The organism is Gottfriedia acidiceleris (assembly GCF_036421055.1).
Classification (GTDB): domain Bacteria; phylum Bacillota; class Bacilli; order Bacillales; family Bacillaceae_G; genus Gottfriedia; species Gottfriedia acidiceleris_C.
In genome coordinates this window covers 173014-230684 of the sequence record NZ_JAZGQS010000007.1, presented here as the reverse complement: position 1 = coordinate 230684, position 57671 = coordinate 173014, and the positions used below count along the sequence as shown (strand labels likewise).

Here is a 57671-nt window from a genome sequence, read left to right as displayed (position 1 = left end):
TACGCCCGACAGGAAAGCAAAACTTTTTAGAGTGGGTTATAGATTTCGTTAAAGGCATTATCAACAGTACAATGGATTGGGAAACTGGTGGTCGCTTCCTTACATTAGGTGTGACATTACTTATGTACATATTTGTTTCAAATATGTTAGGTCTACCATTTGATATCTCATTCGATGGAAACTCAGTTTGGAAATCACCTACATCAGACCCAGTCATTACTTTATCATTAGCAATCTTTATAGTTGGTTTATCACATTATTATGGTATTAAGATGCGCGGTTTTGGAGCGTATGGTAAAACATTCTTCCAACCAATGCCATTCTTATTCCCATTAAAAATTATTGAGGAATTAGCAAACACATTAACGCTAGGACTTCGACTTTACGGTAATATTTACGCGGGGGAAATCTTACTAGGTTTACTTGCAACAATGGGTACACATGCTTATGCAACAAGCGCAGGAGAAGGCGTTCTTTGGACAATTGCAGCGGCAATACCAATGATCGTATGGCAGGGATTCTCTGTATTCGTTGGTTCAATCCAAGCGTTTATCTTCGTAATGTTAACAATGGTTTACTTGTCACATAAAGTGGCAGACGAGCATTAATCTGCTCATTAAAATTGGTAGTTAGATAAAAATTATAAAAAAAAATATATTTCTTATGATTAAGAAGGAGGAAATTTAAAATGGCTTTAATCGCAGCGGCAATCGCAATAGGTTTAGGTGCACTAGGTGCAGGTATTGGTAACGGTTTAATTGTATCACGTACAGTAGAAGGTGTTGCTCGTCAACCAGAATTACGTTCAACTCTTCAAACTTTAATGTTCATCGGGGTTGCATTAGTTGAGGCACTTCCAATCATCGCGGTAGTTATCGCATTCATGGCATTTGGTAAAGCTTAAGATTTATACAAGAAGTTTAAAAAATGGCGAAGTTTGTGTTCACATTTACTTCGCCATTCCTTTATGACACTTTTGTTGTAAAGATTGATTTTGAAAGTAAAGCTAAGGTCGGTAAGAGCCCTAAGCTATGTTATAAAAAGAAAAATTATTAAAAGATACCCTCGAAGGGAGTGAAGGCTTGTGTTAAACGGTTCATTATTCGTAATCGGTGAAGCAAACGGACATGGTATACCTTGGGGCGATGTAGCGTTTCAATTAGTAATCTTCTTAATCCTACTTGCTTTATTACGTAAGTATGCATTAGGACCTGTAATGGGAATTATGAAACAACGTGAAGATCACATCGCTAATCAATTAGACTCAGCTGAGAAAAACAATGCTGATGCAATGAAACTAGTTGAAGAGCAAAAGCAAGAGTTAGTTGCAGCTCGTAAAGAAGCTCAAGAACTTCTTGAGAAAGCTAGAAAGCAAGCTGACGTACAACGTGAAGAAATCGTTGCAGCAGCTAAAGCAGAAGCTGAAAACTTAAAAGAAAGCGCTATGCGTGAAATTACTCGTGAAAAAGAGCTTGCAGTACAATCAGTTCAACAACAAGTGGCTTCATTATCTGTATTAATTGCTTCTAAAGTTCTTGAAAAAGAAGTGAAAACTGAAGACCAATCTGCTATTTTTGATCAATATCTTAAAGAAGTAGGCGAAGCTAAATGAGTAACGAATTAGTTGCAAAACGCTACGCAAACGCTCTTTTTGAATTAGCAACTGAACAAAACTTAGTTGAAACTGTTGAACATGACTTACAAGTAGTGAAAAAGGAGTATGTAGGAAACTTAGAGTTAAATAAGTTTTTACAACACCCTGGAATCACAAAAGAAAGCAAAAAGTCTGTTTTAAATGACACGTTTGCTTCAATTTCTGAAACGGTATTGAATCTAGTTTGTTTACTAGTTGATCGTGGGCGAGTAAACATCATTCCTAGCTTAGTAACTGAATATATTCAAATTGCGAATGAATCTCGTAATATTGCGGATGCAACGGTTTACTCTGTAGATAAAATGTCTTCTGAAGAACTAGATAAAATTGGAGCATTATTTGCTTCGAAATTAGGTAAAAATTCTTTAAGAATTACGAATGAAATAGATTCAACATTAATTGGTGGTTATAAAGTACGTATTGGAAATCGTATTTATGACGGAACTTTAAAAAATAAACTTGTTCGAATTGAACGTGAATTAATCGCAAAATAGTTTGTAGAGGGGTGAAATGCATGAGCATCAAAGCTGAAGAAATCAGTGCGCTGATTAAAAAGCAAATCGAAAATTACCAAACTGAAATAGAAGTTAGTGATGTTGGTACAGTTATCCAAGTTGGTGACGGTATCGCTCGTGCTCATGGTCTTGACCAATGTATGTCAGGGGAGCTAGTTGAGTTCTCTAACGGCGTTATGGGACTAGCACAAAACTTAGAAGAAAACAACGTAGGTATCGTTATCTTAGGTCCTTACACAGGCATTAAAGAAGGCGACGAGGTTCGTCGTACTGGACGCATCATGCAAGTTCCAGTTGGTGAAGAATTAATCGGTCGTGTAGTAAATCCATTAGGTCAACCAGTTGATGGTTTAGGCCCAATCGCGACTTCAAAAACTCGTCCAATCGAAAATCCAGCACCAGGCGTTATGGCACGTAAATCAGTACATGAGCCATTACAAACTGGTATTAAGGCGATTGACGCTCTTGTACCAATCGGACGTGGTCAACGTGAGTTAATCATCGGTGACCGTCAAACTGGTAAAACATCTGTAGCAATCGATACAATCCTTAACCAAGCTGACCAAAACATGATCTGTATCTATGTTGCAATCGGTCAAAAAGAATCAACAGTTCGTGGACTTGTTGAAACTTTACGTAAGCATGGCGCTTTAGATTACACAATCGTTGTAACTGCACCTGCTTCATCTCCAGCTCCAATGTTATACTTAGCTCCTTTCGCTGGTGTAACTATGGGTGAAGAGTTTATGTACAATGGTAAACACGTATTAGTAGTTTACGATGATTTATCAAAACAAGCGGTAGCTTACCGTGAGCTTTCATTACTATTAAAACGTCCTCCAGGTCGTGAAGCATATCCAGGGGATGTATTCTACTTACACTCTCGCTTATTAGAGCGTGCAGCTAAGTTAAATGATGAATTAGGTGGCGGTTCTTTAACTGCATTACCATTCATCGAAACACAAGCTGGTGATATCTCAGCTTATATTCCAACAAACGTAATCTCAATTACTGACGGACAAATCTTCTTACAGTCTGACTTATTCTTCTCTGGCGTACGTCCAGCGATTAATGCAGGTCTTTCTGTATCACGTGTTGGTGGTTCAGCGCAAATTAAAGCGATGAAATCAGTAGCAGGTACTCTACGTCTTGACTTAGCGTCATACCGTGAGTTAGAAGCGTTTGCTGCGTTCGGTTCAGACTTAGATAAAGCAACTCAAGCTAAACTTAACCGTGGTGCTCGTACAGTTGAAATCCTTAAACAAGGTTTACACAAACCATTAAAAGTAGAAAAACAAGTAACATCTTTATATGCATTAACACGTGGTCACTTAGACAGCGTAGCAGTTGAAGACATTACACGTTTTGAAGAAGAAATGTTAGCTTGGATGGACGTAAACGCAAGAGGTCTTTTAGATGCTATTCGTGATACTGGTAAATTACCAAACGAAGCTGACCTTGACGCTGCAATCACAAGCTTTAAAAAGAACTTTATTGCTTCTAAATAAGAAGGCGATTTAAATATCTGGATTTGAAGGAACGGGCTATAAGCTCGTCCTTCATTTAACTGTTTACCAAAAGGTGGTGAAAACCTGTGGCATCATTACGCGATATAAAAACAAAGATTAATTCAACAAAAAAGACAAGCCAAATCACAAAAGCGATGGAGATGGTTTCTGCTGCTAAATTAAACCGCGCTGAGCAAAACTCTAAGCAATTCGTTCCTTACATGGAAAAAATGCAAGAAGTAGTTGGTAGCGTGGCAAAAGGTGTAAACAGTAGTCATCCGATGCTAGTAACTCGTCCAGTTAAAAAGACTGGTTACATTGTCATCACATCAGATCGTGGTTTAGCTGGTGCATTTAATAGTAACGTATTACGTGCGGTAACAAATACAATTAAAGAACGTCATAAGTCAAATGATGAATTTGCAATTATTGTACTAGGTCGAGTAGGACGTGACTACTTTAAGCGTTTAGGTTATCCAATCGTTGAAGAGGTTCTTGGAATTCCAGATCAACCTTCATTCGATGATATTCAAAAATTTGCTAATCGTACAGTTCAAATGTACACAGACGGCATTTTTGATGAGCTTTACTTATCTTATAACCATTTCGTAAGTAAGATTTCTCAAGAGGTTTCTGAGAAAAAGCTTCTACCTTTAACAGATATTGACACAGGTAAAGCAACAACTAACTACGAATTTGAACCATCTGATGATGAAATCTTAGAAGTATTACTGCCTCAATATGCAGAAAGCTTAATCTATGGTGCATTATTAGATTCTAAAGCTAGTGAACACGCTTCACGTATGACAGCGATGAAAAATGCAACTGATAACGCAAAAGAAGTTATCAGCAAGCTTACTCTTCACTATAACCGTGCGCGTCAAGCAGCTATTACACAAGAAATTACTGAGATTGTCGGCGGTGCAGCTGCATTAGGTTAATCTGTCTTCAAACAGTAATATAAATTGATCGGCTTTAAAGGAAACAATGCTAGGAGGAAAAGCGATGAGCAATGGTATTATTACTCAGGTATTAGGTCCAGTAGTAGACGTAAAGTTCGAAAACGGCCAATTACCACAAATATATAATGCGTTACGTGTTCGTAAAGAAGCAGGAAGCGCTAATGAAGTAAACATTGATTTAACATTAGAAGTTGCTCTTCACTTAGGTGACGATACTGTTCGTACAGTTGCAATGGCTTCAACTGATGGATTAGTACGTGGAATGGTAGCAGTTGACACAGGAAAACCTATTTCGGTTCCAGTTGGTGACGCTACATTAGGACGCGTATTTAATGTATTAGGTGACAACATTGACTTAGATGAAGAAATTGGAGCAGACGTGCGTCGTGATCCAATTCACCGTCAAGCACCTAAATTTGAAGAATTAACAACAAAAGTAGAAATTCTTGAAACTGGTATCAAAGTAGTAGACTTATTAGCTCCTTATATCAAAGGTGGTAAAATCGGTCTATTCGGTGGTGCGGGTGTAGGTAAAACTGTATTAATTCAAGAATTAATCAATAACATCGCACAAGAGCACGGCGGTATCTCAGTATTCGCAGGTGTAGGTGAGCGTACTCGTGAAGGTAACGACTTATACCATGAAATGACAGATTCTGGTGTTATCAAGAAAACAGCGATGGTATTCGGACAAATGAACGAACCACCTGGAGCACGTCAACGTGTTGCTTTATCTGGTTTAACAATGGCTGAATATTTCCGTGATGAGCAAGGACAAGACGTGTTATTCTTCATCGATAACATTTTCCGTTTCACTCAAGCAGGTTCTGAGGTTTCTGCCTTATTAGGTCGTATGCCTTCTGCCGTAGGTTACCAACCAACTCTTGCTACTGAAATGGGTCAATTACAAGAGCGTATCACTTCAACAAACAAAGGTTCTGTAACTTCGATTCAAGCGATTTACGTTCCTGCCGATGACTATACGGATCCAGCACCAGCTACAGCGTTCGCTCACTTAGATGCAACAACAAACTTAGAGCGTCGTTTATCTGAGATGGGTATTTACCCAGCGGTAGATCCATTAGCATCTACATCTCGTGCACTTAACCCAGAGGTTGTTGGAGTTGAGCACTATGAAATCGCTCGTCAAGTTCAATCAACTTTACAACGTTATAGAGAACTTCAAGATATCATCGCAATCTTAGGTATGGATGAGTTATCAGAAGAAGATAAATTAGTCGTAGCTCGTGCTCGTCGTATTCAATTCTTCTTATCTCAAAACTTCCACGTTGCGGAGCAATTCACAGGACAAAAAGGTTCTTACGTACCAGTAAAAGAAACTGTTCGTGGATTCAAAGAAATCTTAGAAGGTAAATATGATACTCTTCCAGAAGATGCATTCCGTCTAGTTGGACGCATTGAAGAAGTAGTAGAAAAAGCAAAAACACTAGTATAATAATTGTCTAATCGAAAGCTTGTTCATCATTCTAACTGAATGGACTTGATTAGCTCACGAAGCTAGACAGGAGGAGTTCACTATGAAGACAATGAAAGTCAGTATCGTCACTCCTAATGGACCGGCTTATGAAGGCGAAACAGAATTCGTTAGCACGAAAGCAACTAGCGGTGAGCTAGGTATTTTACCAGGACACATCTCAACTGTGGCACCGTTAGCAACAGCACCTGTTAAAATTAAAACACCAGCTGGAACAGATTACGTTGCAGTTAGTGGCGGATTCATTGAAATTCGACCTGAAGCCGTTACAATATTGGCTCAATCTGCTGAAGCATCAACTGAAATCGACGTTGAGCGTGCAGTAGAAGCAAAAAAACGTGCAGAAAAACGTCTACAAGAAAGACGTCCTGACACAGATATCAAACGTGCAGAACTTGCATTACACAAAGCAATGAACCGTTTAAACGTAGCACAATATAAGTAATTAAAAAAAGAGCCCTTTTGGGGCTCTTTTCAGTGTGTAGACAAAGTACTAAAAACTTGATTTTCAGACTGATTGCAAGCGCTTGTCTTTCGAGGTGCGAAGGCTGTTGAGGAGCGGAGTTACCCTAGACGGTAATGAGCACCGCAGACAGGCGAAGTAACGAAGAAAGCGAGCGTTTGTCAACAGTCTGAAAAGAGCCCTTTTGGGGCTCTTTTTTTGTTTGGGTGGGGTTGCTAGTTAACGTACTAATAGGTTTTGAAATAAAAGGATGGGCCAAATTAACCCGTACAAGTATATCCGCAAATAAAATAGGATTAACGCAAATAAAATTGATGAACCGCAATTAAAAATTGAAAATAGCTATTAAATTATGAGAATCGCAATTAAATTATGAGAATCACAAATAAATAAGCAAAATAGCAATTAATATTAGATAATCGCAATATAAAACAGATGAATCGCGAATAAAGTACATTACCCTTTTAAAATAATTAAAAATTTTCCTTATGGAATATTATTTTGACTTGATTTTAGTACGATAATTCAAAGAAATTAATTAAAATTAGGCAATATCGATCTTAATCAGTAAAAAAACTGAAGAATAGACACCCATTCACTTAAACAATTCATAATCATAATTAGGAGGTGAAACAAAAATTATGTCGAACTTTATCATAAAATAAAAAAGAGGTGATTAAATGATTTTGAAAGAAAGAACTGTTCCTTTTACTTTTAGGAAACTTGAAGCTCTAATTAGAAGATTACCCAACGAGCACATCCAAAAAGTGAGAATAGAAGATGATCTTGCAAAATTTAAAGCGGGGTTTCATGGTGAAAAATCCCTGGATTATCATTTAATTTTTTTTAATAAGGAACGGTATATAGTAATTCAAGATTTAAGATTGTTAGACAACGAAAAACGTTTTTTTCAACTTCTCGAATTCCTACATATATCCTCAATATACTCAGCTTCATGACTCCTACGCAAACTAAACCTACCATCATCAGGAACCAAAAAAGATAAAACACACTTTTTGACGAGCTATCACAGCAATCCTCTTTTTAGTTTAATTCCAATCCCGCTGTTGTTAAAACGCCATTTCTTGATATTTTTAAAAGGTATTCTGCCATTTGTTTTTTTGTGTATGGCATGTCATTTTCAACCCAAAATGATATTACGCTGAGAGTTGCACCAGATATATAACTTACTAATAGGTCGCCTGGGACAAGGTATTTATTTTTTTTGGGTTGTATGAATACAATGCCTTTTTCGAACGTTGTTGATAATACTTCGTAAAGTCTTCTTCTAAAAATATTCGGTCCTTGTCGTTTTAGTAGGACTTTGTAGAAGTAACTGTTTTTTTCGATATGTTCGAATAGGTGAAAGTAGGATTTTAAGGCCATTTCGTCGAGGGAGTTTGGGTTTCCGTCATAATTACTAAAATCTACATTTTTCATGGCGTTGTCCAAATCAACTAGTTTTTCTCTAACGATTTGGCGGACCATTTGGTATTTGTCTTCGTAATGGCTATAAAAGGTTGCTCTATTAACATTTGCTTTTTTAGTTATATCTTGTACACTAATCGCTTCGAATTCTTTATCTGATAGTAGCGTAATTAATGCATCTTGTAAAAGTTGTCTAGTTCGAATGACACGAGGGTCAAGATTATTTTTAATGCTCATTTTAAAACTCCTTTATTAAATAACTTTAAGAAATTAAACAGTTAATAATAGTAGTGTTGCTTAAACAACAAATTTTTAATTATTAACGGTTGAGTACGTTTATAAATCAATTATAATTAAAAACTATGAGAAGTAAAACGACAATGTGTTGCTTTACTTTTGTTACCTATATAAAGAAACGATTAAAAATTTAGGAGGAATTTTATTTATGGGGAACATGAAGAAAATGGTGTTTGTTAACATAATTACTTTAATCATATTAGTTGCTGGTGGATTTGCTGGTTATTACTATTATGATCAATCAACAAATTATATTAAAACTGATAATGCAAAAATAGATGGGCAACAAATTGTTATTTCATCTCCTGCTGCTGGTAAGCTTGAGTCATGGTCAGGTACATTTGGAAAAACATTTTCACCAAATGAATCAATCGGGAAAGTTTTAACTGCTCCTCAAACAGCTGGAGATACTGCACATGAAGTATCGGTTTCAGTACCAACAAATGCTACGATTGTTCAAGCAAATGCAATTAAAGATCAATTAGTTGGAACAGGTTCAACTCTTGGTTATGCATATAACTTAGATAATCTTTGGGTTACTGCAAATATTAAAGAAACTGAAGTAGAAGATGTTAAAAAAGGTCAAGAGGTTGATGTGTATGTTGACGCATATCCAGATACTACTTTAACAGGTACTGTGGAATTTGTTGGATTAACAACTGCAAATACATTTAGTTTATTACCTTCTGGAAACTCTAATGCAAACTATACAAAAGTTGAGCAGGTTGTACCTGTAAGAATTGCTTTAGATCATAATAAATCATTTGAAATTGTTCCAGGAATGAATGCTTCTGTTCGTATCCATAAGTAAGGAGGAATTTCAATGTCTACAGGAATGATCATTGCATATGGAGGGTTTTGCTTAATTGTTTTCTTTATTATTAATCGAATTGTATTAAGAAAAAAAGAAAATGACCTAAAAATAGATAAAAGAGAAGAAACGGTCCAATCGGAAGAACCAACTAATATAGAAAAAACTGAAGAAGTTCAAAAGAAATCAATTCCATCTGAGTCAAGTGAAAAACAGAGCTTTAGTATGGGAAAAGTTTTGACAGTACTATTACTAGGGATGTTCGTGTCTATTTTAAATCAAACATTAATTAACGTTGCTTTACCGAAGCTAATGGCAGATTTTAATGTAACTACTTCGACTGCACAATGGTTATCTACTGGTTTTATGTTAGTGAATGGTATTTTAATCCCGGTCAGTGCTTACTTAGTTGATACATTTACTTATCGAAAACTATTTATCTTTTCGATGATTGCCTTTACAATCGGTTCAATTATTTGTGCTTTATCAGGAAACTTCCCAGTTATGATGGTAGGTCGCGTAGTTCAAGCGGTCGGGGCTGGTATTTTAATGCCACTTGGTATGAATATCTTTATGACGATTTTCCCTCCTGAAAAGCGTGGGGCAGCAATGGGCTTAATGGGGATTGCAATGATCTTGGCTCCAGCTATTGGCCCAACAATAACTGGGTATGTAGTACAAGATTATTCATGGCATTTCTTATTTTACGGAATGGCTGTGTTAGGTGTCATTTCAATTATTTTGTCTAATGCTTGGTTTCATATTTCACGTAAACGTTCATTCCCAACTTTGGATATTTGGGGAGTAATAAGCTCGTCACTAGGATTCGGAAGTTTATTATATGGATTTAGTGAAGCTGGTAATAAAGGTTGGGGTAGCACTGAAGTAGTTCTTTCTTTAGTAATTGCTTGTATTAGTTTAGGGTTATTTGTGTGGAGAGAATTAACTGCTAAACAACCATTAATCAATTTAAAAGTATTTAAATCTTTTTCGTTTACTTACACTTTATTAATTAACTTAATCGTTACGACTGCTTTATACGGAGGGATGATTTTACTACCTCTTTATTTACAAAACATTCGTGGGTTTACACCAATTAGAGCAGGATTATTATTGCTTCCTGGTTCATTGATAATGGGTGCGCTCGGACCACTTACGGGTAAATTGTTCGATAAATATGGTATCCGTCCTTTAGCAATTTTTGGTCTACTTATTATGACTTTTACTACCTATGAGTTCACTAAATTGTCTATTGATACACCGTATTTAAAAATTATGTTTTTCTATACTTTACGTTCATTCGGTATGTCATTTATTATGATGCCAATTATGACTGCTGGTTTAAATAAGTTACCACTTAAGATGATATCGCATGGTACTGCAACTCAAAATACACTGCGACAAGTTGCAGGTTCGGTAGGTACAGCAGTCCTTGTTACAATTATGACGACTCAAACGACAAATCACATGGCGGACTTCTCAAATGAAGTAACATCAACGAATCCATTCATTATGGATTGGATTCATCAAACTGGGGCGCAGATAGCTGCAGCAGCTGGATTAACACCAACACAAGGTGGATCATTAGCGGTAACAACCCTTTATAGCCAGGCGTCGAAATTAGCATCTATTAATGGAATCAATGATGCATTTATCTTTGCAACTGCATTGTCTGGTATTGCATTAGTACTTTCATTCTTTATGGGAAGTACAAAAAGTAGAAAGTTTACACAATCTAAATCTAAAAATCAAAATAAGCAGTCTTCAGAAACGATTGCATCTTAAAAAAATGGCCAGTTCATGTTTTGAACTGGTTTTTTTTTTCGACAATTATCACTATTTTTTAATTTGTGTGAATTGTGAATAACTTTCTGTGGATTTGTGGATAACCTTTATACTGATATAAAAATTTAGTAACTGGTAATGACATTTGAAATATTAGAAATTTATTAGAACAACATACATATAAGATCATTTATGATTAATGGAATTTATTTTCCAGCAATATTATTCAATTTTATGATTATTGGCAATAAATATCGACACGTTTTTGTCACATTTGTTATAATGGATACGATTACAAAACTGAATAGTAAAAATTAATGAAAAATACATTATATTTATAATAAGTATATAATGTAGAGCTCTTTAGTTAGAGGAGGGACAAGTTTCGTGAATGCTTATTTAAATAATTATGTGATCGTAGTTGTGTTTCTAGTTATAGGAATTGCACTTCCAGTTGTCGCACTCTCGGTAATAGGTAAAATTTTAAGACCAAATGTACCAACTGAAGCAAAAGCAACGACTTATGAAAGTGGTATTGAACCATTTCATGATGCGAAGGTTCGTTTCCACGCTGGATATTACATTTTTGCACTATTATTCGTTATTTTTGATGTTGAAACTGTTTTCTTATATCCGTGGGCGGTTGCATATGATCAATTAGGGCTTTTTGCTTTTGTAGAGATGATTATTTTTATTCTTATGCTACTACTTGGACTTATTTATGCTTGGAAGAAGAAGGTGTTGAAATGGTTATGAAGTTAGATGGAATTTCTGTTGCTGAAATGGAAGAACTCCAAAAGAATATTTTTTTCACGACTTTGGAAGAAGTGAAGGCATGGGCAAGAAGTAACTCGTTGTGGCCATTAACATTCGGGTTAGCTTGTTGTGCAATCGAAATGATGGGTGTAGGTTCTTCTCATTATGACTTAGACCGATTTGGATCATTTTTCCGTACTTCTCCTCGTCAATCTGACTGTATGATTGTTTCTGGAACTGTAACGAAAAAGATGGCGCCAATTGTTAAACGCCTTTACGATCAAATGCCTGAACCAAAATGGGTAATTGCAATGGGATCATGTGCAACAGCTGGTGGACCATATGTTAACTCGTATGCAGTTGTTAAAGGAGTGGACCAGATTGTTCCTGTAGACGTCTATATCCCTGGATGCCCTCCGAATCCGGCAGCATTAATTTACGGTATTAACAAATTGAAAGAGAAGATTCGTTACGAAGCTAAAACTGGAAAGCAGGTGACGAATAAGTGAGTGAAGATAAATCAAAAGAACAGGTGAAGAAAGAGGCAGCTGAAAAGGCTAAAGAAGCGGCTCGACGTAAAATGGAACAGTTGAAGGCAGAAAAAGAAGCTGCAAAAAATACTGAAGCTCAAAAAGAAGAATTTCCTTTAGTTGAGGAGCCTACTGTTGAAAATGAAGTTAAACAAGAGGAACCTGCTTCAGTAGATGAAAATGCGAAAGCACTTGCACTAGCGAAAGCAAAAGCTGTAGCAGCGGCGAAGGCAAAAGCGGCAGCAATCGCAAAACAAAAAGCAGCAGAAGCAAGCGAACAGACTCAAGCAGAAGAGTCAGAGGTGACTTCTGATGATGATAAGGCAAAGGCATTAGCAACGGCGAAGGCAAAAGCAGTAGCAGCAGCAAAAGCAAAGGCAGCAGCAATTGCAAAACAAAAAGCAGCAAAATCAGGCGAACAGGCTCAATCAGGAGAGCAAGAGGCAACTTCTGATGATGACAAAGCAAAGGCATTAGCAGCGGCGAAGGCAAAAGCAGTAGCGGCAGCAAAAGCAAAGGCAGCGGCATTAGCAAAGCAAAAAGCGGCAGAAGGTGGAGAAGCACCAGCAGACGGTCCAGAAGATGAAAAAGCGAAAGCAATAGCAGCAGCGAAGGCAAAAGCAGTAGCAGCAGCAAAAGCAAAGGCAGCGGCATTGGCAAAACAAAATGCAGCCGATGGAGAAGACACGTCAACTGCTGGTTCAGACGACGAAGCGGCAAAAGCAAAAGCGAAGGCAATTGCAATTGCGAAAGCAAAAGCAGCAGCAGCGGCAAAAGCGAAAGGTAAAACAGAAGGTGGTAAAGAGGCACCAGTTGAAGAAGTGAAACCTTCTCATAATCAACCTTTATTAGATGAGGTAAAGGCATTGATTGAAAAAGAGTTTGGAGCAGATGTTATTGAGGCAGCAATTATTAATACGCTATCTAAACATGATCCAACTTTTACAATTAAAAGGGATGCTTATTTTAAAGTAGCCCAATTCTTAAAGAACAATGAAAAGCTACAATTTACTTATTTATCTGGATTACACGGAACTGATTTTGTTGAGTACATGGAAGTTTACTCTTACATATATTCATATAAACGTAAACATGGAATCGTTTTAAAAGTAAGAGCAGACCGTGAACAACCTATTGTTGATAGTATTACTCCAATTTGGGAAGGTGCTAACTGGCCAGAGCGTGAAGCCTACGACTTACTTGGTATTCAGTTTGAAGGACATCCAAAATTGGAACGTATTTTACTGCCAGATAATTGGGTTGGCTATCCACTAAGAAAAGATTATGTTCAATTTGATGAGGGGGTGTAGGATAAGCCATGATTCGTACGGAAGAAATGCTATTAAATGTCGGACCTCAGCATCCAAGTACACACGGTGTATTTCGTCTTGTGTTAAAGATTGATGGAGAGATTATTAAAGAGGCGACACCTGTCATCGGTTATCTACACCGTGGTACAGAGAAAATCGCTGAAAATCTTCAATATACACAGATTATTCCATATACAGATCGTATGGATTATCTATCAGCAATGACAAATAACTATGTTATCTGCCATGCTGTTGAAACAATGATGGATATTAAAGTTCCAGATCGTGCAGAATATTTACGCGTTATTTCGATGGAATTAGGGCGCGTTGCTAGTCACTTAGTTTGGTGGGGTACAAACCTTCTAGATATTGGGGCAGTGAGTCCATTCCTTTATGCTTTTCGTGAGCGTGAAATGATTATCAATCTATTAAACGAACTTTGTGGAGCTAGATTGACTTTTAACTACATGCGTGTTGGTGGGGTTAAGTGGGATGCTCCTGAAGGTTGGATTGAAAAAGTAAAAGAATTTATTCCTTATATGAGAGAGCAATTAAAAGGATATCACGATTTAGTTTCTGGTAATGAAATCTTTATTAATCGTGTAAAAGGTATTGGTGCATATTCACAAGAAGATGCAATTAATTTTTCATTAAGCGGTGCAAATCTTCGCTGTACTGGTGTTAAATATGATCTACGAAAAGATGCTCCATATTCAATTTACGATCGCTTTGATTTCGATGTACCGGTGGGAACAGTTGGCGATGCATGGGATCGATATATGTGCAGAATGCTAGAAATTGAAGAGTCATTAAAGATTTTAGAACAAGCTGTTGAACAATTCCCTGCTGAAGGTGATATTTTAGCAAAAGTTCCTAAAATTATCAAGGCTCCTAAAGGTGAAGGATACGTTAGAATCGAGTCACCTCGTGGAGAAATCGGTTGCTATATTGCAAGTGATGGAAAAAAAGAGCCGTATCGTTTGAAGTTTAGACGACCATCTTTTTATAACCTGCAAATTCTTCCAAAGTTATTAAAAGGTGAAAACATCGCAAACTTAATCACTATTTTAGGTGGTATAGATATTGTACTTGGGGAGGTAGACGGATAATGATAGAAAATCTTCTACATAGTACACCGTCTTGGATAAATTTTCTCATCTATTTAGGCTTAGGCGTTATTTTTCTATTTGTAGTCTTAGGTTTCGTAACCTTTGGAATCTTATCAGAACGTAAAGTAATGGGTTTCATGCAAGGGCGTATTGGACCGAACCAAGTTGGTGGACGTTATGGTTTACTTCAAACTGTTGCTGACGTATTAAAATTACTTTTAAAAGAAGATACAATTCCAAAAGCAGCAGATAAACCATTATATATACTTGCTCCGATCATCGCATTCGCACCAGCGTTTATGGTATTAGCAACTCTACCTTTTACAGAGAACTTACAGTTTGCTGATATAGGTGTTGGATTACTTTACTATATTGCTGTTTCAGGATTAACAACGGTTGGTGTTGTCACAGCAGGGTGGGCTTCAAATAACAAATACTCACTTATTGGTGGTATGCGAGCAGCAGCACAGATGATTTCATATGAAATTCCGTTAGTAATGAGCGTATTAGGCGTTATTTTATTAACTGGAAGCTTAAATTTAAATGATATTGTTAATGCACAAGACAACGTATGGTTCATTGTAACTCAGCCAATTGCCTTTATCGTTTTCTTAATTGCAGCTGTGGCTGAATTAAACCGTACACCTTTTGATTTACCTGAGGCTGAATCAGAACTTGTAGCAGGTTATCATACAGAGTTTTCAGGATTCCGTTGGGCATTTTTTATGCTTTCAGAGTATGTTTACTTTTTTGCAATGTGTTCATTAATTACGATTCTGTTTTTAGGCGGATGGAAACCAATAGCGGGTCTAGATTTTATTCCTGGAGCCGTATGGTTCTCATTAAAATTTAGTGTAATTTTATATTTATTAATTTGGTTCCGTGTAACGTTCCCACGTTTACGTGCTGACCAATTAATGGAGTTCGGTTGGAAGGTATTATTACCAGTTTCATTAGCTAATATTTTAATAACTGCATTAGTAAAAAGCTTGTTCTTCTAAACAAATAGCCAATCTAAAGGGGTGTGAGTCATGATTGGGTTAGTAAAAGGTTTAAAATATACTCTTCAAAATTTAACGCGCGAGAAAGTGACGTATGATTATCCAAATCAGCCGATTCCGTTACCAGATCGTTTTCGTGGAATTCAAAAATTTTATCCTGAGAAATGTATTGTTTGTAATCAATGTTCAGCAATCTGTCCAACAGACTGTATTACATTAACTGGAAAAAAACATCCTGATCCTACGAAAAAAGGAAAAATTATCGACACATACGATATTAATTTCGAAATTTGTATTCTATGTGATTTATGTACAGAAGTTTGTCCAACAGAAGCAATCATTATGACAAATAACTTTGAACTTGCTGAATATTCACGTGATGAATTATTTAAAGACCTTCAATGGCTTGATGAAAATGATCAAAACATTCGAAAGGAGAATAAAGCATGAGTGGTTTCGTAGTTGCTTTCTTTCTTCTTTCTTTATCAGCCATTTTAGGTGGTGTAATGATGTTAAACTCAACGAAAGTTATGCATATGATGCTTTCGCTTGTATTGACATTCATTAGTATTGCTGGGATTTATGTCCTTTTATCAGCTGAATTCGTAGCTGTTGTTCAAGTTCTTATTTATTCAGGCGCAGTAACAATCTTAATGATTTTTGGAATCATGTTAACGAAACATGATATTGAAAGTGAAAAGCCAAAAAGAAATTGGAGAAATATTGCTGCATTAATCGGTATTGTTGCGTTTGGAGTCGTTATGTTTTTAGGTGTAAATGGACTTTCAATCGACGCATCAGATGTTGATTTAGCAACAAATAATACGAAAAATATTGGATTACAATTATTTACAAATCATATTGTGCCATTTGAAGTAATGTCTGTTTTATTACTAATTGCTTTAGTAGGTGCGATCATTTTAGCAAAATCAGATGATTCAAAAGAGGAGGGTACGAAGGAATGAGTTCAGTTCCAATTAATGCTTATCTTCTTTTAGCGCTAATTTTATTTTGTATCGGTTTATATGGTGCATTAACAAAACGAAATACAGTAATCGTGTTAATTTGTATCGAGTTAATGTTAAATGCCGCAAATATTAATTTAGTAGCATTTAGTAAGCTTGGTGTAGCACCGTCATTAACAGGACAAATTTTTTCATTATTTACGATTTCAGTAGCAGCTGCTGAAGCTGCAGTGGGCGTGGCAATTTTAATTGCATGGTATCGTCATCGTCAGACAGTCAATATCGATGAAGCTGATTCATTGAAAAGATAAATAGGAGGTGGAATTTGATGATGCAGTATGCTTGGCTTGTTCCGGTACTTCCGCTAATTTCCTTTCTAATTCTAATATTAGCTGGTACAAAAGGAAAGAAAGGTAGTGGGATTTTAGGAGCAACTTTAACAGGAATCTCATTCATCATCTCCTTGTTCGTCTTATTTGACCGTCTACAAGGGGATACAGTGCAGAAACTATATACTTGGTTAACAATTGGAAATATCGATATTCACGTTGGATATGTAGTAAATGCACTAAATTCGTTAATGTTAGTAATCGTTACGTTTGTTAGTACATTAGTACATATTTATTCAACTGCATATATGGAAGAGGATGACCGAATTACAGTGTTCTTCGCATACTTAGGCTTATTTACTTTTGCGATGTTAGCACTTGTCATTTCACCTAGCATTCTACAACTTTATGTATTTTGGGAATTAGTAGGTTTAGGCTCATTTTTACTTGTTGGTTTCTACTTTTATAAAGAGGAAGCAAAAGCAGCAGCTAAAAAAGCGTTCATTATGACTAGAATAGGGGACGTTGGTTTATTTATCGGAATGGTACTTTTATTTTGGAAAACAAAGAGCTTTGATTTCGATCAAATTTTTAATGTAATCCAAGGCGGACAAGTGAGTACTGGCATGTTAACACTTATTGCGATCTTGATTTTCGTAGGAGCAATGGGTAAATCAGGTCAGTTTCCACTTCATACATGGCTTCCTGATGCGATGGAAGGTCCAACACCTGTTTCTGCATTAATTCACGCAGCAACAATGGTAGCTGCCGGTGTTTACTTAGTAGCAACGACTTATCCAATCTTTATTGCTAGTGGAACTGCTTTAACGGTAGTTGCGATTGTTGGAGGATTTACTGCGATCTTTGCAGCGAGTATTGGTCTAGTGCAAAGAGATATTAAGCGAGTACTAGCATACTCTACAGTCAGTCAATTAGGCTATATGATGCTTGCATTAGGTGTAGGTGGCTATACAGCAAGTATTTTCCACTTAACAACTCATGCGTTTTTTAAAGCATTGTTATTCTTAGCAGCAGGTAGTGTTATTCATGCCGTACACACTCAAGACATCTTTAAAATGGGTGGATTACGTCAGAAAATGAAATGGACATCTACACTATTCTTAATTGGTACATTAGCCATTACAGGTGTACCATTACTATCTGGTTTCTTTAGTAAGGACGAGATTTTAGCTGCGACTTGGGAAAATGGAAATTACGTTTTATTCATTGTAGCTTTAATTGCGGCATTTTTTACTTCTTTCTATATGTTCCGATTATTTTTCTTAGTTTTCACTGGAGAAGAGAAGACAAAAGGTGCGCACGAGTCACCGATGTCAATGGTTCTTCCAATGTCACTATTAGGGATCCTTGCTATATTTGCAGGTTATATTAATACGCCATTCTTTGGTCGTCACTTAAATGAGTTTTTATTAGACGGGGCTCCATTTACAATTGCAGAGCATAGTCATGAGCCGGTTTGGATTATGATCGTAGCAACGCTTGTTTCTTTAGCTGGTATTACGCTTGCATACAATATGTATGGAAGACAAGTGAAACAATCTAAACAAGAAGAAAACGGATTATTCTATGAAATTCTTCTTAATAAATATTATATTGACGAATTGTATAACGGTTCAATCGTAAAAGGTATGTTTGCAATCGGACATGTAATGTTTGCTATTGAGCGTTTTGTAATTGAAGGGCTTGCAGTTCTTGTAAAAGGAATTGTAAATAGTGTCGGTGGAATTGGTTCAAGGCTTCAAAGTGGTCAAGTCCAAACTTATGGATTTATTACATTACTTGGCCTTGCTCTAATCTTATTAGCAATCGTTGTGACAGGGGGGTACAACTTATGATGTCTCATTTCTTATTATGGGTTGTTTTCTCACCTTTATTGGGATTATTACTAGTTTCTTTTGCACCAAAGAATTCTTATAAGCTTTGGGCTTTATTGACTTCAGTTTTATCGTTTGCAGTTACTATACTTGCTTATATAGCGGGTCAAAATCATTCTAGTTTAAAAGATTGGAATATTTCATATGATTGGTTTTCATTTGGAAAGTTTTTCGCTGGATCAACTAGATTGTTTCAAGTTAATTTTGAGCTTGGAGTAGACGGTCTATCATTAGTGATGATTTTACTTACTGGTATTATTTCTTTAATCGCTGTAATAGCAGGTTATTCGATTAATAAAGGTTCAAAAGGCTTCTATCAACTATTATTTATTTTACAAGTAGGTATGTTTGGGGTATTTGCAGCTCAGAACTTAGTGTTGTTCTTCTTATTCTTTGAATTAACACTAGTTCCAATGTTCTTCTTAATTGGCAAATGGGGTCGATTTGATAGTGAACGTGCTGGATACCAATTCTTAATTTATAACGGATTAGGATCTGCATTTTTATTATTTGTTATTGCTGTTCTATTTGCTCGCACAGGCACAACAAATTATGAAGTTTTAGCAAACATCATTCCAGCAGGACACCAAACAGTTAGTCCAATTTCAGAGCATTTAAAAATGGTTCTATTAATTTGTTTATTAATTGCATTTGCGATCAAACTACCATTATTCCCGTTCCATCGATGGATGGTGAATGTTCATACCCAAGCAAACCCTGCTGTAGTAATCATTCACGCTGGTATTCTATTAAAAATTGGAACTTACGGTTTAATTCGTTTTGCTTTAGGTATTTTCCCAGAGCAATTTGAAAAAATGTCGGTAGCTCTTGCGATTATTGGTGTAATTAATTTACTTTACGGTGCTTATATTGCTTTAATCCAAAAGGAATTACGCTCTGTATTGGCATATTCAAGTTTTTCACATATGGGGATTGTTATGATTGGATTAGCAGCAATGAATAGCGCTGGAATCCAAGGAGCAATTTTACAATCAGTATCTCACGGTTTAATTGCAGCACTTCTATTTTTACTAGTTGGCATGTTAGAAAACCGAGGTGATACTACTAGTTTTGACCGTATATCGGGTCTTTCTAAATCTGCTCCAAGACTAGCCGGCTTATTGCTTTTCGGCGGTATGGCATCGCTAGGTTTACCAGGTTTATCAGGGTTCGTAGGAGAATGGTTATCTTTTGTTGGTCTTTTCCAATCTCATAAAGCAATTGCGACTGTAGGTACATTAGGAATTATCTTAACTGCAGCTTATATTTTGAGAGCGATTTTACAATTAAGCTTCGGTAAAAGTAGTGAATTTATTTCATCATTCACTGATTTGTCAAAACGCGAAGCAATTGCTTCAGTAATTTTAGTATTTGCGATTGTCCTGCTTGGTGTATACCCAGCTTTCGTAAATGATATGATTGTGTCATCAGTGGATTTTATCATTCAAGGGATTAGAGGTGTATAGAAGATGACATGGAAAGCATTAACTGAATTTCAATGGGGAACAATGGGTCCTGAGATTATTCTAGTAGCTGCTGCGCTTCTTCTATTAACTCTTGAACTCTTACTACCTAAAAATGCGAGTCGCAAAATAGTCGGTTGGGTTGGTTTACTAAGTGTAGTTGGATCACTAGTATGGTTGATCACACTTTATTCGCATAAACCAATTAGTCTATTAGCGGGATCATTTAAACTTGATTCATTTGGGCTTCTCTTTAAAACGATTTTATTAATTGGAGCAATCTTAGTTTTATTACTTGCTCTTGGAGATAAATCAATTGCAGAACGCTCAGAATACTATACATTGTTTATTACAGCGTTAATTGGAGCAATGTATATGGCTTCAAGTAGTGATTTAATTACATTATTTGTTGGATTAGAGCTACTTTCAATTTCATCTTATATTCTAGTTGGAATTCAAAAGAGAAGAGAAGGCTCTTCCGAGGCCGCACTTAAGTATGTAATTAACGGTGGTATTTCAACTGCAATCACATTATTCGGACTAAGCTATACTTATGGCTTAACAGGTACAACAAACATCACTGAAATGAATTTGGCACTTCAACAAGGAATTCCAAGCAGTAATGAATTTCTTATGATCCTAGCATTTGTGCTAGTATTTGTTGGATTATCATTTAAACTTGCGTCTGTTCCGTTCCATATGTGGGCACCAGATGTATATGAAGGTGCTCCAACACCTGTAACAGCATTCTTAGCAACAGTTTCAAAAACAGGTGGGTTTATTATCGTACTTCGCATCTTCTTAGCAATCTTCACGGGTGCATTATTGATGAAGGAACAAAAATCTGTATTTGAAGTAATGCAACCAGTTGTTGCCACATTGGCCGCGTTATCGATGATTATAGGTAATACAATTGCTTTAAAACAAAACAGCCTAAAGCGAATACTTGCATACTCAGGTATTGCACATGGAGGTTATGTTCTAGTTGCATTTGTAAGTATTTCACCATTCATGTTTGAGGGAATCTGGTTCTATTTATTAGCTTATACATTCATGACAATCGGAATTTTAACAATTGTCTACAATGTACAACAACAAAGGGGATCTGACTCATTATCATCATTTGCAGGGCTAATTAAAACAAATCCATTTTTAGCGATATCAATGACAATATTTGTGTTATCACTGGCAGGTATTCCATTAACTGCAGGGTTTATAGGAAAGTTAAATATTTTCTTAGGGGCTTTCGTCCAAATTAAAGGATATTATGTATTAGGTGGAATTCTACTTTTAACCACTGTGGTATCTTATTTTTACTATTTCGGCATCCTTCAAAATATTTTCTTTAGAAGTGGTGAAGATCGAAAAGTTGTACTTCCTAAGACACATCTATTCGTAGTATTGGTTTGTGCTGTTTTAACAATTGTATTGGGTATTAAACCATCTTTAGCATTAGATGTATTTCATAAGCTAGACATTGTGAAAGATTTCTTTATGGCGTAAAATATATTTAAATTAAAAGTGTAGGGTAATTCCTACACTTTTTAATTTGTAAAGAAAGTTTAAATTTAGGTTTTCAGACTTTTTGAAATTACTTGCTCTAAAAGTGATAACTAGGCAATCTGAAAATTTATTCTATAAAAATCGAGCGAAAAAGAGGACGTGAAAAATGGAAGCTTTAATTGGGACAGAAGCGTTATTAGCAATAATTGTCCATTTATTTTTCATTATTTTAACTTGGTGGGCTTTAACAGCAATTAAGTGGGAGAGTATTATGAAAAAAGGTCATGTCGCCCAAATTCGACTTTTTATGGTGTTATTGACGATTACAATTTCTTCTGCTGTAAGTAGTTTTTTCTTAGACTATCTTCAATATACAAAAAACATTACATATTTATTGAAATAATTTGTCAAAAAGTATGTTACGATGTATCGTATAAAGCCCTCTCTACCTGTGAAAAATGGAAGTAAGAGAGGGGATTTTTTATGAAAAAGACTATGTACTTATTTTTAATTATGATTACTTTTGCTTCTGCACTATTTTTTAATTGGGGTAAAATCGGTATGGCTGATACAGGTGTAGGCCAATTGAACCGTTTTGCAGACGTATTAAATAAAAAAGACATTTCGGTTACAAGTTGGAATTTATACGCAAGAGAAGCTAAAATGAATACTTCGGTGTCCAAAATAATCAGTAAATATAAAGAGGATTTTAAAAATTTTAAGTGGACGAACGCTGACAATGGTAATAAAATTATTGGTACGTTTAACCATAATTTGGTCACAGAAAGAATCGTTGTTACATCTACTAGCAATAACAGCAGTTATGTAATATATGAACTTAGTGGGACTAAATGGGACCAGCAGGCTGAAAAAGAAACGAATAAACTTATAAAGAACTCACTGGAAAATATTTTTAGTAAAGAACCTACTTTTTTTACTTGTATAAAGGGGACAATGGGTGGTAAACTTGAAGGTGTTTTGCAGGATATAAAAAATGATTTTTTGGGGACTTTTAAAGCAACAAAAATTGAAGAAATAAAAGAAGGGGCATTCGTCTCTGTTTCAGCATATACTGAACAGTGGAATGACGCTCTGGTTGCAAATGGCAAAAAAATTAATTTACAAATTGCAATACGTGAAAACCATGTTGATAAATCAACAACAATTATTATTGGCACACCGATTATAACAGTAGAATATTGATAGATCTATTTTAGGACACGGAGGGGAAAAGTTTGGATAAAATCATTGTCCGTGGCGGGAAACAGCTTCAAGGCACAGTTCGTGTAGAGGGTGCAAAAAATGCTGTCTTACCAGTTCTTGCTGCAGCGCTACTAGCTAGTGAAGGAAAAAATATAATTCATGACGTACCAACTCTATCTGACGTTTACACGATTAACGAAGTTCTTCGTAATTTAAATACAGAGGTTGGGTTCAAAAATAATACAGTAACAGTTGATGCTTCAAAGGATTTACATGTTGAAGCACCATTTGAATATGTTCGTAAAATGCGAGCATCTATTCTTGTAATGGGACCACTTTTAGCAAGAAATGGTCATGCGCGTGTAGCGTTACCAGGTGGATGTGCGATTGGATCTAGACCAATTGAACAGCACTTAAAAGGATTTGAAGCAATGGGGGCTCAAATTACGGTTGGTAATGGTTTTGTAGAAGCAAAATCAAACGGTCGTTTAAAAGGGGCAAAAATCTATTTAGATTTCCCAAGCGTAGGTGCAACAGAAAATATTATGTCTGCAGCATCCCTTGCTGAAGGAACAACAATTCTTGAAAATGCTGCAAAAGAACCTGAAATTGTTGACTTAGCAAACTTCATTAATGCAATGGGTGGTAAAGTTCGTGGTGCTGGAACAGGCACTATTCGAATTGAAGGTGTACCAACATTATTTGGTACAACTCATCACATTATTCCTGACCGTATTGAAGCTGGAACATTTATGGTAGCAGCAGCGATTACGAATGGAAACGTATTGATTGAAAATGCAGTTCCAGAGCATTTAAGCTCAGTTGTAGCGAAAATGCGTGAAATGGGAGTAACAATTATTGAAGAGGAAGAAGGTCTTCGTGTAATTGGTACAGACAATTTAAAACCTGTAGACATTAAAACAATGCCTCACCCAGGCTTCCCAACAGATATGCAATCACAAATGATGGCACTTCTATTAAAAGCTAATGGAACAGGCATGATTACTGAAACAGTATTTGAAAATCGTTTTATGCATGTGGAAGAATTCCGTCGCATGAATGCAAATATTAAAATTGAAGGTCGATCAACTATTATTCATGGACCAAATGATCTTCAAGGAGCAGAAGTAGCTGCTACGGATTTACGTGCTGCTGCATCACTTATCCTTGCTGGCCTTGTTGTTGATGGATATACTCGTGTTACTGAATTAAAACATTTAGATCGTGGTTATGTAAATTTCCATGAAAAGCTTGCTGCACTTGGAGCGGACATTGAACGTGTAAACGAACCAAGCACAGCTGTAGAGGAAGAAACACTAAAAGATTTACAAGCGTAAACTAAAAACTAATTCAAATGCCTGGCACTTTGTGTAACCCCACATAGAGTCGGGCATTTTTGCATTTTCATGCAACTTTCTACTATCAGTTATAGACAGAAACCTTATAAAATATTCTAAAAATAATACAATTTGTTAAAATAAATCAATCTATTATTTGTTCTAAATGCTTGTCCATATACATAAATTAGCTTTAGAAAGGGCAATTAGTTGAAAATTGTCATTTAAAGTTGTGTGAAATGGATAGGAGGAAAATATGAAGTCATTTAAAACATTAATCACTGCAGGATTAACTACTTGCTCAGTCGTTATTATTATCCCTACATTGCTTGTTCTACCATTTCATAGCCATACAGATGGTAGATTGGTTGATCAGCTACAGAAAAAAGCAAACCAAGTCGCAGCAGCGAACAAAAATGACAATCTAACTATTGAAGTTTTTAGAACAAAAACACAAAGAGTTGAAAAACTACCAATCGAGGAATACGTATTAGGAGTAGTAGCATCAGAAATGCCAGCAAAATTTGAAACAGAAGCACTAAAAGCACAAAGTTTAAGTGCAAGAACATTTATCATTAAACGTTTGAAAGAAGGAAAACCACTTGATGAGGGTGGAATTGTTGATGATTCAGTTAATTTTCAAGTCTTTCAGGATCGCGACGATCTGAAGAAAAGATATGGCGCTGAATACGATAAAAATATTGCTAAAATTGAAAAAGCTGTAAAAGCCACTGAAGGACAAATATTAACTTACAATGGACAACCTATAACTGCTTCATTCTTCTCCACAAGCAATGGATACACAGAAAACTCCGAAGAATATTGGAAAAATAGTGTACCATATTTAAAAAGCGTACCGAGTCCTTGGGATTCCGTTGCTCCAAACTATCTATCAAAAAAATCATTTACAATAAGTGATTTCGAAAAGAAACTTAATGTAAAGGTCAATAAGTCAGACATAGGGAAAGTCATTTCGAGAACAAAAGGTAAACGTGTAGAAGAAGTGGCGTTTGGTAAAAAAACTCTTTCAGGGAAAGAAATTAGAGAAAAACTAAACCTCCGTTCAACTGATTTTTCTTGGGAACGTTCAGGTAATGAAATCATCATTACAACAAAAGGTTTTGGCCATGGAGTAGGCATGAGTCAATACGGAGCAAATGAGCTTGCTAAGCAAGGAAAAACATATGATGAAATCGTTAAGTATTATTATAAGGGTATCACCATCAACAAGCTTAGTAGGAAGGATTATGACCTTTTAGAGAAGCTTTGAGAATGGTATATTAAGACAGACCTCAAAAAGGTCTGTTTTTTTGTGTGTAATCTCGAAAAGAAGAAAATAACTTAAAAAACACTCTAAATCGAACTAAGATTCTTCCATTTAGAGTGTTTTTTTAATAAAGTATTTACTTTGGGAAATTAAGAAGTTTAATCGAAGAAATTCTAGTGTTTTGCAGTATGCAGGTTCAATCTTTGTTCCTTAAGATATTATGATATTACACTATATTTCCACTACTCTTTTTAGCTCTTACTGCTTTTGAGCATATTTATAATAAAAATATCCTACAAATGGACGTACCTTTATGTTTTTTACATTTGATTTTTGCAAGTATACATAGCCAGCTTGGTATACTGGAGCAATCGCAGCATCATCTAGTAAAAGGTCTTCAGCATTATGAAGGAGCTGAGTACGTTCTGTTTCGTTTTGTAAGCTGATTGTATTTGCTTTTTGAACAAATTCGTCATATTGAGCGTTTTTGTAATTTAATACATTTAAAGCTGATTTAGATGTAAATAGCTCTAAATAAGTTGTTGGATCAGGATAATCTGCACCCCATGTATCTAAAGATAGATCATAATTTCCTTGCTGACGTAATTCGAATTTTTGTTGTGCAGGTTGTACGACAATATTAACAGTTAGACCTTTTAAATTTGTTTCTAATTGTGACTTTAAATATTCACCAATTTTACGAGATGTATTGTTATCACTTACAAGTAATGAAATAGTAGCATTTGACTTACCACTTTCAGATAAAGCTTCTTTAAAAAGTGATTTAGCCTCCTCTAAACTTACTGCAGATGGATGAGATGTTGAGCTAACAAAGTCCACACCTTTCGAGTTTTTTACTAAACCTTTAGGAATAATTCGATCAGTAGGAATAGAACCATCGTTTAATAGCGTTGTACTAATGTCCTCTTTATTAAAGCCATTTGCGATTGCTTTACGAACCTTTAGATTTGCTAAAAATGGATTTTTTTGATTAAAGCTGATGTAAGAGATAATTGGCATAGCTAGTTTTTTTAATTCTTTATTCCCTTTATAACGGTCGATAACATTAGAATCAATAATCGCTTGGTCAAGTTCACCTGTTTCATAGAGATTAACTGCAGTTGTTGTTTCTTTCATAATTTTTACGTCAATTTTATCGACATGGACATTCTTTTTATCATAGTATTGTGGATTTTTTGTCATTGTGAATCCAGCTTCATGATTCCATTTACTTACAACGTAAGGACCGTTATATAAAGTTGTATTTGCTTCTAAACCATATTTGCTACCTTGCTCCTTAACGAATTTTTCATTTAACGGGAAGAACATCGGTAAACTAGTCAGTTGAATGAAATACGGAATAGGACGTTCAAGTTTAATTTGTAATGTTTTATCGTCTAGTGCAGTTACCCCGAGTTTATCCACAGGTAACTTTCCTTGGTTAATTTCTTTTGCATTTTCAATATCATATAAATCGTATGCAAACTGAGCTTTAGTATTTGGATCAATTGCTCGTTTCATAGCAAATACAAAGTCTTTTGCTGTTACTGGATCTCCATTTGAATATTTAGCATCTCTTAAAGTAAATGTATAGACTTTACCATCCGTACTAACTTTATGTGACAAAGCAGCAGCGGGAACGTATTCTCCTTTTTCATTTGGCATATATAGACCTTCCATCACACTATTAAGTGCGTTTAATGATGGTCCATCTAAAGCTAGTGAACTATCAAGACTGACAATATCTGAAGTATCCATTAAATGTAGCGTGTGATCATTTGATTTCGAAGCGGACTGATTTGATTGTTGTCCACAGCCTGCTAGTGCCAATGTAAGTAATAAAGTCATTGATATGAAGGTTTTCTTAGTAAAGATCATTTTATTTTTTCTCTCCTTATTTTTGGGTACAAAAAAAGAGTCCCCGCCTTATAGAAAGGACGAGGACTCCCGTGGTGCCACCTTAATTAGCCTAAATACATTTAGACTCACTTTGCAGTATCAAAACAAATGAATTGAACTACCTTGTGACAAAAAGCAGTATCGAAACATGAGTTTGAATACCTGTCTCTTTTATCGGTGAGACGTCCGCCAAAGCCTACTGCATAAAAATATGGTTCGGTTTGGGTGCTCAGAAGCCCATTCAAAAATATGTCCGTACTGACTTGCACCAACCGTCAGCTCTCTGAAACTTTCATATAATCTACTCTTCTTCATCATCGCAAAAAATATATAATGACTGAATAATTTTGTAAGTTTAAGTTTTTAATACATCGTACAAGCTTGTATTGTGATTATATTTTGTAAAAAAGAAAAATGCAAGAAAAATATATTATTAATTTCATAATGAGAGTTATTAACTTATCCACAAATATTGTGTATAAACCTTATGAAATTGTGGATAAATCGCTTTCATTTGTTAATATATTTCTAGTTTATTGTGGATTAATGTGAGTTAGTTTGAAATTGTGTGGAAAAATAAGAATTTTGTCGAACTAAAATTTTCTAAATTGCGTATATAATTCCAGAAATCTGTTGACAATGATTGCAGAGGTGATAAGGATGAGAGAGGAACAAAACAAAAAAACTTCTCAAAAAGTTATTAAAATGTTAAGAAAGCGTTGGGTAGTACCAGCAATTTATTTAGTGAGTGCGGCAGTAATTTTGACAGGTGCGTTATGGTATCAATACAGTAATGCTCCAACTCCAACAAAAACTGGAACTACAGTTGATACGAGAGAGCCTGAAGCAATTCCAGCTTCACAGCCAGAAGAAAAATTAACTTACCCAGTTTCAAAGGATGCAACAGTTCAAGTTAAAAGTCATTACTATGATGACTCTGCTTCAAAAGATGAACAACAAGCATCATTAATTCAAATGGATAATAATACTTTCACGATCAACACTGGTATGGATTTAGTTGATAAAAGTGGAAAAGAATTTGATGTCACTGCAGCCCTTAGTGGTACTGTTACAAAAGCTCAAAAAGATGCTGAGCTAGGTTATGTAGTTGTAGTAGAAAGTGGTAACGGATTAGTTTCATATTACCAAAGCCTAAAATCTGTAAGTGTTGAACCAGGAACAAAAGTTTCACAAGGACAAGTTCTTGGTACAGCTGGAACAGCTTTAATTGGCAAAGAAAATGGCATTCATGTTCATTATGAATTACGTAAAGATGGTGTAGCAATTAATCCAGAGAAATATCAAGGACAAGATGTTTCATCAATTATTAGTTCTGAAAATACAAAAAGCGAAACAAAAGAATCTAATACAATGAATACTTCTGGTAATGTATCAGATGACAAAGAAGAAGGTTCTTCTAATAAAGATTCAGATGGAAATAAAATTCAACAATAATAATTAAGCAATTCACAAAGTGCCTAACACGTGGGAATCATACCCCATATGTGTTGGGCACTTGTTTTTTTCTGATAATTGTGCATAGTTAGACACCTTTGCTAATACAATGTTATAAACCCATCAAAGAGGTGTTTGAGGTGAGGAATCGTGGATTTTCTACCTAGTCAAAATAAATGTACCTCAGCAGGTCAGTCAGAGCAGGAAAAAGAGCAGCTTAGTCAGTCAAAACGAGTCTCATTTCACGCTTCTCACATCCATTTAGAGGAGGAGAGTAGTGTGCACGATTACATCAAAGAGAGAACGATCAAGATTGGGAAATATATCGTGGAGACGAAGAAAACCGTTCGTGTAATAGCGAAAGAGTTTGGAGTGTCAAAAAGTACAGTACACAAAGATTTAACAGAACGCCTACCGGAAATCAATCCAGATTTGGCAAATGAAGTAAAAGAAATTTTGGATTATCACAAATCAATTCGTCACTTACGCGGTGGAGAAGCTACAAAGCAAAAGTATCAAAAAGAAGACGTTGAGAAAGTAACTAAATAGGGTTTCTGAGCCTTGAAAACAAAATTAGAAATATTTAACCTCCTGTTCACAAATATTAATTACTAAAAGTAGTTCTTTATGGTAAAATTATATTTTGGTATGGAACGTATTCGGGGAACTGCTCATGAGTATAGTGAATAAGGAGGAGCCAAAAGGAATGTTTTCTAAGGATATCGGAATAGATCTTGGTACAGCCAATGTCTTAATACATGTTAAAGGTAAGGGAATCGTGTTAAACGAACCTTCTGTAGTTGCAATAGAGCGTAGTAGCGGTAAAGTATTAGCAGTAGGGGAAGAAGCAAGCCGCATGGTAGGTCGTACACCTGGTAATATCGTAGCAATTCGTCCACTTAAAGACGGTGTAATTGCTGACTTTGATATTACTGAGGCAATGCTACGTCATTTTATAAATAAATTAGATGTAAAGGGATTCATGTCAAAGCCGCGTATTTTGATTTGTTGTCCAACAAACATCACATCTGTTGAACAAAAAGCAATTCGTGAAGCTGCTGAAAAGAGCGGCGGTAAACAAGTTTATCTTGAAGAAGAGCCAAAGGTTGCTGCAATTGGTGCTGGAATGGATATATTCCAACCAAGTGGTAACATGGTAATTGATATTGGCGGTGGGACAACCGATGTCGCAGTTTTATCGATGGGAGATATCGTCACCGCCTCTTCAATTAAAATGGCAGGGGACAAGTTTGATATGGAGATTTTAAACTATATCAAGCGTGAATACAAATTGCTAATTGGAGAGCGTACTGCAGAGCAAATTAAAATTGAAGTAGGTACTGTTTTCCCTGGCGCAAGAAATGAATCAATCGATATCCGTGGACGCGATATGGTAACAGGACTACCTCGTACAATTACTGTACAATCTGATGAAATTCAAAGAGCATTAAGTGAACCAGTTTACTTAATCGTACAAGCTGCAAAAACAGTATTAGAGCGTACACCACCTGAATTATCAGCTGATATTATTGATCGTGGAGTTATTCTTACTGGTGGCGGAGCATTACTTCATGGAATCGATATTTTACTTGCTGAAGAATTAAAAGTACCTGTTTTCATCGCTGAAGATCCAATGCAATGTGTTGCAGTAGGTACTGGTATTATGTTAGAAAATATTGATAAAATTCCAAGTCGTTACTTAAAATAAAAATCTCAAGCTATATGGCTTGATTACACAATGAAATCTCAAGCATATAGCTTGGGATTTTTTTGTTTGGAATTTATTAGGGGCAGTTATGTTTGTATGAAAAATGTTTAGGTTTTGTAAAGTTAAGTTGAACAAGAAGGTAGTCAAAGTTGCAATAGAGAAAAGGAATGTATTAAAGTTTAAAAAGCGCCATTTAAAGTTTAAATTAAGTAATTGTAAAACGTGGATTTACTAGATCATTACTACATATGATTTAATACTTAAAACTCTAATATCTTAAAATTATGTAAATGCTCCTCTAGCTTAACTTGGGAATTGATCTAAAAAATCGAAAGTGTTGATTCGTTAAAAATCAAAACTGAATTTGCAATTTGAAGTAAATTTTAAAACTTAAATTAGTCTTACTTTAGGAATTATTAAAGTTTTTTTTATCTTTACTGATTAATTGTATAGGATGGGGATGAACGATGACGCATATAGTTGTTGCTGGTACGGGATATGTTGGTCTTACTACAGGAGTTTCATTTGCTACAGTTGGTTACAATGTAACGTGTGTTGATATTGATGTTGAAAAAATTGAATTACTGCAAAAAGGAATTTGTCCTATTTTTGAACCGGGTTTAAAAGAAGCATTAGTAGAAAATAGTTACCTTAATAAAATTGAATTTACAACAAATTACAAAGAAGCTTATAGTCATGCAGATATCATATTCATTGCTGTCGGTACACCCGAACTTCCAGATGGAACAGCAAATTTGCATTATTTAAAAGGTGTTGCGAAAGAGATCGCAGTTAATGCTAAAAAAAATCTAACAGTTGTTATTAAAAGTACTGTTCCAGTTGGAACGAATGAGGCAGTTAAGAGAATAATGTTGGAAAATGCCCCTCCGCATTTAACGATTGATATCGTATCAAATCCTGAATTTTTAAGAGAAGGTTCTGCACTATACGATCTATTTAATGGTGATCGAATTGTCATTGGTTCCGAAAGTCAAAAAGCAACGGAATTGATAAAGGAATTATATAAGCCATTTAATACGACTATTTATACAACAGATGCAAGAAGTGCGGAGATGATTAAGTATGCATCTAATGCTTTTTTAGCTACTAAAATAAGTTTTATTAATGAAATTGCCATGATCTGTGAAAAATTAGATGCTAATGTTGATCATGTTGCTCATGGTATCGGACTAGACCACCGAATCGGTTCAAAGTTTTTAAAAGCCGGGATTGGATATGGAGGGTCTTGTTTTCCAAAGGATACGACTGCTTTAGTAAAAGATGCTGAGCTAGTAGGTATAGACTTAAAGCTATTAAAATCTGTTATTACAATAAATAATCAACAGAAAATAAAACTATTCGAATTAACAAAATCTCTTTTTGGCAATTTAAAAAATAAAGAAATTGCAATACTAGGAGTTAGCTTTAAACCAAATACAAATGATATTCGACATGCACCTTCTATCGATTTAATTAATCAGTTCATCAGAGAAGGTACTAAAATAACAGTTTATGATCCGTATGCTTTACCTGAATTAAGAAAAGTATTCGGTGATTCCATAAATTATTCAGTTAATGTGAAGGAAGCTATTCATGACAAAGAGGCCACTTTTATTTTGACTGAATGGAAAGAAATCGTAGAAACTGATCTCCAACTGTATAAGGAGCTAATGAAGCTTCCTTTAGTTATTGATGGACGTAATTGTTATGAGTTAACTAAAATGCAAAAAAAGAACATCCACTATTACTCAATCGGTCGGAAACCAGTGAATCCAATCCCACAGCTTATAAGTAAATAATTAATAAGTTGGTAGATAATGCACGGCACTTCGAAGATCAAGCAACCTAGAGTGGGGAAATTTTTATAACAAAAGTGAAGCAGGCTGTCTCATGAGACAGCCTTTTTTTGTGTGCAAAATAAACGATATAGAAAACAATACATTAAATGAAATATTTTGGAAAAAGTATAAGAATAATAAGCCATGATTATGGGGTGGTGGGAAAACGTGTTTAACTACAAAGAAACCAATAGTGCAGCTACAAATAAAAAAATTCCATTTCAAAATAATATATCCCGTTCTTTGAGTAAGGATATTTTAGAGAATATAAAAAGAATAAAAGATGATTTTGGAGATAGCTCTGACCTTGTGATTCGTCATGAAACACTTGGAGAAGGCATGCAGTATTCATTTGCTGTAATTCATATTGACGGAATTTCAAATGAGAAATTAGTGAATGATGGAATCATTAATAAAATCGTTAAAATTAATGCAGAAAAAGAAACAACGCTGTCATTAACAGATTTAGAGAATGGTTTAAAAAGCGTAATCGCCGTTTCAAGTTTAAAATCTCAATCAAGCTATACAAATCTCTTATCAGCATTACTAATTGGCGATACCGTTGTTCTTTTAGACCATGATAGTAATTTCTTAGTCGCATGTACAAAAATGGTGCAATCTAGAAGCATATCAGAGCCTTCAACGCAAACTGTAATTCGAGGACCAAAGGATAGCTTTACAGAAAGCTTACGGACAAATACTTCTCTAATTCGTAATAGAATTCAACACCCAGCGCTGCGAATCGAGTCAATGAAGATAGGTGAAGTAACGAGAACTGACGTAGAAATAATGTATATAAAAGGTGTTGTAGATGAAGAGTTGTTAAGGGAAGTAAAACATCGTTTAGAGGCTATTAATGCAGATGAAATCTTAGAATCCAGCTATATTGAAAACTATATTCAAAACGATCAAAAGACTATTTTCCCTACAATGATTAACTCAGAGAGACCTGATGCTGTAGTAGGTAACTTACTGGAAGGACGTGTTGCAATTTTTATAGCTGGTACTCCGTTCGTCTTAATTTTACCAGCGACATTTACACAGTTTTTTCAATCGCCAGAGGATTATTATCAAAGCTCGTATATTGGTACTTTTTTAAGATTGCTACGTTATATGTCCTTTTGGACTGCCTTATTTGCACCTGGAATTTTCATTGCCATTACTTCATTTCATCAGGCAGTAGTTCCAACGGTTTTATTAGTAAGCTTAGCTGCCCAACGTGAAGGTGTGCCTTTGCCAGCAATTGTTGAAGCTCTTGGTATGGAATTAATATTTGAAGTGTTACGTGAAGCTGGAATTCGAATGCCAAGAGCGGTTGGACAGGCGCTTTCAATCGTTGGAGCATTAATCTTGGGGCAAGCAGCTGTACAAGCTGGATTTGTATCGGCGTCAATGGTAATCATCGTATCAATTACTGCGATTGCTAGCTTTACGATCCCTTATTATAATATGTCAACAGCCGCTAGGATTCTACGGTTTATATTATTATTGGCAGCAGCTTATATTGGTTTATTTGGAATTTTGATTGGCGGTTTAATTATATTATTACATATGTGTAGCTTACGAACTTTTGGAGAGCCATATTTTGCACCCTTTGCTCCATTCCGTATAAAAAGTCAAAAAGATACTATATTAGTTGTACCTAGTCAAGGGAACACAAAAACGGTTAAAGAACAAAGTTCTGGAGAATAAGTATGAAAAGAAAATGTATGATCTTAATTCTAATTTCAAGTTTACTTTTGGTGAGTTGTTCTAATTATAAAGAATTAAACAGTGTATCGATCGTGGTAGCTATGGGTATTGATTATATACCTAAAGAAAATCAATACAATATGGTTCTTCAAATCATTAATCCGAGTGCAATTGCTAGTGTAACTGGTTCGATAGGTACACCAATTGTTTCACTAGTTGAAAAAGGTAGAACAATTTCGGAAGCTGCTCGAAACGCTACAAAAAGTGTTTCACGATCAAATATCTATTCTCATGTAGCACTCGTTGTCATTGGTGAAAACTTAGCAAAAGAGAAATCATTAAACTATATATTTGATGTGTTTGAGCGTGATTCCAAAATACGTGTTAATATTCCGGTCATTATTGCAAGGAACGACAGTGTTTACCGAGTAATGAATAACTTGCCAGCACTTGATAAATTACCAGCTAAGTCGATCGTAGGAAAAATTAAAAATACGTCATCTCTTTTAGGGGAAAATCAAGAAATACAAATGCGCCAAGTAATATCAGCTCTTTCAAGTACTGGTAGAGAACCTGTCATTAATGGTGCTATTTTAGAAAATGAATCCAAGACATCTGAAACACTTGATAATTTCTCAAGTGTGAAATCATCCTATAACAAAATTGAGGGGTTAGGCGTTATTAGAAAAGGAAAGCTAGTAGGGTGGTTAGATGGCGCACCGGCAAAATCCGTACAAATAATTGATAATGCAATAAAAGAAACAAATTTACAAATAAAATGCAGCAAAAAAGAATTTGATTCCATGGAGCTCACACGTGTGAAAACGGACACGAAGATTAAAATGAAAGGTAAAATACCAATCATTCACATAAAAGTAAAATCGATCGCCATTATTGATGAAGTACTTTGTAATGACAATTTTGATAAAGCAAACACACTAAAAAAATATGAATTATTAAGTGAGAAAACGATAAGGCAAACCCTAGGTGAAGGAATAAAAAAAGCACAAGGATATGGTGCAGATATTTTTGGGTTTGGCGATAAACTACATTTATCAGAGCCAAAGGTATTTAAAAAATATGAGAAAAATTGGAATGACCAATTTCAAAAAGCTAAAGTGAAAATTGATGTTGATGTCCAAATAAATAATGTAGGTATGAGGAAAAAAGCTTATCCATTTTAGAAAAAGAAGGGAATGCTAATGAATCGAAAATTATCAATTGGTGCTTACCAATTCTTTAGTATTATATTTTTATTTGAAATGGGGAGCGCTACATTAGTAGGGCTTGCATCCGGTGCAATGCAGGATGCTTGGATTAGTGTTTTAATCGCTTTAGTTACTGGATGCTTACTATTATGTGTATACATTAAATTATTTGAACTATATCCCGAATTACCATTTACGAGATATATTCAATCTATTTTAGGGAAGTTTGCAGGAAAATTACTAGCAATGGTTTATATTCTCTATTTTATTTATATTGGAGCACGAGTACTTAGAGACTTTGAAGAATTACTAGTGATTACACTTTACAATGCGTCCTCTCTTATTTCAATCGGCATATTATTTATGTTTTTATGTATGTATTCAGTCTTTAAAGGCTTTGAAGTATTCGGTAGATTATGTGAGTTTCTGTTTATGGTAATCATTTTCATAATTGTATCAATAATTGGTTTTGAGGTAATTGCAGGAATCATAAAAACTGATAATCTAAGACCCGTACTAGAGACGGGTTGGAAAACGATCATAAAAGAAGCGTATCCTTTGACTGTTACATTTCCTTTTGGTGAAATGATTGTATTTACAATGATTTTACCTTATTTAAAGAAATCGGATTATGCATGGAAGGTCGGTATTCCGTCACTAATTTTTGCTGGTTTGCTTTTAACATTCGTAACAATGCTTAATATTTGTGTTTTGGGAGCAAATACGGTGGTAAGAGCTACTTATCCTATCTTAACTGCAATTAGTTATATTAATATTGCTGATTTTATTCAAAGACTCGATTCAGTCGTTGTCATTGTTATTGCTATAGGGGGATTTATTAAGATAACGGTTTTCTTCTTTTGTGCAATCATCGGAGCGGCAGATTTATTTAAAGTGAAAAAATCGGATACACTGACATATCCAATTGCAGTAATCATAGTAATTTGTTCCGTATGGATGGCACCTGATTATTTAGAGCACTATAAAGAAGGGTTTGACATTGTACCTTACTATTTACATATACCTTTACAAATCATTATTCCTACTGTACTGTTGGTCATTGCAGTTATCCAAAAAAAAGCAAAAACAAAAACAAAAGAGGATGCAGCATAGACTCTAACTGCATTCTCTTTTGTTTTAATTAGAAGTATTTTGATTTTGTTCTTGATTTCGTTTCTTTTTCAGTTTTTTCATATACGATAGGACGATTTTGGCAACGCCGAATGGAACGGTAAAGAAGAAAATTAATACATAATCTTCACCTACTAGTTCAGTTTTGCTAAGCTTTATATTCGTTAATAAGTGAGGAAATTGATCCCCATTATATAAGTCGATTCCTTCCAATAAGCACATCTCTAGTATAAATAAACATAAAAATACCCAAAACACCTTCAATGCGAAGCACCCCATTTATAATGACTAATTACAATTATTTTGCTATATGGTGACAGTGATTATACGAAAAGTTGGGGAAACTTCAATAAAAGACTATGATTTATTATCTGAAAATTTAGTATATAATAAGAAGAGTGTAAAAGGGGGGAAATCCAATTGATACAAATATTTAAAAATAAGAACTTTTCTTGGTTATTTTTAGCGAATTTTACTTCTCAGCTTGGTTCTGTAGTAGGGATGACAGCATTTATGTTGTACCTATTAAGAAAATTTTCAAGTCAGCCATACTATGCTACAATAACCGAGCTAATGTATACCCTGCCAATGATCTTTGTTTTCTTTCTAGTAGGTGTAGTAGCAGACCGTTTAAATCGAAAGAAAATAGCAGTTAATTGTGACTTTATAAGCGCAGGTTTATCAATTATTCTACTAATAACGATGATGCAGGATTGGATTTACCTATCATTTGGAATTCTCTTTTTAAGAAGTGGTGTTTCTAAATTTTTTCAACCAGCTCAATCTGCGTTATTACAGGGGATATTAACAGAAGATCAATATGCTATATCAGCCGGTTTAAACCAGTTAGTTAGTAGCTTATTTATGCTTTTTGGCGGAGCAATTGGAACTTTCATATTTTGGACACTTGGAGTAGAAGCAGCGATCATCATTGATATGATTTCCTTCTTTGTATCGGGACTATTTATTTTATTAGCAAAAGTTTCAAAGGACATTACAAATCCGAATGGAGAGCATAAACTTAAAGACATGAAATTTACAGTAGTCTTAAAGGATTTTAAAGAGGGATTATACTACATAATCAATCATTCATTACTTAGATCACTGTTAGCTGGTTTCTTTTTGTTTGGTGTAATTAATGGTGGATTCTCAGTTATGCCATCATTTATTTTAAAATATAAACTAGCACCTTCAAACTATGAAGAAATGTTAATTTATATTGGAGTAGCCTTTGGTTCGGGCGTTTTAATTGGAAGTATAGTTGGATCAATGCTTGCGAAGAAAATGCCACTCCCATATATGATCATAATTGGGCTAATTATTTCTGGTTTATGTGTTGTTGCAGGAGGTTTTTCTACTACTACATATGCCTATATCATTTGGCAATTCATAATCGGGTTGGCTTTACCTGTTATTAATATTGGTATTGGAGGATGGTTCCCTAAAATTGTTGAAAAAAAGATGATGGGAAGAGTTCAAGGCTGGATATCTCCCATTATTTTATTCTCCCAAAGCATCACATTAGGATTAATTGTAGCTTTCTATCCTTCGATTTTAAAAATTGAATGGCTCCATGCCATAGTAGGCGCTAGCTTGTCGATTGTAGGTATTTACTATTTATTTATACTGCCTAAGTTTCTTAGAGCTGAGGCTATTAAAACCGTAAAGGTTGAGAAAACGGTAAATCAATAAATAGAATAAAAAAAGACAGATATTAAAGGCGATTACCTCTTTTATACCTGTCTTTTAGTATGAATTTGTATTTATAAACTAAACAATCTTTTAAAAAAATTTGAGCTAAATAATTAAAGGGCTGATTTATTATTTGAACTATGTTTGTATAAAACTGATTTGCGACTTTTTTGGATCCAGTAGCCAATTGATACTAATATGACCCACGGAACACCAATTTTCCAAGCTGAGTTCCAATCCGGTGAAAAGGCCATAGTAATTAAAATCCCACTAAGTAGTAGTATTCCGATCCATTGAAGAAATGGAAAGAGTGGTGCTTTAACTGGTAATGGTTCCTTATAATGAAGGTGAACGGTTTTTCTAAAACGAAGATGGCTAATTAAAATCATAAGCCATACTAAAATTCCACCAAAGATTGAGATACCAAATAACTTGTTAAATGTATCTGGGTAGTACATAGACAATACAGTTGCGATTAATACACCTGCACTTGAAATAAAAATGGCCGTTACTGGCGTACCATTTTTAGATAATTTACCAAATGATTTTGGAGCATAATCTCCACGAGATAAGGAGAATAACATACGAGATGTTAAGTACAAGTTAGTATTCATACTAGATAGTGCAGCGGTTAAGATAACAAAATTCATAATGCCAGCCGCATATCTCACACCAGAACTCTCAAAGACTTTTACAAACGGTGATCCAGAAACTTCATGGGCACCTGCTTGCATCCAAGGAATAACAGCAACGATGATTCCTAATGATAAAATATAGAATAAAAACAAACGTAGAACCATACTCTTCATTGCTTTAGGGATTGCTTTTTTTGGATCTTTAGATTCCCCAGCTGTTACAGCGACAATCTCTACTCCATAAAAACTAAAGATTGCCATAAGTACTGCCATCCAAACGCCTTTAAATCCATTAGGTAGGAACCCGTGCTGATCGGTATAATGGTGAAATCCTACAGAGTGTGAATGCCCAATTCCAAATAAGAGCGAAACCCCAAAAACTATGAACAGTACAATAGCAACGACTTTAATCATTGCAAACCAATACTCGATTTGACCAAAATTGGAAACTGACCTACTGTTCACAAGGACTAAAGCAATACCGAATCCAAGTGTCCATAACCAAACAGGAATACTTGGGAACCAATACTGCATGTACAGTCCAACCGCAACAGCTTCTCCACCAATTGCAATCACTTGTGCCGCCCAATATGTGTAACGAATTAGGAAACCTGACCAAGGATTTAAATACATCTCTGCATAAGTACCGAATGAACCGGCTGTTGGGTGCACAACTGCCATTTCAGATAAACTAAACATCATTATGACTGCTATGAATGCAGCAATAATATAACTTAGAATAACCCCAGGTCCAGCGTATCCGATTGCAATGCCACTTCCCATAAATAAACCGGTACCAATTGCTCCACCAATCCCAATCATGGTCAGCTGTCTAGTCGTAAGCGAACGACTTAGTCCTCCTTCTCGTTCGATTACAGTTTTGTTTTCAATCATATTGTTTCGCCACCTTTCTTGAATTGTTTTCTATAAGATAACGTCCAATCAACACTTTTTCCGGCAATCAGTATACTAAAAAACGTGAGGAAAGTTCGCTGTAAACCTTCTCCGATAAAAGAACACAAAAGGACAATTCCATTTATAACCATCATCGTTTTCCCAATAGTAAAGTTCGGGAACTTTTTATTGATTACTACACTTGCTATATCAAGCCCACCAGTTGTACCACCTGCTAAAATCACGAGCCCAATACCGATTCCTGACAAAATTCCACTTAGTATACATCCTATTAACGGAAGATGAGGGCCAGGTAGTGAGGAGAAGAGGGTTAAGAAGAATGATAAACTACACATTCCAAGTAAACTAAACAATGCAAATGGTGCTCCAACTGCTCGGTATCCAATTAAAAATAGTGGTATGTTTAATAAAAAGTAAAGAATCCCTAGTGGAATAGGTATAAATTTAACAAGTAACATACAGATTCCACCAAGTCCAGGGGCCACAATTCCATTTGGTACCTGGAAAAAATAATAGGTAAGTGCGACCAAAATTGTACCGATAATTACCATTATTGATTTTTTAAAACATAATTTTTGATTAGATTTTCCTAATTGCATAAGCAATTTCCTCAATCGCACGTACAACTTCATCTTCAGTATTGTAGAAATGAGGAGCTAAACGTAAAACGTCATTTCGGGCAGAGACAATTATTTTTTTTGTTTTTAAGTATTTCTCAACAACATTAGCTTGTTCCACTCGAATTGCAGTGTTACTACCTTTTATTGATAAATCTGTTGGGCTAACAACGTTCAATCCGAGTGAATGCGCTGTTTCAATTGCAACAGTAGATAAGTAAGATAGATAATCCTGAATAGATGGAACACCAATTTGATTTAATAAAGAAATTCCTGCTTCAGCTGCATAAGCGTTTATCATCATTGGAGTTCCAGTATCAAATCTCCTTGTTCCTTCAGCATAATCAAGAAGATGCTGATCAAAAGCAAATGGATTTACCCGACTAAACCAACCAGTCGTTGGGGGTTGGAGAGACTCTGCTAGCTCTTTTCTTACATATAAAAAACTAATCCCGGGTATACCTAGTAAAAACTTTTGTGCACCTGTAGCGAGTGCATCGATTCCCATTTCTTTTACATCGATTGGAACACTTCCGGCAGATTGATAGGCATCGACAAATAGTAGTGATCCACTCGCTTTGGTAATGTTTGAAATAGCTTTGATATCCTGAATAAACCCATTATAATAAGACACATGTGGGACGGATGTAATAAGTGTGTTTGAATCCACTACTTTTTCATATTGTTCGATTTGAATTTGATGAAGATTTTCTTTTAAAAATGTTACGTTTGCGCCACGTCGTATTTGTGACAACCAAACGTGACCAATGCATGGGAAATCAATATCTGTTGTAACAACTTTATTTCGATTTCCAGTAAAATCTAACGACGCTGCAAATGATGAAGCGGCATCAGACACACTAGATAACACCGCAATCTCATCAGGCGAAGCATTTATTAAGGTAGCAAAGGCCACTTTTGCTTCATATACTTTGTCCATCCATCCTTCCCAGTCCATACCTTTTTCGGTCCAGCTTGTAAGGTAAGATTGAATACTTTCCTTGACCGGTGATGAGATTGCACTTTGGGAACAACTTGATAAATGAATTGTTTCAGATAAGGTAGGAAAAAGAGAACGCTTCTCTAAAAATGGGCTAGTCATATTGAATTCATCCTTTCATCGTTTTGATAACGTTTTCATTGTTTGATACATAATTAATTTGAGGTGACATATGAATCATCAATCCTTATGGTTTGAACAAGGCGAATGGACAGCAGCACCTTTTCTTAAAGTAGGTAAAGAACTGTCATTCTCACGTGAAGTTGTATTATTCCAACAAAATGAAAATCATCCATTTGTTTATCTCGTCCTTGAAGGGCGCATTCGTATTTACTTGTTATCACCTAATGGAGCAGAGCGCCATTTATATATCGTAGGGTCTGGTAATTTAATTGGAGAATCAAACGTATGGGCAGAAGAAGCATATGGATATAACGCTTCTACTTCCTCAATCGCACGTGTCCTTCGAATTCCAAAATCAACGTTTCACGATATCGTTATGAGTGAGCCAGAACTCATTCTTAAAACACTAAGATCGCTAAGTAACAAACAATTAGCTCTACTTCTTCAAACAAGATTAATGAGTTTTTCAGATGTAGGAGAGCGTGTCTTAACAATGTTGCGCCAATTAGCATCCTCATATGGTAAGGAAACACCAAAGGGTATAACAATTGCGATTCCATTCACTCACCAAGAACTAGCGTATGTGGTTGGTTCATCTCGTGTAAGCGTGTCTTATGTAATGAATGAATTATGTGAAAAAGGGTTCATTGAGAAACAAAATGGACGATACACACTGTTGTCCTAAAGACCAGCATTTCTTTCTTGTTCTAACTAAAATGATAAAAGAATCTGTATCTTTCGTCTGTCAAATACTTTACAAAATTTCTAATTTTTATAAATTTTCTGTAAATAAAACATACAAAATGGGAACAGTAGATAGCTTGAATAAGTTGGGGATGGCCCTTTACTTGTAGGCGATCACTACTAACTGCACTTAAAAGTGTAATAGATAGAAATTTACTGTTTTAACTCTTAAAGAGTAATCTGAGTAGTATTAGTAAGAAAATGAGTGGTTTCATTATTGGTTTGCGTAAACTAACAAAATAAGATAGTATTATATTTATAGCGTATAGAAGCTGGTCTTAAGACTTGCTTCTTTTTTATTAACATACTGAATCATTACAAATGGAGGACTACATAAATGTTAGATATTAAAGCAATTAAAGAAATTCTTCCTCATCGTTACCCATTTTTATTAGTAGATCGTATTATTGAGCACGAAGAAGGTAAACGAGCGATTGGTATTAAAAATGTAACTGCTAATGAAGAGTTTTTTAACGGTCATTTTCCTGATTATCCTGTAATGCCAGGGGTACTAATTGTAGAAGCACTAGCACAAGTTGGAGGAGTTGCGGCGTTAAGCCTTGAGCAAAATAAAGGAAAACTAGCATTATTTGCTGGTATCGATAATTGCCGCTTTAAAAGACAAGTAGTACCAGGTGATCAGCTAAGACTAGAGGTTGAACTAGTGAAAATGCGTGGACCAATTGGTAAAGGTAAAGCAGTAGCAACAGTTGACGGACAAATAGCTTGTGAAGCTGAACTTACATTTGCACTTAAATAAATAGAGTGAATAAAAAAGAAGCCTATTTTAAAAAATAGGCTTCAGACTGTTGACAAACGCTTGCAATCAGTCTGAAAATCAAGTTTTTAATACTTTGTCTACACACTGAAGCCTAATAGGCTTTTTTTTATTTTTAAGAGAAGGGCATTTAACTGTAATTCAAAGTGGCCATTCTTCAAGTATTGCTATTTTTCAGTAGGATACAGTTGAATATTGAAGTGCAAATTAAAAATTCTTATTAACTAGGTTGTTTTTTTCTTCTTTCGCCATTCTATTGCTTTTCTTTCTATTTCCTTCACAAAAGCATCTTTTCCATCCATATATCCATAAATATCTTTTGGAAATTTTTCAGCAAGCCGTGCTTTTAATTCCCCATATGCTTTCATCACATCTTCATGTGCACTTAAATAAGCAGGAACTGCAATATGACGTTCAATTTCTTTTTCATTGTCAAACTGATACATATGCATTTGATGGGTACGATTCTCGCCACCTTTTCGGAAGTATCTTCTGCCTGGAAGACCGAACTCACCAAGTCCTTCATAACCAATTTCGGCCAATTGATCATTATACTTGTCTATGTTTTTTATGTTTTTAACGACAGGTAACATATCGATAATCGGTTTAGCCTTTAAATTTGGAACTGATGTACTGCCAATATGATGTATCTCAATAAGTTCATCTTTTAAGATTTCACGTATGCGGTTAGCTTCTATTTGAAATAAGTATTTCCAATTCTCATCATGGTTTTTAATAATTACGTTCATTTCTGTGTTAGTGCTCATAATAGAACCTCCTTTTAATAGAAAATGGGATTATCTCTATACAATAATCCCATTTTCCCTTCATATTAAACACCTAATAACTCAACAAGCTCATCCATAGACAATTCTGTAATCCACTGTTCGCTCGTAATGATGGTATCGTTAAGTGATTGTTTTCGTTGTAGCATTTCATCAATTTTTTCTTCTAGCGTTCCGATCGTTACAAATTTATGGACTTGAACGAATTTTGTTTGTCCAATTCTGTATGCTCGGTCAGTTGCTTGATTTTCAACAGCTGGGTTCCACCAACGGTCAAAGTGCATTACGTGATTTGCAGCTGTTAAGTTTAATCCAGTTCCACCAGCTTTGAGTGAAAGAATAAACACTTTAACATCACCGTTTTGAAAGCGAGAAATCATATTATCACGGGCAGTTTTAGGAACACTACCGTTTAAGTATAATACTTCTTCACCAAATTTTGCTTGGATTGCCTCTTTAAGCATATCACCCATTCTCACATATTGAGTAAAGATTAGGCAACTTTCGTTCTGTTCAAGGATAGGGTCTATTAATTCGAATAGTCGTTCGACTTTACTTGATCTCTCTTCGAATTCAACAAGTTGTGATTCCTTTAAGAATAAAGAAGGGTGATCACAGATTTGTTTTAATTTATTTAACATCCATAAAATGCGGCCCCGTCGTTCGATACCAGTTAATGTATCGATTTGTTTTAGGCTGTCTTGAACAACTTGCTCGTATAATGCCGCTTGTTCAACAGATAACGGACAAAGCATCTTTTGTTCTTGTTTTGGAGGAAGATTTAAGGCAACATCTTCGTCTTGCTTAGTTCGTCTTAGTAAGAAAGGTGAAATTAAACGATGAACAGCATTTATCTTTTCTTCATCTCGGTCCTTTTCAATAGGGTTTACATAATTGCTAGCAAAACGGTTTAGTGTACCAAGATATCCTCTATTTATAAAATCAAATATGGTCCATAGCTCCGTTAAGCGGTTTTCCATTGGGGTACCAGTAAGAGCAATGCGGTGTTCAGCTTTTAACCCGCGAACTGCGCGAGACTGCTTTGTCGTTGGATTTTTTATGTTTTGAGCCTCATCAAGAATGATACTTTTCCAAACATATTGATTTAGGTCATCATAATCTAGCACACTTAAAGCATAGGAGGTAATGACAATATCGACATCTCTTATTATTGAAAATAAGTCTTCACCCTTTAAACGGTTACCCCCATAGTGAACATGAACAGTTAAATCAGGATAAAATAATTCAATTTCTCGTTTCCAATTGTTGATAACAGAAGTAGGGCAAACAATCAATGATGCTCCTCGTTTTTCTTCGTTTTCTTTACGATAAGCCAAATAAGAGATCGATTGAATCGTTTTACCAAGCCCCATATCATCTGCAAGAAGTGCACCAAATCCCATATTTTTCAAATGAACTAACCATTCGAATCCTTTTTGTTGATAAGCTCGCAATGTTGCTTGCAGACCATGAGGAACATTAAGCTCGGGAACTTCCGAAATAGATGTTAATCGTTTAGTTAATTCTCGGAATACATCATCTACTTCAATTTCAACTTCGGCAAAAGGTGAGTTATCGTCCTCAGGTTTTTCAGTCCCTTGTAGTAGCTCATGTTGAAGAACTTCGTGAAATCTAAGTCCTTGCTTTTCAGCCTTTGCCATCATTTTCTTCATACGTGCAATAAAAGCAGGATCAAGTGCAATCCACTGACCGTTAAATTGAATTAAACGTCTTTGATTTTCAACGAATTGTTGGAATTGTTGTTCTGAAAGCTCCATTCCATTTGTAGAGATTCGCCAGTTGAAGTCAACTAATGTTTCCATATTGAAAAATGAATTTCCGGCAGGTTTACCTTTTACACTTGCTTTTAAAGTCATCTTATTTTGTTTTAAAGCTTGCCACCAGCTTGGTAAAAGAACCTGAATATTTGCGGAAAGTACTTTTTCACTATCCTCTGTTAAAAATGTCCAAGCTTCTTGTTCACTTAAAACTTCTTTTGGCTTATGGTTATCAATTAAGTTTGGTGCTAATAATCCTACTCCCTGGAACGTTCGATCTAAATACTCAGCATAAGATGAGTGTTTTTTATGTAATGATTCATGTCCGTTATATTCATAAGGTTTGATCGTTTTACGCTCATCAATTAAATATGTACGTAAATTCCAGTCTTCATGTTCACTCATTGGCTCTTCAAGTACTAATCGAATTGAAAATGGAACATCATCGTCTCTTAGCCCGATTTTTACATGCCAATCGTCTTCATCAATACTATGTGAGAGTTGTTGCTTTATATAACTTGGATTGTGATACAAGCCCCTAGCAATATCCCAGCGTTTAGATTGTAAAGTTTCGATTTCAAACTGTTGTTTAATTGCAGAAGAAACTAATTCCTGTAAAGTTGGTTCTAATTGTTCAAATCCATCAATTTTCCATAGCTCTTCGCCAGTTTGATAATGAGCAAAACTTGGCGAAACGTGGCCCTCTTTAAAATCATCGTATAAACGAGAGATTACCGAATGAAAATCATTTGCTTCATCTAAATAAGTAATCTCTACTAATGAGTTTTCTTGATGTTCTCTAAAAAATGTAAGTGCTTCGATTGGAGTTAAAAGAATTCCTTCAATCTGACCGACTCGGGTCGGCTGCAATAATGTCCCATAATATGAAGGTTCATGCCATTGAAACACTAGATGCTTCCATGCGGTTACCGGTAAAATGACACCGTGACTTTGCATTCCATAAATGAGTAAGCCTTTTCGCTCGACCCACTTTACGGCAATACTAAGATTTGCTAGTCGCTTCATTGACTAATTTTCCTTTCTTTAATTCCTCTTGAAGTGCACGTAAACGAATAAATTGAGATTCAACATACTGAATATAATCTTCCCACTCATTCATACGTTTTAATTTTTTATAATTTGTTCTTAGTTTTTTTAAATATCGAACAGCTATTTTATAGTTTGATCGGCCTTTTAACTCAATGTAATAAAGAACTAAGTGATGGTATATAGGTAATACAGACTGAGGTGAGTGCTTATGAACTTCCTGAAGGTCATGTTTATCAATGTAATCAGGATTGTAAGAATATAAGTGCATTTGTAGCTCAGCCCATCGTTTGTATTCTCGGTTATGCATTAAATAATCAGTGTACTGTATCACACTATATGGAAGTAATGCTTGATAAACTACTTCTAGCCCGGCCGTTTCATTAGTGTAAAAACTATTATACTCATAATTAGTAAGGAAATGTTTCGCAAAAGTAGTTTTTGCATATTCATCATCGCCATTTTTCAAAAAGTGTAAAAGCATCTCGTAATACAATGGCAGAAATAATGTTAGCCGATCTGTTTCATTGTTTTTTCGAAGACTTTCTATCCAGTAAGTAAAACAATAGAGAGTACGTTCATTATCGCTGTACTGCTTTATAATGGACAGCATTGTTTCATCTTCTTTTAATAAATAATATAGATGAGCTTTTCCTAAATCTGCATAATAATTGTCCTCAACCTTTGATAAAGTTTCTAGATCCTTAAATAAAATCTTTGGACTATTTAATAGCTCTTTATATACATGACGAAAAGAGTTATATCGAGGAACTAAACAAAGGTTTCTTTCTAATAAAAGAGCCTGCAACAGTTCACGAAGAACTTCTTCATACTGAGTAGACACGGACCCACCAGTTAAATTATGTAATTGTCTACTTACTGCATCAATTTGATTTTCTAGCATTGTCATTTCGCGCGGTAAATGTGCATTGTCGTAAACTGTACTTTGAATTTCGATTTGTCCGACCATTTTATTCATTGTAAAAATTGATGCAAGTAACTGATATTGTAGCTTTTCCTTTTCTTGACGTGGTTGTTGATTCAATAATCCATGATAAAACCGTTCATATAATGGATATACAAAATAAACATCTTGGTAAAATGACGTTCTTTGCTGTTCAATATACTCCTTATACTTTTGCTCAAATAACGCCACTGTTTCTTTTGGCCAATCCTGCTCAAACATACTCATTTGATCTAACAGTTGGCGACCAGTCATGATATTTGGAATACTTTTTAAAGAAGACTGCTTAAACTTCCTCATAATATCTCCGACTAATGAAAATGAAGCCGCAGCATAGCAAAGAAGTGCAATTTGATGTTGGCATGGAGGAGCTTCGTAGCAATCACATCCATTTTGATCATGGTTTTCAATATGTAGTATAGGTAAATGAATTTGATCCCCTTCTTCGACAACACCAACTAGGCGACCTTCGCGAACCGAAACATTATATACTTGACCAAGTCGATACAACTGCAGGCCAGTTTCAACAAGCTCTGCGTCCCTCGTATTTTGAGGAGAAAGCTTGGAAAAAAGTGAATATGAAAGTTCATAAATAATATCTTTACTTAAATCACGCTGAAGCATTCGATGCCTCCTTACTCGAAACATTCTTATTGGTAATTATACCCTAAACAAATACGATACACATAGCCGAAAAGGGAAAAATTGAAAGTTGATTTAGATTGTTACTATTAAGATGTAATTAAGGGTTTGGAATCATAAATAAAAATTTAGGGAACGCAATTAAAATCGAGAATCACAAATAAAAACCATCAAATCAAATAAATTCAACAAATAAACCATACTTATATGTAAAATCCTCATAGTATCAACTAAAATTTATAAAAACATACCTATATTTAAAGTTAAAAACGTAACAGGAATGGTCAAGTGTGTAATACAATTTTAATATGCAATGAAAATGTTAATATTATAAAATATTAATATATTAGACAATTAAAAAAGCTCCCTATAGGGGGCTTTTCGTCTGTTATGAGTAAAAAACAATTACTTACATATACACAATTGTTTTTAATTAACTAGAGAGGTGAAGGATTTGAGAAAAGGTTTTATTAGTTTAATTGCTTTAGTACTTATGTTTAGTATGTTTAAAGATGTATTTGCTGAAACAAAGGCTGCTGACAAATGGGTTGTAACCCTAAAACCTACAGTTTTGACGATTCAGACTGAAACAAGAGGAACAACCGGCAACGCAACAGGAGGAACAACCGGCGACACAACAGGAGGAACAACCGGCGACACAACAGGAGGAACAACTGGCGACACAACAGGAGGAACAACTGGCGACACAACAGGAGGAACAACTGGCGACACAACAGGAGGAACAACTGGCGACACAACAGGAGGAACAACTGGCGACACAACAGGAGGAACAACTGGTGACGCAACAGGAGGAACAACTGGTGACGCAACAGGAGGAACAACTGGTGACGCAACAGGAGGAGCAACTGGCGACACAACAGGAGGAACAACTGGCGATACAACAGGAGGAACAACTGGCGACACAACAGGAGGAACAACTGGCAACGCAACAGGAGGAACAACTGGCAACGCAACAGGAGGAATAACTAGTACTACAACTACTACAATAACAATTCCAGCAAACGTTAAGTTAAAAGTAGATAAAGAGGAGAATGATCTTTACTATGTTACTTATAATGGGAATGCTGGGACTATTTTGAAAAGTGCAGTCCGAAATGCTACTCCATGGGAAATATACCCAACGGCGAAAGTCTTTAAAGTAACTAACGATACACCACTATTATTAAATGAAAATGGTAAATTAGTGAATAGGGGAACAGTCAAAGCAAATACAATTTTTAGTAAAATAGGTGTAAAGGATCAGTATTTAATGATTCAATATTCAAATCAAACTGCTTATATTGATAAAAATAAAACGGTTCCTTTACCAAATGATACATTACCTGTAATCAGTATTGTGACGCAGCCTGTTAAAATTACGGCGGGTGTTGCAGTGAGAAATACTAAAATTGTCTTCCCGCGTGATCCGAAACCAACAATGGTTACTATACCTGCTAAGCAAAAAATAGTAATTGATTCAGCTTATTCCTCTTACTATGTCGTTAAAGTTGGAGGACTTAAGGGGCTTATCCCTAAAGCGGATATTTCATTAAAAACATATAACTACGTTGACCCAAATGGTGATTATTCATATGAAGAACTGACAGCGGATTTACAGGAGCTGAATGCTTGGTATCCTGGATTTACTAAAGTTGAAACGATTGGTAAATCGGTAGATGGTAGAAATTTATATGCAATAAAGCTAGGTACCGGAAAATCTGAAATTAGTATAAATGGTTCGCATCATGCTCGTGAGCATATGACAACAAATGTCATAATGGAAATGCTTGATCAATACGCTAGTGCGTATGAAAAAAATACAAAAATTTCTGGTTTTGATGTAAGAAAAACATTATCTCAAACGTCTATTTATTTTGTACCAATGGTTAATCCTGATGGTGTAATGCTTGTACAAAAAGGTGCGAGCAGTGCAAAGAATCCAAACCAGGTCATTAAATTAAATAATGGTAGCAAAAATTTTAAAGCATGGAAGGCGAATGTACGTGGCGTAGATTTAAATCGTCAATATCCAGCTGGTTGGAATACAATTTCTGGTAATAAATCAAAGCCCGGACCTGATAACTATAAAGGTACTAAGGCTTTAAGTGAACCAGAAGCTAAAGCTTTATATGATTTTACTAATAAACATTCATTTAAAAATACAGTTGCATACCATTCATCAGGAAATATTATTTTCTGGCATTATAATCAAACAGGAACTCAAATGGCTAGAGATAAGGCAATTGCTACAAAATTATCAAAGCAAACAGGGTATAGTTTGGTCGCTCCCGCAAAAGGTGGAGGCGGTGGATATAAAGATTGGTATGTTGCTGCAAAAAAACGACCAGGATTTACGATTGAAATTTCTCCTTATGTAGGAAACAAACCAGTTCCAAATAGTTACTTTAGTAGTATTATGAAGAAAAACTTACCAGTTGGTTTAATACTTGCTAACGAAAAGTAAAAAATAAGGTCATTTTTTATAAAAATATCATAAAATTTAATTATTCTTCGTGCACAATTTGTTTTTCATTTCATTTTATGTTACCATAAGAACATACTTAATAAGAAATTGGTTAATTCAATTCATGTGTTAAAAGGGACGAATTTTCATCCTGTTCTAATGTGTGTATTTTTTCTTAACAATACTCATTAAGTGTAAAAAAACAGGTATATATGGAGGTTCGTACAATGAACACAGGTACAGTTAAATGGTTTAACGCAGAAAAAGGTTTCGGATTTATCGCTGTTGAAGGTGGAGACGATGTATTCGTACATTTCTCAGCTATCCAAGGCGAAGGTTTCAAATCTCTTGAAGAAGGCCAAAAAGTAAGCTTTGAGATCACTCAAGGTAACCGTGGCGCTCAAGCTGAAAACGTAGTTAAATTATAATTTTCACTTCTGAGTGAATAAAAGGCTGCTAGCATTTTTGTTAGCAGTCTTTTTTTGTTTAAAGAAGTGGTCATGGCGTCGGTGCAATTAAAATGTTCACAATTGTAAGTAAAAAATGAAAATATCTTCTATTTCTTCTATTATAATTGTACTAAATCAACAAACGGTATAAATACTGGTATATACCGAAAAACACAAAAGCAGGATGCGATACTATATGCAAACTTATTTTGTTCAATTGGTCTCCATATGTATTCATGAAAGTACTAATACATTCGAAAATCAACAAAAAAAGAGCTTAAATTAAGCTCCTTTTCCTAAATAAATGTTTATTTTAATGCAGAATCAATTAATTCGGTTGCTTCAAGTTGCGATATGCCTTTAATCAAGCTAAGTTCACCAACAAACATGCGTTTAGCCGTGTCTAGCATTTCTCTTTCACTAGGATTTAAAGGTTTCTCCCTACTTTGAAGTGTTAGATCACGTACCACTTGAGCACCAGCGAGTAGTTCGCCAGACTTTAACTTTTTCATGTTTAAATCATATTTTTGTTTCCATGATAAGGATTCGTCGGGAAGACCATTTGAAAAGTCATCTAATACATTACTTAGATGTTCTTTGTCTTCGACTAAACGAATTTTCGTATTTGACACATTCCCTTGAGGGACCATCAATTTTAAATTGCTGGATGGTATGTTGATAATGTAGTACTGTTGTGTTACACCTTGTATAACTTTCTCTTCGATGGAATCAATTACTGCAGCTCCCTGCATTGGGTAAATAATTTGATCGCCAATTTTGAACAATGTACCCACCTCCGAAAATTCTTATAACTTAAGTATAACATTAATAAATGAAATATCAAAATTTATATGATAACATCTGTAAAATAAAACTGTCAATAATTTTATGTATATTTTTTTACTTTTTTGGGGAAAAGATGAACATGTCATATGGTCGTGGACATAATATGAAGAAAGAGACTGTCGAAAGGGGGTTAAGACTAATGAATTTTCGTGTAGTTATTTTTATCGTTACAGTACTTACTTTTTTTACAACGACCACCGGATGTAGCCAACAAGAGCAAAGAGAACTAGAGAAGCTTCCAGATGGCGTATTACTAGCAGCATCTGAGCTTTCTTATGAAGCATTTCTTAATAAAGAAATAGGTAAAAGCTTAAGAGAACATAAAGGGATTGCTGATCCATTACTTACTCAAGTTCATAAGAATCTTAGCGATTTTAGTCTTGTTTCCATTACATCTGGTAATATTGGATTTTCAGCAATAGCATTAAAGAACAATAAAAGTAATAGTATACTATTTGCTTTTAGTGGATTAAAGAAAATCAATATACAAGATATTTATCAAAGATTAGTTGAATTTGAAACTCCTGAGAATGGTTCACCTATTGTGGTAGATCAACAAGCTCAGCAAGCATATGAATGGGTTACATCAATATTAAATAAAAAAGAGAATAAACATTCAAGTGTCTATGTTACTGGTCATTCCTTTGGAGGTTATTTGGCTCAATTTGTAGGTTATCAGCTTAAGAATGATAAAAAATTGAAAAATCATCTATTTGTACAGGGCGTTACATTTAACTCATTAGGTGTACTATTAGATGATGGTTCGAAAAAACTTCATGCAAAGTCACAAAAAGTCCAAAATACGTTTAAACCACTATTTACAAATTACATTGTAAAGGGTGACCCATTGGACTACGCCAATAAAACCTTCTTTAAACAAATAACTGGATATTCCCTTTTGCATCTAGGTAATGTCAAATATATTACAGTTGATGAGGATTATAAAAGGTCTTTAGCTGCTTTAGAAAAAACAACAGATTTATGGACAAAAGCAAGGTTATTGAAACCTTTGTACCCATATCATGATTTAGTTGAGTTTGAGGGTGCGTTTTGGAAATAGAAGAGAGAAAATTTAAAAATACTAAGATTAATCTTTTAAACCTTGATCAAAGGTTTATGAACTAGTCTTAGTATTTTTTTTGTTTAATGAAAGGTAAAACAAGTTATTTCTATGATTATTAGACATTCACGGAGACAGTTAAGAATCGTTTTTCATAAGATGTTATATCTTATTTAATATTCATTGAATGGAGGTTAAAATAATTGACTTGTTTTCTTAAAATTGGACAAGCAATTGAAAATAAGCGAAGTATTTTTTTAGTTTCAAATTCTCAAAAGTTTTTAGGTTATAAAACTCCTTTGTTTGCAGTTAATCTTGATATTGATGGTGGTAGTTTTACTGATGTGAACTTTGATCAGAAGGTAGATGGAGGAAATTTTACCGACACTCCTTTAGGCAATATAGACGGAGGGACTTTTTAATGGCACAAAAAATACAAATCCGAAGAGGTCTTAAAGCAAATTTACCACTTTTGGATGTTGGTGAATTTGGATTTACTACGGATACAAATGAACTTTTTATTGGATCTAGTAATGGTAATGTTTTATTTTCAAATCGGAATGAATTGTTTAGTTTAATTATTAATTTAAAAACTTTAGGGGTGAAATCAGGAAATAGTACATTTGCTTCAAGTAATTCAGCCATTCTCAAAAGTTTAATTGCACAATACCCAAATGGTGAGTTTACTTTTTATCTACCAAAAGGAGAATATTATTTTAATCCAATAGACCTAACTAACATATCAGGTAGTATAACAATAAAATTAAAAGGAGAAAATGATGGATTATCTCCATCTTGGTTTAAAAATGTATCCACTACAGTAAAGACAAATAAGCAAGATTTTATATATGATCGACGAAATCCTTCTCCGGGCATTTGTTTTTACGTAGAGGATTTAAAGTTTTATTCTTATGATGGTTATACTCAAGTTCCAACTGGAGTTTGTTTTGGAGCCAAAATTGACGGATCTGCCGAATACAATTTCCATTTTTATAATGTATATATTCATGGTTACGATTACGGATTTAAATCACCAGGTTTTTCTTGTTCTGGAAGTGGTGGGAAACATATGTCATTCTCAACATGTCATTATGGAATATACATTAAATCAGCAAGTCATTTATTTCAAGCAGATGATGTTGAGTTACTCTATAATCGGGTTGGTATTAGATTTGGGTTTGGAGGTACCCCGTGTTCAATTTCAAATATTCATGTGGCAACAGGCTATTTAGGGGCAGATAAGGATAATTTTAATAATTTTATTGTTATTCACACTAAAGGGATGGTTAAAATATCTAATTTATATCAAGAAGCCTATGAACCATTGGCACAACCCGAAAAAACAACGACTATTGATTACGAAGGATGGGCTTATGGAGTCAATCCAATAATTATAGAAAACGTGCCAATTACAGCTCCTTCTGGAAATGGAGGACTTTTTTTAAAAGGGAGAACTTATTTGGGTGAAGGTCCAGAAACAGGTGCTACAAATCCTATCGTAATTGATAGTGGTGATATTAACCATTATCCAAATGGGTGTGTGATTTTAAAGGAATGCATGCCACCAAGTGATTTTACAACTTTAAAATCCTTAATTGATATAAATGGATCAGATGGTACAGGTTATTATTTTGAAGGAATGGAAATATATAAAGATGGGCTGTCCTTATCAAAAGATTCAGTGTATAAATTACGATCAAAATTCAATTATGTTAGTAATAATTTAACAAGTTTTCAAAGTTATATATTGTATAGTTTTTCAGATTTACAGTCACCAATCTCAAACGGGGTCGCCTTTAAGAATAAATTTATTGAAATGTCATCATGTATAAATGTACAAGGGTCCGTTTATATAGATGCCGGAATTTCTACTAATGTAAAAGTAATATTAGGTGTAATTTATGATTATTATGACGATGCTACAGGAGGTACTAATAATAGAGGCGTAGAATTTTCTCCAATTTGTACAATTGATACTACAGGTGGAAAAGTTTTTAATGGTGGTAATTTTTATGTAGATGCAAACTTTACAAAAGGTGTTAACCATAATTATAGAAGTCAAGTTAAATTGGGGTATAAACTTGTAGACGGAGCAACAAGCACTTACAAATTAAAGTCTGCTGACTTTAGTAAAATAACATATAACGTAGAAATTCGGAAATCTCTGTTTTAATGAATAAATAATAGATGTGTATTATTTATTTGAGTAGTAGATACCGCTGCTAAACTTCTTTTGGGATGAAAATCTCCCATTTTTTTTTGAAAGAATTCTTTGTTTAAAAATAGGTGTAACCTTCGCGCTTATTAAGTTATTTTGTACCCATACTATGGGTAATTAAGAAATCTCCAGTCAGTAATTCGATTAGTCTTATGTATTTTTATACTGACTGAAAATTTTTTCTTTCAAAGTATATTGTCATTAGATAACGAGCACTACATGTAAGAGAGGAAGTAAAAGTAGTTTCGTTATAAACATTATTTATACTGTATATCTTCTCTAAGTGACTCAACCTTTGTTAGGGCCAGATTTATATCTGATTCACTAACTCCAAAATGTGCTAGAGCATCATGAAGATGAGTGGCAATTGCATTAAAATGTTCAGGTTGAATATTCATACCTTCATGGGCTTTTGACATGGATTTTCCTGAATATTGGTTTGGCCCACCTAAAGCAAAGCTGATAAATTTTGTTTGGTGGCGACGCTGCTTATCCATATCTGTTTTTTCAAAGAAGTGATTGACGGTTGCATCTTTTAGAACTAATTCATCGTAAAAATAGTCCACCACTTTTCCTACTGTTTCCTCTCCACCATATTTTTCGTATAGAGTTTGTTCCATATTAAAACTTCCTTTCATTATAATCTAGAACTAGAATCCCCAAAGAGCCAAGGAACTATTACTAAATTTGTCTATTTACTATTGTTATTAAGTGATATGTTATTAAAAAAATAGGGTAAACCCTAATGTCTACAAAATTATTTTTTCTAGATGTAATAAAAAGAAATATATTAATTAAAAAATCAATCATAATATATATCTCTAATAAATTTATAATTTAAACAGTAGAAAATGCATACGAAATGAAACCCAGAGAGTTTATTACTTTATACGCTCGGATAATTAATATAACTAATCAGTTAACATATTATATTTTAAAAATAATGAACTAAGGACTAATCGAGTTGGGGTAATTTATAAATAATGCAATAAAAATGGGTATTTATACCAATTTTAAAATAAAGGAAACGACATCAGACGTAACTTAAGAACTTCACTTATGCTTCTAAAGAGTTTTTATATAGGAACTTATAATTAAATAGCTCAATGTAAACCGTGTTTCAGTTTAGTAAGAAAGATGTAAATTTTTGAGAATAATTATTGACTTGTTCTTTATAAAGAATTAAAATTTAATCATAATTATTATAATTTAAAGTTTTCTATAAAATAAAAAATTAAATAAGGTAGACAAATAGCCACATTATAGTAAACATTCTTGATTTCGTGTTCGTTATATAGAATAGTAATTTGATGGAAAATTCAGAGGAAATGAAAGTATCTATTTTCAATTAAATATAGATTATTAACTATCTGTTCAATATATCGATATTAAATGAGTATTAATCTTAATTATTTTCAGAAGATTTAGAATAATAAGGATACATATTGTTCCGTTCTATATATTGAATAGATTCCAATGAAAGAAATGTATATAAAATATTGAAAAAAGTGGTGATATGTATGGAAAATGAATTTAACATTAAAAAATTATTTGGAATCATAAAGAAGCGTATTTGGATACTCCTAGTATCTATTGGTTTATTTACTAGTTTAGGTGGAATCTACACGTCCTTTTTTACAACTCCACAGTATTCGACATCTTCTAAATTAATTGTAAATGCAAAGACACCAGATTTAATGAACACCTTATTGGTAATGGTAAAAGAGCCATCATTACTGAAACATGTTATTGATCAGGTGAATTTAAATATAACATCAGATGATTTGAGTAAAGAAATTACAGCTGAGAGTATAAATGGTTCATCAGTCGTTAAAATAACTGTTGTTGATTCAGATCCTAAATTAGCAGCTGATATTGCAAACACTACTGCGAATGTTTTTATGAATCAAATGCCAAGTTTATTAGGGTTTAAAGATATTAAATTTTTATCATACGCAGAAGTCAATACTGTACCTATTAACGATAGTTCTAGCAGTTCTAGCATTTATGGGTTTCTAGTAGGAACAGTTTTAGGTATAGCTCTCATCTTTTTATTAGATTCATTGGATGATACGGTGAGATCAGAGCAAAGTGTTGAGGGATTAATAGGAATTCCTGTTTTAGGCACTGTTTCCAAAATGAATAAGAAAAATACTTCGTTAAGTAAGATTGAGATTAAATTTAATGATTTGAAGGGGGATTATCGTGCAGTTAAAGAGCAGAAAATCATCAAACAAAATAGACAAAATCAATCTAGTAACTTCTAAAAGTCCAAATTGTAAAGTTTCCGAAGAGTACAGAACAATTCGGACTAATTTTCTAGGAACAATGGAGGGGCGTAAAGTTCAATCTTTGATTGTTACTTCTCCAAATTATAATGAGGGAAAATCAACTACT

At 34.7% G+C, this 57671-nt stretch carries 54 protein-coding genes and 1 other annotated feature (2 of these 55 only partly in view); of the genes, 43 read left to right on the top strand and 11 right to left on the bottom strand.

Annotated features, from left to right (window positions below; all coding sequences use genetic code 11):
- From atpB to RAH41_RS12965, 9 genes are all read left to right on the top strand, one after another.
- Positions 1–608 carry the 3' portion of a F0F1 ATP synthase subunit A gene (atpB, locus tag RAH41_RS13005; protein ID WP_419471603.1) on the top strand. Its footprint begins 64 nt before the window's first position, so 608 of the gene's 672 nt are visible here — the last part of the coding sequence; the start codon falls outside the window, past its left edge; the stop codon is at positions 606–608.
- A gap of 80 nt (positions 609–688) precedes the next feature.
- Positions 689–904, top strand: a complete 216-nt coding sequence (gene atpE / locus RAH41_RS13000; protein WP_025568599.1) for a F0F1 ATP synthase subunit C — start codon at positions 689–691, stop codon at positions 902–904.
- A 204-nt stretch (positions 905–1108) separates the two neighbouring features.
- Positions 1109–1612 carry a F0F1 ATP synthase subunit B gene (gene atpF, locus RAH41_RS12995; RefSeq protein ID WP_331223045.1) on the top strand — a complete coding sequence of 168 codons (504 nt, stop codon included), beginning with the start codon at positions 1109–1111 and terminating at the stop codon, positions 1610–1612.
- Complete coding sequence (locus RAH41_RS12990; RefSeq protein ID WP_331222934.1) at positions 1609–2148, top strand: F0F1 ATP synthase subunit delta; 540 nt, start codon at positions 1609–1611, stop codon at positions 2146–2148. The genes atpF and RAH41_RS12990 overlap by 4 nt, the downstream gene beginning before the upstream one ends.
- Before the next feature lie 20 nt (positions 2149–2168).
- Entirely contained in the window at positions 2169–3677 is a 1509-nt protein-coding gene (atpA, locus tag RAH41_RS12985) for a F0F1 ATP synthase subunit alpha (protein WP_331222931.1), read from the top strand.
- An 86-nt stretch (positions 3678–3763) separates the two neighbouring features.
- Positions 3764–4618 carry a F0F1 ATP synthase subunit gamma gene (locus RAH41_RS12980; protein WP_331222930.1) on the top strand — a complete coding sequence of 285 codons (855 nt, stop codon included), beginning with the start codon at positions 3764–3766 and terminating at the stop codon, positions 4616–4618.
- 64 nt (positions 4619–4682) lie between these two features.
- Entirely contained in the window at positions 4683–6095 is a 1413-nt protein-coding gene (gene atpD, locus RAH41_RS12975) for a F0F1 ATP synthase subunit beta (protein WP_331222928.1), read from the top strand.
- A gap of 82 nt (positions 6096–6177) precedes the next feature.
- The gene (locus RAH41_RS12970) at positions 6178–6579 is read left to right on the top strand and encodes a F0F1 ATP synthase subunit epsilon (RefSeq protein ID WP_331222926.1); all 402 of its coding nucleotides are present in this window, start codon (positions 6178–6180) and stop codon (positions 6577–6579) included.
- 698 nt (positions 6580–7277) lie between these two features.
- On the top strand, positions 7278–7556 hold the full coding sequence (locus RAH41_RS12965; protein ID WP_331222925.1) for a hypothetical protein: 279 nt from the start codon (positions 7278–7280) through the stop codon (positions 7554–7556).
- A gap of 85 nt (positions 7557–7641) precedes the next feature.
- Here RAH41_RS12965 and RAH41_RS12960 read toward each other — a convergent pair whose 3' ends face one another.
- A complete protein-coding gene (locus RAH41_RS12960; protein WP_331222924.1) occupies positions 7642–8262 on the bottom strand; it encodes a TetR/AcrR family transcriptional regulator in 621 nt (206 codons plus the stop codon).
- A gap of 226 nt (positions 8263–8488) precedes the next feature.
- Between RAH41_RS12960 and RAH41_RS12955 the strand changes: the two genes are divergently transcribed.
- The 17 genes from RAH41_RS12955 to spoIID all read left to right on the top strand — a co-directional run bounded on the left by RAH41_RS12955 (position 8489) and on the right by spoIID (position 25589).
- Positions 8489–9133: an HlyD family secretion protein gene (locus RAH41_RS12955; protein ID WP_419471602.1), complete on the top strand. Its 645-nt coding sequence runs from the start codon at positions 8489–8491 to the stop codon at positions 9131–9133.
- Between the two features lie 12 nt (positions 9134–9145).
- Positions 9146–10918, top strand: coding sequence for a DHA2 family efflux MFS transporter permease subunit (locus RAH41_RS12950; protein ID WP_331222920.1), 1773 nt, complete (start codon positions 9146–9148; stop codon positions 10916–10918).
- A gap of 387 nt (positions 10919–11305) precedes the next feature.
- A complete protein-coding gene (locus RAH41_RS12945) occupies positions 11306–11674 on the top strand; it encodes an NADH-quinone oxidoreductase subunit A (RefSeq protein WP_056469320.1) in 369 nt (122 codons plus the stop codon).
- On the top strand, positions 11665–12183 hold the full coding sequence (locus RAH41_RS12940) for a NuoB/complex I 20 kDa subunit family protein (RefSeq protein WP_056469321.1): 519 nt from the start codon (positions 11665–11667) through the stop codon (positions 12181–12183). The genes RAH41_RS12945 and RAH41_RS12940 overlap by 10 nt, the downstream gene beginning before the upstream one ends.
- Positions 12180–13514 carry an NADH-quinone oxidoreductase subunit C gene (locus tag RAH41_RS12935; protein WP_331222918.1) on the top strand — a complete coding sequence of 445 codons (1335 nt, stop codon included), beginning with the start codon at positions 12180–12182 and terminating at the stop codon, positions 13512–13514. Before RAH41_RS12940 ends, RAH41_RS12935 begins: the two co-directional genes overlap by 4 nt.
- Positions 13515–13522: 8 nt before the next feature.
- Positions 13523–14623: an NADH-quinone oxidoreductase subunit D gene (locus RAH41_RS12930; RefSeq protein WP_025568980.1), complete on the top strand. Its 1101-nt coding sequence runs from the start codon at positions 13523–13525 to the stop codon at positions 14621–14623.
- Complete coding sequence (nuoH, locus tag RAH41_RS12925; RefSeq protein ID WP_331222916.1) at positions 14623–15624, top strand: NADH-quinone oxidoreductase subunit NuoH; 1002 nt, start codon at positions 14623–14625, stop codon at positions 15622–15624. Before RAH41_RS12930 ends, nuoH begins: the two co-directional genes overlap by 1 nt.
- A gap of 30 nt (positions 15625–15654) precedes the next feature.
- Complete coding sequence (gene nuoI, locus RAH41_RS12920; protein ID WP_025568978.1) at positions 15655–16074, top strand: NADH-quinone oxidoreductase subunit NuoI; 420 nt, start codon at positions 15655–15657, stop codon at positions 16072–16074.
- Complete coding sequence (locus tag RAH41_RS12915) at positions 16071–16589, top strand: NADH-quinone oxidoreductase subunit J (protein WP_331222914.1); 519 nt, start codon at positions 16071–16073, stop codon at positions 16587–16589. The genes nuoI and RAH41_RS12915 overlap by 4 nt, the downstream gene beginning before the upstream one ends.
- Positions 16586–16900, top strand: a complete 315-nt coding sequence (gene nuoK, locus RAH41_RS12910) for an NADH-quinone oxidoreductase subunit NuoK (RefSeq protein ID WP_025568976.1) — start codon at positions 16586–16588, stop codon at positions 16898–16900. The genes RAH41_RS12915 and nuoK overlap by 4 nt, the downstream gene beginning before the upstream one ends.
- Positions 16901–16917: 17 nt before the next feature.
- Positions 16918–18774: an NADH-quinone oxidoreductase subunit L gene (gene nuoL / locus RAH41_RS12905; protein ID WP_331222912.1), complete on the top strand. Its 1857-nt coding sequence runs from the start codon at positions 16918–16920 to the stop codon at positions 18772–18774.
- Positions 18771–20279 (top strand): NADH-quinone oxidoreductase subunit M, encoded by a 1509-nt coding sequence (locus tag RAH41_RS12900; RefSeq protein WP_331222910.1) that lies wholly within the window; start codon positions 18771–18773, stop codon positions 20277–20279. The genes nuoL and RAH41_RS12900 overlap by 4 nt, the downstream gene beginning before the upstream one ends.
- A gap of 3 nt (positions 20280–20282) precedes the next feature.
- The gene (gene nuoN / locus RAH41_RS12895; protein WP_331222908.1) at positions 20283–21779 is read left to right on the top strand and encodes an NADH-quinone oxidoreductase subunit NuoN; all 1497 of its coding nucleotides are present in this window, start codon (positions 20283–20285) and stop codon (positions 21777–21779) included.
- Between the two features lie 166 nt (positions 21780–21945).
- The gene (locus RAH41_RS12890; RefSeq protein ID WP_098859796.1) at positions 21946–22182 is read left to right on the top strand and encodes a DUF1146 family protein; all 237 of its coding nucleotides are present in this window, start codon (positions 21946–21948) and stop codon (positions 22180–22182) included.
- 80 nt (positions 22183–22262) lie between these two features.
- On the top strand, positions 22263–22982 hold the full coding sequence (locus RAH41_RS12885; protein WP_331222904.1) for a YwmB family TATA-box binding protein: 720 nt from the start codon (positions 22263–22265) through the stop codon (positions 22980–22982).
- Positions 22983–23014: 32 nt separating this feature from the next.
- A complete protein-coding gene (gene murA, locus RAH41_RS12880) occupies positions 23015–24319 on the top strand; it encodes a UDP-N-acetylglucosamine 1-carboxyvinyltransferase (protein WP_098231079.1) in 1305 nt (434 codons plus the stop codon).
- A 256-nt stretch (positions 24320–24575) separates the two neighbouring features.
- Entirely contained in the window at positions 24576–25589 is a 1014-nt protein-coding gene (gene spoIID, locus RAH41_RS12875; protein WP_331222902.1) for a stage II sporulation protein D, read from the top strand.
- A gap of 255 nt (positions 25590–25844) precedes the next feature.
- Here the strand turns inward: spoIID and RAH41_RS12870 are convergent, their stop codons facing one another.
- Positions 25845–27464: a peptide ABC transporter substrate-binding protein gene (locus RAH41_RS12870; RefSeq protein ID WP_331222900.1), complete on the bottom strand. Its 1620-nt coding sequence runs from the start codon at positions 27462–27464 to the stop codon at positions 25845–25847.
- A gap of 52 nt (positions 27465–27516) precedes the next feature.
- Positions 27517–27812, bottom strand: a binding site (T-box leader).
- Between the two features lie 333 nt (positions 27813–28145).
- Here RAH41_RS12870 and RAH41_RS12865 point away from each other — a divergent pair.
- The 7 genes from RAH41_RS12865 to RAH41_RS12835 all read left to right on the top strand — a co-directional run bounded on the left by RAH41_RS12865 (position 28146) and on the right by RAH41_RS12835 (position 36499).
- Positions 28146–28940, top strand: coding sequence for a M23 family metallopeptidase (locus tag RAH41_RS12865; protein ID WP_331222899.1), 795 nt, complete (start codon positions 28146–28148; stop codon positions 28938–28940).
- 279 nt (positions 28941–29219) lie between these two features.
- On the top strand, positions 29220–29489 hold the full coding sequence (gene spoIIID / locus RAH41_RS12860) for a sporulation transcriptional regulator SpoIIID (protein WP_025569002.1): 270 nt from the start codon (positions 29220–29222) through the stop codon (positions 29487–29489).
- Between the two features lie 157 nt (positions 29490–29646).
- Positions 29647–30648, top strand: a complete 1002-nt coding sequence (locus RAH41_RS12855; protein ID WP_025569003.1) for a rod shape-determining protein — start codon at positions 29647–29649, stop codon at positions 30646–30648.
- 467 nt (positions 30649–31115) lie between these two features.
- Positions 31116–32447, top strand: a complete 1332-nt coding sequence (locus RAH41_RS12850; protein ID WP_331222896.1) for a UDP-glucose/GDP-mannose dehydrogenase family protein — start codon at positions 31116–31118, stop codon at positions 32445–32447.
- Positions 32448–32654: 207 nt separating this feature from the next.
- Positions 32655–34178, top strand: a complete 1524-nt coding sequence (locus tag RAH41_RS12845) for a spore germination protein (protein ID WP_331222894.1) — start codon at positions 32655–32657, stop codon at positions 34176–34178.
- Positions 34179–34180: 2 nt separating this feature from the next.
- A complete protein-coding gene (locus RAH41_RS12840) occupies positions 34181–35362 on the top strand; it encodes a Ger(x)C family spore germination protein (protein WP_331222892.1) in 1182 nt (393 codons plus the stop codon).
- Positions 35363–35380: 18 nt separating this feature from the next.
- Positions 35381–36499, top strand: a complete 1119-nt coding sequence (locus RAH41_RS12835; RefSeq protein WP_331222890.1) for an endospore germination permease — start codon at positions 35381–35383, stop codon at positions 36497–36499.
- Between the two features lie 24 nt (positions 36500–36523).
- On the opposite strand, the gene RAH41_RS12830 is transcribed toward RAH41_RS12835, so the two are convergent.
- On the bottom strand, positions 36524–36781 hold the full coding sequence (locus RAH41_RS12830; RefSeq protein WP_098231086.1) for a hypothetical protein: 258 nt from the start codon (positions 36779–36781) through the stop codon (positions 36524–36526).
- Between the two features lie 156 nt (positions 36782–36937).
- On the opposite strand from RAH41_RS12830, the gene RAH41_RS12825 reads away from it, so the two are divergent.
- Positions 36938–38209 carry an MFS transporter gene (locus RAH41_RS12825; protein ID WP_331222888.1) on the top strand — a complete coding sequence of 424 codons (1272 nt, stop codon included), beginning with the start codon at positions 36938–36940 and terminating at the stop codon, positions 38207–38209.
- Between the two features lie 113 nt (positions 38210–38322).
- Here RAH41_RS12825 and RAH41_RS12820 read toward each other — a convergent pair whose 3' ends face one another.
- Genes RAH41_RS12820 through RAH41_RS12810 form a run of 3 tightly spaced genes read right to left on the bottom strand, consistent with a single transcriptional unit; the run spans position 38323 to position 41478 of the window.
- Positions 38323–39738, bottom strand: a complete 1416-nt coding sequence (locus tag RAH41_RS12820) for an amino acid permease (protein ID WP_331222886.1) — start codon at positions 39736–39738, stop codon at positions 38323–38325.
- On the bottom strand, positions 39735–40358 hold the full coding sequence (locus tag RAH41_RS12815) for a YitT family protein (protein WP_331222885.1): 624 nt from the start codon (positions 40356–40358) through the stop codon (positions 39735–39737). The genes RAH41_RS12820 and RAH41_RS12815 overlap by 4 nt, the downstream gene beginning before the upstream one ends.
- On the bottom strand, positions 40339–41478 hold the full coding sequence (locus tag RAH41_RS12810; RefSeq protein ID WP_331222884.1) for an aminotransferase class V-fold PLP-dependent enzyme: 1140 nt from the start codon (positions 41476–41478) through the stop codon (positions 40339–40341). The genes RAH41_RS12815 and RAH41_RS12810 overlap by 20 nt, the downstream gene beginning before the upstream one ends.
- Before the next feature lie 70 nt (positions 41479–41548).
- Here RAH41_RS12810 and RAH41_RS12805 point away from each other — a divergent pair, with 70 nt between their 5' ends.
- Entirely contained in the window at positions 41549–42184 is a 636-nt protein-coding gene (locus tag RAH41_RS12805; RefSeq protein ID WP_331222883.1) for a Crp/Fnr family transcriptional regulator, read from the top strand.
- A 396-nt stretch (positions 42185–42580) separates the two neighbouring features.
- On the top strand, positions 42581–43003 hold the full coding sequence (fabZ, locus tag RAH41_RS12800) for a 3-hydroxyacyl-ACP dehydratase FabZ (protein ID WP_056469377.1): 423 nt from the start codon (positions 42581–42583) through the stop codon (positions 43001–43003).
- A 242-nt stretch (positions 43004–43245) separates the two neighbouring features.
- Here fabZ and RAH41_RS12795 read toward each other — a convergent pair whose 3' ends face one another.
- From RAH41_RS12795 to RAH41_RS12785, 3 genes are all read right to left on the bottom strand, one after another.
- Complete coding sequence (locus RAH41_RS12795; RefSeq protein WP_331222881.1) at positions 43246–43788, bottom strand: GrpB family protein; 543 nt, start codon at positions 43786–43788, stop codon at positions 43246–43248.
- A gap of 65 nt (positions 43789–43853) precedes the next feature.
- Complete coding sequence (locus tag RAH41_RS12790; protein WP_331222880.1) at positions 43854–46610, bottom strand: DEAD/DEAH box helicase; 2757 nt, start codon at positions 46608–46610, stop codon at positions 43854–43856.
- On the bottom strand, positions 46588–48219 hold the full coding sequence (locus RAH41_RS12785) for a hypothetical protein (protein WP_331222879.1): 1632 nt from the start codon (positions 48217–48219) through the stop codon (positions 46588–46590). The genes RAH41_RS12790 and RAH41_RS12785 overlap by 23 nt, the downstream gene beginning before the upstream one ends.
- A gap of 472 nt (positions 48220–48691) precedes the next feature.
- On the opposite strand from RAH41_RS12785, the gene RAH41_RS12780 reads away from it, so the two are divergent.
- Positions 48692–50701 carry a M14 family metallocarboxypeptidase gene (locus RAH41_RS12780; protein ID WP_331222878.1) on the top strand — a complete coding sequence of 670 codons (2010 nt, stop codon included), beginning with the start codon at positions 48692–48694 and terminating at the stop codon, positions 50699–50701.
- A 227-nt stretch (positions 50702–50928) separates the two neighbouring features.
- Complete coding sequence (locus RAH41_RS12775; RefSeq protein ID WP_056469390.1) at positions 50929–51129, top strand: cold-shock protein; 201 nt, start codon at positions 50929–50931, stop codon at positions 51127–51129.
- Positions 51130–51458: 329 nt separating this feature from the next.
- Here RAH41_RS12775 and RAH41_RS12770 read toward each other — a convergent pair whose 3' ends face one another.
- The gene (locus RAH41_RS12770; protein ID WP_331222873.1) at positions 51459–51944 is read right to left on the bottom strand and encodes a CarD family transcriptional regulator; all 486 of its coding nucleotides are present in this window, start codon (positions 51942–51944) and stop codon (positions 51459–51461) included.
- Positions 51945–52135: 191 nt separating this feature from the next.
- On the opposite strand from RAH41_RS12770, the gene RAH41_RS12765 reads away from it, so the two are divergent.
- From RAH41_RS12765 to RAH41_RS12755, 3 genes are all read left to right on the top strand, one after another.
- On the top strand, positions 52136–53056 hold the full coding sequence (locus RAH41_RS12765) for a lipase family protein (RefSeq protein WP_331222871.1): 921 nt from the start codon (positions 52136–52138) through the stop codon (positions 53054–53056).
- Positions 53057–53259: 203 nt separating this feature from the next.
- Positions 53260–53478: a hypothetical protein gene (locus tag RAH41_RS12760; RefSeq protein ID WP_331222869.1), complete on the top strand. Its 219-nt coding sequence runs from the start codon at positions 53260–53262 to the stop codon at positions 53476–53478.
- Positions 53478–55229, top strand: a complete 1752-nt coding sequence (locus RAH41_RS12755; protein ID WP_331222867.1) for a hypothetical protein — start codon at positions 53478–53480, stop codon at positions 55227–55229. The genes RAH41_RS12760 and RAH41_RS12755 overlap by 1 nt, the downstream gene beginning before the upstream one ends.
- A gap of 302 nt (positions 55230–55531) precedes the next feature.
- On the opposite strand, the gene RAH41_RS12750 is transcribed toward RAH41_RS12755, so the two are convergent.
- Positions 55532–55894: a group 1 truncated hemoglobin gene (locus tag RAH41_RS12750; protein ID WP_331222865.1), complete on the bottom strand. Its 363-nt coding sequence runs from the start codon at positions 55892–55894 to the stop codon at positions 55532–55534.
- A 900-nt stretch (positions 55895–56794) separates the two neighbouring features.
- Here RAH41_RS12750 and RAH41_RS12745 point away from each other — a divergent pair.
- Positions 56795–57541, top strand: coding sequence for a YveK family protein (locus RAH41_RS12745; protein WP_331222863.1), 747 nt, complete (start codon positions 56795–56797; stop codon positions 57539–57541).
- Positions 57480–57671, top strand: the 5' portion of a protein-coding gene (locus RAH41_RS12740; protein WP_331222861.1) for a CpsD/CapB family tyrosine-protein kinase. The gene runs 468 nt beyond the window's last position; 192 of the gene's 660 nt are visible here — the first part of the coding sequence; its start codon is at positions 57480–57482; the stop codon falls past the right edge of the window. Before RAH41_RS12745 ends, RAH41_RS12740 begins: the two co-directional genes overlap by 62 nt.

Excerpts from the sequence above, each read along its gene's own strand:
- RAH41_RS12960 (WP_331222924.1), bottom strand. The coding sequence starts at position 8,262 with ATGAGCATTAAAAATAATCTTGACCCTCGTGTCATTCGAACTAGACAA.
- RAH41_RS12950 (WP_331222920.1), top strand. The coding sequence starts at position 9,146 with ATGTCTACAGGAATGATCATTGCATATGGAGGGTTTTGCTTAATTGTT.
- RAH41_RS12790 (WP_331222880.1), bottom strand. The coding sequence starts at position 46,610 with ATGAAGCGACTAGCAAATCTTAGTATTGCCGTAAAGTGGGTCGAGCGA.
- RAH41_RS12795 (WP_331222881.1), bottom strand. The coding sequence starts at position 43,788 with ATGAGCACTAACACAGAAATGAACGTAATTATTAAAAACCATGATGAG.
- RAH41_RS12775 (WP_056469390.1), top strand. The coding sequence starts at position 50,929 with ATGAACACAGGTACAGTTAAATGGTTTAACGCAGAAAAAGGTTTCGGA.
- RAH41_RS12745 (WP_331222863.1), top strand. The coding sequence starts at position 56,795 with ATGGAAAATGAATTTAACATTAAAAAATTATTTGGAATCATAAAGAAG.
- RAH41_RS12810 (WP_331222884.1), bottom strand. The coding sequence starts at position 41,478 with ATGACTAGCCCATTTTTAGAGAAGCGTTCTCTTTTTCCTACCTTATCT.
- RAH41_RS12785 (WP_331222879.1), bottom strand. The coding sequence starts at position 48,219 with ATGCTTCAGCGTGATTTAAGTAAAGATATTATTTATGAACTTTCATAT.
- RAH41_RS12750 (WP_331222865.1), bottom strand. The coding sequence starts at position 55,894 with ATGGAACAAACTCTATACGAAAAATATGGTGGAGAGGAAACAGTAGGA.
- spoIID (WP_331222902.1), top strand. The coding sequence starts at position 24,576 with ATGAAGTCATTTAAAACATTAATCACTGCAGGATTAACTACTTGCTCA.
- RAH41_RS12965 (WP_331222925.1), top strand. The coding sequence starts at position 7,278 with ATGATTTTGAAAGAAAGAACTGTTCCTTTTACTTTTAGGAAACTTGAA.
- RAH41_RS12765 (WP_331222871.1), top strand. The coding sequence starts at position 52,136 with ATGAATTTTCGTGTAGTTATTTTTATCGTTACAGTACTTACTTTTTTT.
- RAH41_RS12855 (WP_025569003.1), top strand. The coding sequence starts at position 29,647 with ATGTTTTCTAAGGATATCGGAATAGATCTTGGTACAGCCAATGTCTTA.
- nuoL (WP_331222912.1), top strand. The coding sequence starts at position 16,918 with ATGATGCAGTATGCTTGGCTTGTTCCGGTACTTCCGCTAATTTCCTTT.
- RAH41_RS12930 (WP_025568980.1), top strand. The coding sequence starts at position 13,523 with ATGATTCGTACGGAAGAAATGCTATTAAATGTCGGACCTCAGCATCCA.
- RAH41_RS12890 (WP_098859796.1), top strand. The coding sequence starts at position 21,946 with ATGGAAGCTTTAATTGGGACAGAAGCGTTATTAGCAATAATTGTCCAT.
- nuoI (WP_025568978.1), top strand. The coding sequence starts at position 15,655 with ATGATTGGGTTAGTAAAAGGTTTAAAATATACTCTTCAAAATTTAACG.
- RAH41_RS12955 (WP_419471602.1), top strand. The coding sequence starts at position 8,489 with ATGGTGTTTGTTAACATAATTACTTTAATCATATTAGTTGCTGGTGGA.
- RAH41_RS12865 (WP_331222899.1), top strand. The coding sequence starts at position 28,146 with ATGAGAGAGGAACAAAACAAAAAAACTTCTCAAAAAGTTATTAAAATG.
- RAH41_RS12840 (WP_331222892.1), top strand. The coding sequence starts at position 34,181 with ATGAAAAGAAAATGTATGATCTTAATTCTAATTTCAAGTTTACTTTTG.
- RAH41_RS12850 (WP_331222896.1), top strand. The coding sequence starts at position 31,116 with ATGACGCATATAGTTGTTGCTGGTACGGGATATGTTGGTCTTACTACA.
- RAH41_RS12940 (WP_056469321.1), top strand. The coding sequence starts at position 11,665 with ATGGTTATGAAGTTAGATGGAATTTCTGTTGCTGAAATGGAAGAACTC.
- RAH41_RS12915 (WP_331222914.1), top strand. The coding sequence starts at position 16,071 with ATGAGTGGTTTCGTAGTTGCTTTCTTTCTTCTTTCTTTATCAGCCATT.
- RAH41_RS12835 (WP_331222890.1), top strand. The coding sequence starts at position 35,381 with ATGAATCGAAAATTATCAATTGGTGCTTACCAATTCTTTAGTATTATA.
- RAH41_RS12755 (WP_331222867.1), top strand. The coding sequence starts at position 53,478 with ATGGCACAAAAAATACAAATCCGAAGAGGTCTTAAAGCAAATTTACCA.
- RAH41_RS12990 (WP_331222934.1), top strand. The coding sequence starts at position 1,609 with ATGAGTAACGAATTAGTTGCAAAACGCTACGCAAACGCTCTTTTTGAA.
- RAH41_RS12970 (WP_331222926.1), top strand. The coding sequence starts at position 6,178 with ATGAAGACAATGAAAGTCAGTATCGTCACTCCTAATGGACCGGCTTAT.
- RAH41_RS12885 (WP_331222904.1), top strand. The coding sequence starts at position 22,263 with ATGAAAAAGACTATGTACTTATTTTTAATTATGATTACTTTTGCTTCT.
- atpE (WP_025568599.1), top strand. The coding sequence starts at position 689 with ATGGCTTTAATCGCAGCGGCAATCGCAATAGGTTTAGGTGCACTAGGT.
- atpD (WP_331222928.1), top strand. The coding sequence starts at position 4,683 with ATGAGCAATGGTATTATTACTCAGGTATTAGGTCCAGTAGTAGACGTA.
- nuoH (WP_331222916.1), top strand. The coding sequence starts at position 14,623 with ATGATAGAAAATCTTCTACATAGTACACCGTCTTGGATAAATTTTCTC.
- nuoK (WP_025568976.1), top strand. The coding sequence starts at position 16,586 with ATGAGTTCAGTTCCAATTAATGCTTATCTTCTTTTAGCGCTAATTTTA.
- atpA (WP_331222931.1), top strand. The coding sequence starts at position 2,169 with ATGAGCATCAAAGCTGAAGAAATCAGTGCGCTGATTAAAAAGCAAATC.
- fabZ (WP_056469377.1), top strand. The coding sequence starts at position 42,581 with ATGTTAGATATTAAAGCAATTAAAGAAATTCTTCCTCATCGTTACCCA.
- RAH41_RS12805 (WP_331222883.1), top strand. The coding sequence starts at position 41,549 with ATGAATCATCAATCCTTATGGTTTGAACAAGGCGAATGGACAGCAGCA.
- nuoN (WP_331222908.1), top strand. The coding sequence starts at position 20,283 with ATGACATGGAAAGCATTAACTGAATTTCAATGGGGAACAATGGGTCCT.
- RAH41_RS12870 (WP_331222900.1), bottom strand. The coding sequence starts at position 27,464 with ATGATCTTTACTAAGAAAACCTTCATATCAATGACTTTATTACTTACA.
- RAH41_RS12820 (WP_331222886.1), bottom strand. The coding sequence starts at position 39,738 with ATGATTGAAAACAAAACTGTAATCGAACGAGAAGGAGGACTAAGTCGT.
- RAH41_RS12815 (WP_331222885.1), bottom strand. The coding sequence starts at position 40,358 with ATGCAATTAGGAAAATCTAATCAAAAATTATGTTTTAAAAAATCAATA.
- RAH41_RS12900 (WP_331222910.1), top strand. The coding sequence starts at position 18,771 with ATGATGTCTCATTTCTTATTATGGGTTGTTTTCTCACCTTTATTGGGA.